General features: G+C 49.6%; 45 protein-coding genes, 1 tRNA gene and 1 pseudogene (1 of these 47 running past the window's edge). 18 read left to right on the forward strand and 29 right to left on the reverse strand.

All coding sequences use genetic code 11. The features are described from left to right. Window positions 1-40 precede the first annotated feature (40 nt). The 5 genes from OCV59_RS05260 to OCV59_RS05280 all read right to left on the reverse strand — a co-directional run bounded on the left by OCV59_RS05260 (window position 41) and on the right by OCV59_RS05280 (window position 7,215). Entirely contained in the window at window positions 41-1,210 is a 1,170-nt protein-coding gene (locus OCV59_RS05260; RefSeq protein WP_262584130.1) for a biotin synthase BioB, read from the reverse strand. 930 nt (window positions 1,211-2,140) lie between these two features. Further along, window positions 2,141-3,025 (reverse strand): peptide chain release factor N(5)-glutamine methyltransferase, encoded by an 885-nt coding sequence (gene prmC, locus OCV59_RS05265; RefSeq protein ID WP_147593450.1) that lies wholly within the window; start codon window positions 3,023-3,025, stop codon window positions 2,141-2,143. Between the two features lie 41 nt (window positions 3,026-3,066). Next, the gene (locus tag OCV59_RS05270) at window positions 3,067-4,320 is read right to left on the reverse strand and encodes a DUF1385 domain-containing protein (protein ID WP_147593451.1); all 1,254 of its coding nucleotides are present in this window, start codon (window positions 4,318-4,320) and stop codon (window positions 3,067-3,069) included. A 7-nt stretch (window positions 4,321-4,327) separates the two neighbouring features. Further along, window positions 4,328-6,079, reverse strand: coding sequence for a transcription termination factor Rho (gene rho, locus OCV59_RS05275; RefSeq protein WP_147593452.1), 1,752 nt, complete (start codon window positions 6,077-6,079; stop codon window positions 4,328-4,330). A 287-nt stretch (window positions 6,080-6,366) separates the two neighbouring features. Beyond that, window positions 6,367-7,215 (reverse strand): 3-hydroxybutyryl-CoA dehydrogenase, encoded by an 849-nt coding sequence (locus tag OCV59_RS05280; protein ID WP_147593453.1) that lies wholly within the window; start codon window positions 7,213-7,215, stop codon window positions 6,367-6,369. Between the two features lie 289 nt (window positions 7,216-7,504). On the opposite strand from OCV59_RS05280, the gene OCV59_RS05285 reads away from it, so the two are divergent. Next, entirely contained in the window at window positions 7,505-7,963 is a 459-nt protein-coding gene (locus tag OCV59_RS05285; RefSeq protein WP_147593454.1) for a hypothetical protein, read from the forward strand. Window positions 7,964-7,969: 6 nt separating this feature from the next. Here OCV59_RS05285 and OCV59_RS05290 read toward each other — a convergent pair whose 3' ends face one another. Genes OCV59_RS05290 through OCV59_RS05300 form a run of 3 tightly spaced genes read right to left on the reverse strand, consistent with a single transcriptional unit; the run spans window position 7,970 to window position 9,641 of the window. Next, window positions 7,970-8,686 carry a DUF4367 domain-containing protein gene (locus OCV59_RS05290; RefSeq protein ID WP_262584131.1) on the reverse strand — a complete coding sequence of 239 codons (717 nt, stop codon included), beginning with the start codon at window positions 8,684-8,686 and terminating at the stop codon, window positions 7,970-7,972. Window positions 8,687-8,698: 12 nt separating this feature from the next. Continuing rightward, a complete protein-coding gene (locus OCV59_RS05295) occupies window positions 8,699-9,241 on the reverse strand; it encodes an RNA polymerase sigma factor (RefSeq protein ID WP_147593456.1) in 543 nt (180 codons plus the stop codon). Window positions 9,242-9,251: 10 nt separating this feature from the next. Continuing rightward, window positions 9,252-9,641 carry a helix-turn-helix domain-containing protein gene (locus OCV59_RS05300; protein ID WP_147593457.1) on the reverse strand — a complete coding sequence of 130 codons (390 nt, stop codon included), beginning with the start codon at window positions 9,639-9,641 and terminating at the stop codon, window positions 9,252-9,254. 211 nt (window positions 9,642-9,852) lie between these two features. Here OCV59_RS05300 and OCV59_RS05305 point away from each other — a divergent pair, with 211 nt between their 5' ends. Next, entirely contained in the window at window positions 9,853-10,293 is a 441-nt protein-coding gene (locus OCV59_RS05305) for a helix-turn-helix domain-containing protein (protein WP_147593458.1), read from the forward strand. Beyond that, the gene (locus tag OCV59_RS05310; RefSeq protein ID WP_147593459.1) at window positions 10,290-10,688 is read left to right on the forward strand and encodes a helix-turn-helix transcriptional regulator; all 399 of its coding nucleotides are present in this window, start codon (window positions 10,290-10,292) and stop codon (window positions 10,686-10,688) included. Before OCV59_RS05305 ends, OCV59_RS05310 begins: the two co-directional genes overlap by 4 nt. 4 nt (window positions 10,689-10,692) lie before the next feature. Here OCV59_RS05310 and OCV59_RS05315 read toward each other — a convergent pair whose 3' ends face one another. From OCV59_RS05315 to hslO, 4 genes are all read right to left on the reverse strand, one after another. Then, window positions 10,693-11,640, reverse strand: coding sequence for an AEC family transporter (locus OCV59_RS05315; RefSeq protein ID WP_147593460.1), 948 nt, complete (start codon window positions 11,638-11,640; stop codon window positions 10,693-10,695). A 39-nt stretch (window positions 11,641-11,679) separates the two neighbouring features. Continuing rightward, on the reverse strand, window positions 11,680-13,197 hold the full coding sequence (locus OCV59_RS05320; protein ID WP_147593461.1) for a DUF1846 domain-containing protein: 1,518 nt from the start codon (window positions 13,195-13,197) through the stop codon (window positions 11,680-11,682). Window positions 13,198-13,347: 150 nt separating this feature from the next. Continuing rightward, window positions 13,348-13,773: a DUF1934 domain-containing protein gene (locus OCV59_RS05325; RefSeq protein ID WP_147593462.1), complete on the reverse strand. Its 426-nt coding sequence runs from the start codon at window positions 13,771-13,773 to the stop codon at window positions 13,348-13,350. A gap of 88 nt (window positions 13,774-13,861) precedes the next feature. After that, complete coding sequence (gene hslO, locus OCV59_RS05330; RefSeq protein WP_147593463.1) at window positions 13,862-14,776, reverse strand: Hsp33 family molecular chaperone HslO; 915 nt, start codon at window positions 14,774-14,776, stop codon at window positions 13,862-13,864. A 258-nt stretch (window positions 14,777-15,034) separates the two neighbouring features. Here hslO and OCV59_RS05335 point away from each other — a divergent pair, with 258 nt between their 5' ends. Next, complete coding sequence (locus tag OCV59_RS05335; protein WP_147593464.1) at window positions 15,035-16,675, forward strand: S1C family serine protease; 1,641 nt, start codon at window positions 15,035-15,037, stop codon at window positions 16,673-16,675. Between the two features lie 206 nt (window positions 16,676-16,881). Here the strand turns inward: OCV59_RS05335 and OCV59_RS05340 are convergent, their stop codons facing one another. Continuing rightward, entirely contained in the window at window positions 16,882-17,808 is a 927-nt protein-coding gene (locus OCV59_RS05340) for an RpnC/YadD family protein (protein WP_147593465.1), read from the reverse strand. A 348-nt stretch (window positions 17,809-18,156) separates the two neighbouring features. On the opposite strand from OCV59_RS05340, the gene OCV59_RS05345 reads away from it, so the two are divergent. Then, window positions 18,157-18,564, forward strand: a complete 408-nt coding sequence (locus OCV59_RS05345) for a GIY-YIG nuclease family protein (protein ID WP_317239888.1) — start codon at window positions 18,157-18,159, stop codon at window positions 18,562-18,564. A 154-nt stretch (window positions 18,565-18,718) separates the two neighbouring features. On the opposite strand, the gene OCV59_RS05350 is transcribed toward OCV59_RS05345, so the two are convergent. The 8 genes from OCV59_RS05350 to OCV59_RS05385 are packed head-to-tail and all read right to left on the reverse strand — an operon-like array spanning window position 18,719 to window position 26,517. Beyond that, a complete protein-coding gene (locus OCV59_RS05350; RefSeq protein ID WP_262584132.1) occupies window positions 18,719-19,453 on the reverse strand; it encodes a CPBP family intramembrane glutamic endopeptidase in 735 nt (244 codons plus the stop codon). Continuing rightward, entirely contained in the window at window positions 19,446-20,180 is a 735-nt protein-coding gene (locus OCV59_RS05355) for a CPBP family intramembrane glutamic endopeptidase (RefSeq protein WP_147593467.1), read from the reverse strand. Before OCV59_RS05355 ends, OCV59_RS05350 begins: the two co-directional genes overlap by 8 nt. After that, complete coding sequence (locus tag OCV59_RS05360; protein WP_147593468.1) at window positions 20,155-21,492, reverse strand: YcaO-like family protein; 1,338 nt, start codon at window positions 21,490-21,492, stop codon at window positions 20,155-20,157. The genes OCV59_RS05355 and OCV59_RS05360 overlap by 26 nt, the downstream gene beginning before the upstream one ends. 9 nt (window positions 21,493-21,501) lie before the next feature. Next, window positions 21,502-22,605: a hypothetical protein gene (locus tag OCV59_RS05365; RefSeq protein WP_147593469.1), complete on the reverse strand. Its 1,104-nt coding sequence runs from the start codon at window positions 22,603-22,605 to the stop codon at window positions 21,502-21,504. 15 nt (window positions 22,606-22,620) lie between these two features. Further along, window positions 22,621-23,619, reverse strand: a complete 999-nt coding sequence (locus tag OCV59_RS05370; protein WP_147593470.1) for a SagB/ThcOx family dehydrogenase — start codon at window positions 23,617-23,619, stop codon at window positions 22,621-22,623. A gap of 28 nt (window positions 23,620-23,647) precedes the next feature. After that, window positions 23,648-24,382 (reverse strand): ABC transporter permease, encoded by a 735-nt coding sequence (locus tag OCV59_RS05375; RefSeq protein ID WP_147593471.1) that lies wholly within the window; start codon window positions 24,380-24,382, stop codon window positions 23,648-23,650. A gap of 4 nt (window positions 24,383-24,386) precedes the next feature. Beyond that, window positions 24,387-25,289: an ABC transporter ATP-binding protein gene (locus tag OCV59_RS05380; protein ID WP_262584133.1), complete on the reverse strand. Its 903-nt coding sequence runs from the start codon at window positions 25,287-25,289 to the stop codon at window positions 24,387-24,389. Window positions 25,290-25,314: 25 nt separating this feature from the next. Further along, window positions 25,315-26,517 carry a radical SAM protein gene (locus OCV59_RS05385; RefSeq protein ID WP_262584134.1) on the reverse strand — a complete coding sequence of 401 codons (1,203 nt, stop codon included), beginning with the start codon at window positions 26,515-26,517 and terminating at the stop codon, window positions 25,315-25,317. Window positions 26,518-27,348: 831 nt separating this feature from the next. Between OCV59_RS05385 and aroF the strand changes: the two genes are divergently transcribed. The 8 genes and pseudogenes from aroF to OCV59_RS05420 all read left to right on the forward strand — a co-directional run bounded on the left by aroF (window position 27,349) and on the right by OCV59_RS05420 (window position 35,677). Beyond that, window positions 27,349-28,359 carry a 3-deoxy-7-phosphoheptulonate synthase gene (gene aroF, locus OCV59_RS05390; RefSeq protein ID WP_147593474.1) on the forward strand — a complete coding sequence of 337 codons (1,011 nt, stop codon included), beginning with the start codon at window positions 27,349-27,351 and terminating at the stop codon, window positions 28,357-28,359. 14 nt (window positions 28,360-28,373) lie between these two features. After that, window positions 28,374-28,874: pseudogene (locus OCV59_RS11985) on the forward strand (prephenate dehydrogenase/arogenate dehydrogenase family protein); the annotation flags it as partial. 27 nt (window positions 28,875-28,901) lie between these two features. Next, window positions 28,902-29,240 carry a prephenate dehydrogenase dimerization domain-containing protein gene (locus OCV59_RS11990; RefSeq protein ID WP_317239939.1) on the forward strand — a complete coding sequence of 113 codons (339 nt, stop codon included), beginning with the start codon at window positions 28,902-28,904 and terminating at the stop codon, window positions 29,238-29,240. A gap of 24 nt (window positions 29,241-29,264) precedes the next feature. Continuing rightward, the gene (aroB, locus tag OCV59_RS05400) at window positions 29,265-30,383 is read left to right on the forward strand and encodes a 3-dehydroquinate synthase (RefSeq protein WP_147593476.1); all 1,119 of its coding nucleotides are present in this window, start codon (window positions 29,265-29,267) and stop codon (window positions 30,381-30,383) included. 32 nt (window positions 30,384-30,415) lie between these two features. Continuing rightward, a complete protein-coding gene (aroA, locus tag OCV59_RS05405; RefSeq protein WP_147593477.1) occupies window positions 30,416-31,753 on the forward strand; it encodes a 3-phosphoshikimate 1-carboxyvinyltransferase in 1,338 nt (445 codons plus the stop codon). A gap of 59 nt (window positions 31,754-31,812) precedes the next feature. Beyond that, on the forward strand, window positions 31,813-32,982 hold the full coding sequence (aroC, locus tag OCV59_RS05410) for a chorismate synthase (RefSeq protein ID WP_147593478.1): 1,170 nt from the start codon (window positions 31,813-31,815) through the stop codon (window positions 32,980-32,982). Then, window positions 32,982-34,133, forward strand: a complete 1,152-nt coding sequence (locus OCV59_RS05415; RefSeq protein ID WP_147593479.1) for a bifunctional chorismate mutase/prephenate dehydratase — start codon at window positions 32,982-32,984, stop codon at window positions 34,131-34,133. The genes aroC and OCV59_RS05415 overlap by 1 nt, the downstream gene beginning before the upstream one ends. 86 nt (window positions 34,134-34,219) lie before the next feature. Next, complete coding sequence (locus tag OCV59_RS05420; protein WP_147593480.1) at window positions 34,220-35,677, forward strand: shikimate kinase; 1,458 nt, start codon at window positions 34,220-34,222, stop codon at window positions 35,675-35,677. Window positions 35,678-36,706: 1,029 nt separating this feature from the next. Here the strand turns inward: OCV59_RS05420 and OCV59_RS05425 are convergent. The 5 genes from OCV59_RS05425 to OCV59_RS05445 all read right to left on the reverse strand — a co-directional run bounded on the left by OCV59_RS05425 (window position 36,707) and on the right by OCV59_RS05445 (window position 48,591). After that, window positions 36,707-38,410 carry an APC family permease gene (locus tag OCV59_RS05425; protein ID WP_147593481.1) on the reverse strand — a complete coding sequence of 568 codons (1,704 nt, stop codon included), beginning with the start codon at window positions 38,408-38,410 and terminating at the stop codon, window positions 36,707-36,709. Between the two features lie 114 nt (window positions 38,411-38,524). Then, the gene (locus tag OCV59_RS05430; protein WP_147593482.1) at window positions 38,525-39,922 is read right to left on the reverse strand and encodes a sensor histidine kinase; all 1,398 of its coding nucleotides are present in this window, start codon (window positions 39,920-39,922) and stop codon (window positions 38,525-38,527) included. Next, a complete protein-coding gene (locus OCV59_RS05435) occupies window positions 39,906-40,628 on the reverse strand; it encodes a response regulator transcription factor (protein ID WP_147593483.1) in 723 nt (240 codons plus the stop codon). Before OCV59_RS05435 ends, OCV59_RS05430 begins: the two co-directional genes overlap by 17 nt. 412 nt (window positions 40,629-41,040) lie before the next feature. Beyond that, window positions 41,041-48,117 carry a Spy0128 family protein gene (locus tag OCV59_RS05440; protein ID WP_262584135.1) on the reverse strand — a complete coding sequence of 2,359 codons (7,077 nt, stop codon included), beginning with the start codon at window positions 48,115-48,117 and terminating at the stop codon, window positions 41,041-41,043. A 399-nt stretch (window positions 48,118-48,516) separates the two neighbouring features. Then, window positions 48,517-48,591 (reverse strand) — tRNA-Arg (locus OCV59_RS05445). Window positions 48,592-48,891: 300 nt separating this feature from the next. Between OCV59_RS05445 and nrdD the strand changes: the two genes are divergently transcribed. The 5 genes from nrdD to alr all read left to right on the forward strand — a co-directional run bounded on the left by nrdD (window position 48,892) and on the right by alr (window position 54,418). Then, the gene (nrdD, locus tag OCV59_RS05450) at window positions 48,892-49,188 is read left to right on the forward strand and encodes an anaerobic ribonucleoside-triphosphate reductase (RefSeq protein ID WP_147593485.1); all 297 of its coding nucleotides are present in this window, start codon (window positions 48,892-48,894) and stop codon (window positions 49,186-49,188) included. 52 nt (window positions 49,189-49,240) lie between these two features. Next, the gene (locus OCV59_RS05455; RefSeq protein ID WP_262584136.1) at window positions 49,241-50,119 is read left to right on the forward strand and encodes a DMT family transporter; all 879 of its coding nucleotides are present in this window, start codon (window positions 49,241-49,243) and stop codon (window positions 50,117-50,119) included. A 276-nt stretch (window positions 50,120-50,395) separates the two neighbouring features. Beyond that, window positions 50,396-51,832, forward strand: coding sequence for an adenylosuccinate lyase (purB, locus tag OCV59_RS05460; protein ID WP_147593486.1), 1,437 nt, complete (start codon window positions 50,396-50,398; stop codon window positions 51,830-51,832). A 36-nt stretch (window positions 51,833-51,868) separates the two neighbouring features. Beyond that, the gene (locus OCV59_RS05465; RefSeq protein WP_147593487.1) at window positions 51,869-53,161 is read left to right on the forward strand and encodes an adenylosuccinate synthase; all 1,293 of its coding nucleotides are present in this window, start codon (window positions 51,869-51,871) and stop codon (window positions 53,159-53,161) included. A gap of 117 nt (window positions 53,162-53,278) precedes the next feature. After that, on the forward strand, window positions 53,279-54,418 hold the full coding sequence (gene alr / locus OCV59_RS05470; RefSeq protein WP_147593488.1) for an alanine racemase: 1,140 nt from the start codon (window positions 53,279-53,281) through the stop codon (window positions 54,416-54,418). Window positions 54,419-55,414: 996 nt separating this feature from the next. Here alr and OCV59_RS05475 read toward each other — a convergent pair. The 3 genes from OCV59_RS05475 to OCV59_RS05485 all read right to left on the reverse strand — a co-directional run. Further along, window positions 55,415-56,032, reverse strand: a complete 618-nt coding sequence (locus OCV59_RS05475; RefSeq protein ID WP_147593489.1) for an ABC transporter ATP-binding protein — start codon at window positions 56,030-56,032, stop codon at window positions 55,415-55,417. Continuing rightward, window positions 56,022-56,978, reverse strand: a complete 957-nt coding sequence (locus tag OCV59_RS05480; protein WP_147593577.1) for an ATP-binding cassette domain-containing protein — start codon at window positions 56,976-56,978, stop codon at window positions 56,022-56,024. Before OCV59_RS05480 ends, OCV59_RS05475 begins: the two co-directional genes overlap by 11 nt. Window positions 56,979-57,090: 112 nt before the next feature. After that, window positions 57,091-57,671, reverse strand: partial view of an ABC transporter permease gene (locus OCV59_RS05485; protein ID WP_394803002.1) — the 3' portion only. The gene runs 298 nt beyond the window's last position; only the last 581 of its 879 coding nucleotides appear in the window; the start codon falls outside the window, past its right edge — the gene reads right to left on this strand; the stop codon is at window positions 57,091-57,093.

The raw sequence follows: 57,671 nt of genomic DNA on the forward strand, positions 1-57,671 counted from the left end.
GGCGGGGGGTGCGTCATGCGGCGCGGCAGGCCTGCCGCGCTCATCGCGGCCGCCTGCCACAGCGCATTATCATCTCTTCGAGTTCTTTCCTGTCTTCCGCAATGTGCGTCGGCTTGAACTGCGCCGGATAGATCTCGTATGCTTCCTTGTATTTGTCGGGCGTCGCCTTCTTCATCACTACGTTGGCACCGAACGCGAACGGATTTTCCACCACGAGTGGCTCGCCCGGATCATACTGCTCCTTGCCTGCAAGTATCGAAAGTGATGTCGTAAGCGGCAGGTTCGAATCCGGCAGCAGCAGCCTTGCGACCGCAACCGCGCGCCTTGCCAGCTCCGGATCTCCGTCAGGGCTGCCTGCCAGCGGGGTCCTCGGATTCGATATGAAAGGTCCGATGCCCGCCATCCTGCATGGTATCGATTTCAGCAGCAGGATGTCCTTCGCAACTGTCTCAAGCGTCTGACCCGGAAGACCGATCATGAAGCCGCTTCCCGTCTCGTATCCCAGCGCACGCAGTGTTTTCAGGCATTTTACTCTTGAATCCAGCGTTCCGCAAGGATGCAGCCTGTCGTAAAGCTCCGGATCTGCGGTCTCGTGCTTCAGCAGGTAGCGGTCGGCTCCAGCTTCACGCCAGAGTCTGTATACCGCCTCGCTTTTTTCTCCGCAGCTTAGCGTGATAGCCGGTGCGTACGGATCGCTGATCGGGGCGAGTTGCTCTGCGGCCTGCTTTGCAGCCGGTGCCGATCCCTCTACAGACTGCCGAGATCCCACAAACGATGATATCGCTGGCGGGGCCACCTCTGAAACCGATGGTGATTCTGCGAACGTCCACGGATCCCGTATCCTCAGCTTTTTTATATCCTTTATTATCTCAACTATGTCTTCCGGCGGAGTGCCGTCGTCTTCGCCCGACTGCAGCACGATCGTGCGGTATCCCGCATCGACCGCCTCCGCCGCCGCCTCGATTATCTCATCGCGGCTCATGCGAAAACGCTCCAGCTCCCTGTTTTCCCGGTTCAGTCCGCAGTAAATGCACTGCCTCTTACAGATATTCGAGAATTCTATTATCGCTCTCAGATGGACAATGTCCCCGACATGCTCAGCTCTGATCCTGTCCGCCAGCTCGTAAACCGGCGTGAAGTCATCGAGCGCAAGCAGCGACGCGATCCCCTCTGTTGTTTTCAAATGTTCGTATATCTCATTTATGTTCATAGTATCTGATCCCTCAATTGTATAAAATCCGGCGGTCACAGCACGAGTTTTATACAATACAGTTTTTTCCAAATTTCTCAATGTATTTTTATTCATTTTTCCGGTCATTTCAAGCATTTTCGTATATAATTATGCACGAAATGTGCCTGCCCGATCCCTGAAATAATGCCTGCTTTGGCCATGTTACGAAAGTGCCGGTTTTCACGCCTGTTTTATACAATCAACTGTTACAAAACAGTGCTCCACCGGTGGTAAAACATACATTTGCCCTGATCCACTCAGCCGGTTTTGCAAGTCTAGCGATGCATATCCATTCAAAGCCGGTGCAGACCGGTTTCCGGCGATCAAAGGGCATGGCCTCTCATGCAAATCGCACGTTCATGACGATCCGATGCGATCACGGGTGGGCTGGTGCTGTCAGACTGCACTGCCGCAACATATTCATTGTGCTTTCTTTGAAACTCCGTCAATTTCTCTGCGAGAAATCTCCTTCGTTATAATAAACTGGACACGCGCCGGCGCGTGTCTTCTCCTTACAAAAAAACCTCCGCAGCCCGTAAGGGTACAGAGGTTGGAATTGCGATCTTTGAAGTTCCGACGATCCATACATGTATGCCTACGCACACCTGCAGCTTTACATGATCATAAGTCCTGCGGATCAAAACGTCCGCATCTCCCGCATCCGCGGCTGCATGCCCGAATACCTGCATCTCCGCAAGCATATCGCTGCGGCGCCGCTGCTCCCCGTGCATTCACGGCTCACACATGCGCGCCTCGAGCTCCGCGCACCTACACTTATGCGCCATGCTGCATCTGCGGTCCTTCAATTATGTCTGTCTTTTGTGTCATCGCCTTTTCCCTCGGTCATACCCTTGGCATCAGTACGAAATTATTTATGTGTCTGCGCCTGCTAAGCAGACGCATTTTGTCCTATTTCAATTTACATTTTACCACACGATCGCGGCCCGGTAAATCCTTAATTACCACTGCCGGCGAATATTTTCCTGAATCTTTCAACATTTTGCGCAGATCCTCGCCCTGGTCGTGGCCGATCTCCACCAGCAGGAAACCCTCCGGCTTCAGAAAATCCGCCGCCTTCTCCACGATGGTCCTGTAAAAATCAAGCCCGTCGCGACCTCCGTCCAGCGCGTTAAGCGGCTCGTGATCCTTCACTTCCTCCTGCAGGATCGAGATCATGTTCGTCCTTATGTACGGCGGATTCGAAACGATCATATCGAACTTTCGCCCTTTCACCGGCTCGAACATGTCGCCCGTGAGGAATCTCACCTTCACGCGCAGATCCTCCGCATTCGCCTCGGCCGTCTCGACCGCCTCCGCGCTGATGTCCGTCGCCGTGACCTTCACATTGCTGCAGATCTTTGCCAGGGAAATACCAACCGCGCCGCTGCCGCAGCACAGATCGAGCACGTCCCACTCCTTGCGCCCCTTGAGCTTTTCAAAAAACGAAAGCTTCTCGCGCGGAGTGCTCTGGATCGTCTTCGCCGCCTCCGTGACCAGCGTCTCCGTGTCCTGGCGCGGGATCAGCACATGCGGGTTCACCTTGAACGTGTACCCCATGAACTCCTGCACCCCCGTGATATGCTGCAGCGGGATGCGCTCCGCCCTTCTCCTTATCAGTTCCATGTATTTTTCCTCGATCTCAGGGTCCACCTCTTCCTCCGCCTTGAGAAAAAGACTGACCTTGTCGAGCCCGGTCAGGTAGCAGTAAAGCTCCTGCGCGTCTATCTTGGGATCCATGCAAAATGCCTTGGAAAGCTGATATTCTCCTTCTTTCACAAGTATCCTAGTCTTCATTTGCCATCCTTCCTGTGCTGCTCCTCATCACAATCCCCGTCCTATATGCATCTGCGTCTGCGGAGCGCACGCTTGCTCCACATCTCGATGTCCTGTACGTCCATGCCGGCCGTGCTCCACATCGCCATCGATCGGCGTCTGCGCCTGCCTGCCGTTCGACCCGCGTACTTTCCGGGCCTTGAAGCTGCGCCGTTTTTCATGTAAAGATCTGCAGCTGTGCTTCCTCCGGCGCTTATGGACCTGCCGTACGTTCCGGAAGCCCCGAGGCTTCCGCTTCCGGCTGCGCCGGCAGCTGTTTCTCCGGCCGCTGCTCCGCAGCTGCCTCCAGCTGTTGCGACCGATGCGGTCGCCGGTTTCTTGCCTTCCGCCACGAGCACCGCATTTATCGCCGCTATCGCGACCTCGAGCTGGCTGTCGTCAGGCTCCTTCGTCGTCACCTTCTGCAGATACAGCCCCGGGATGCTCAGGATCTTCACCACTATATTATCGCTTTTGCCAGCCCATCTCAGCAGCTCGTATGAAAGCCCCGCGATCACAGGCAGCAGCAGCAGTCTCGAAACCACTCTCAGCAGCAGATTCGGCCATCCCAGCAGAAAATGCAGCGCGAACGCTATGATGAACACGAACATCAGGAAGCTGGTCCCGCACCTCGGGTGCAGAGTCGGGAACTGCCTGCAGTTCGCCGGGGTCAGATCCAGTCCGTTTTCAAAGCAGTGTATCGTCTTGTGCTCCGCCCCGTGATACTGGAACACGCGCTTTATATCGCCCATAAACGATATGCCCCATACGTAAAGTATGAACATCGCGATACGCAGCACGCCCTCCGTGAAGTTGAGCCAGAATATGCTCTGGGTCACATGCTTCATCAGATTCACGATCCCGGTCGGGAGTATTATGAAAATGCCCACCGTGAAAACTATCGCCAGCGCGACTGACGCATAGAGCATGAAATTCCATGCTCCCCTGCTGCCGAACTTCTCGTTCAGCCACTTCTCGAAACGCGTTTCCTCGTACATCTCTTCATCAGCTTCACCCAGGATCTCGGCTGACTTCATCAGCTGTCTGGTCCCTACCACCAGCGAAGATACGAACGAGACCACTCCGCGCACGAGCGGCAGCTTCGCCCATTTTCCCGGCTTCTTTATATCTTCAGTACTTACATTGATGCTGCCGTCAGGAAGTCTCAGTGCCAGCGCAGTCTTTGTCTCGCCGCGCATCATTATCCCTTCCATGACAGCCTGGCCGCCCATCTTCGTCGGGCAGGCTCCTTTGAGAAAAATCTTGCTTAAATCCATATCAACATTAACCCTCTAGCTTTATTTTCCTGATCACTTCGATGAAAGTCTTGTTGTCTCTCGTATGTGCCAGATTGTCCAGTATCATCTCTGTCACTTCCTGGTTGTCCCGGTTGCCCATCGCTCGTCTCATGTACCAGATAGCCTCCAGCTCGTCCTGATCCATGAGCAGGTCTTCTCTTCTCGTTCCAGACTTGTTCAGGTTGATCGCAGGGAAGATCCTCTTTTCCGAAAGCTTCCTGTCGAGGTGCAGCTCCATGTTTCCTGTGCCTTTGAACTCCTCAAAGATCAGGTCATCCATACGGCTTCCCGTCTCGACGAGAGCTGTCGCCAGTATCGTGATGCTGCCTCCCTCCTCGAGCTTTCTCGCCGCTCCGAAGAATTTCTTAGGCTTGTGCAGAGCGCCCGGATCGAATCCGCCGGACAGCGTTTTGCCCGATGCCGGCACTACCAGGTTGTACGCTCTGGCAAGTCTCGTTATGCTGTCCATCAGTATTATCACGTCCTTGCCGTGCTCCGCAAGCCGCTGCGCCCTGGCGAGCACCATCTCTGCGACCTTTACATGATGCTGCGGCAGCTCATCGAACGTGGAATATATCACTTCTCCGTTGCCCTTGAGGCTGCGCTTCATGTCCGTCACTTCCTCAGGACGCTCGTCTACGAGCAGGACGATCATCTCGACGTCCGGGTAGTTTTTTTCTATGCTGTTCGCGATCTTCTTGATAAGCACGGTCTTTCCGGCCTTCGGCGGTGCGACGATCAGGCCTCGCTGGCCTTTGCCTATAGGCGCCACAAGGTCTATCAGTCTCAGCGAAAGGTCCCTGCCGTCCTCCAGCTTGAACCGCTCGTTCGGGAATATCGGCGTGAGCGACTCGAAATCCGGTCTCTTCATCGCAACGCCCGGCTCGTCACCGTTCACCGTCACCACGTAAAGCAGCGCGCCAAATTTATCGCCGTCGTTCGGGTGTCTGCATATTCCTTTTACTTTGTCCCCTGTTTTGAGGTTGAAGCGCCTGATCTGTGCCGGCGCAACGTATATATCTTTTTCACTGGTAAGAAAATTATTGAATCTCAAAAATCCGAATCCGCCGTCCGCAAGCTCGAGTATGCCCTCGACCTCGAATCTGTCGCTTCTGTCCGGCGCGGGCTTGCCTCTGTGCCTGCCCGTTCGCTGCGGTCTTTCATCCTGTCTGTCATCTGTTCTGCTGTCTGCCCTTTCGTCTGTATGCGAGCCTCTTGCTGCATGCCTGTTTCCGGCTGTCGATGCGTCATCTGTTTCGTTCTGTGCAGCTTCCGCTTCATGCAAAGCGCGGATCTCCGGCTCTCCATGAGCCTTCTCACTCTCGTCGACAGACTCTGTTTTCGTGTATCTAGCCCCTGACTTCGATCTCGATGCGGCCTGTTTTCGCCCTCCGGCAGACCTGCCGCCTGATCTTCTTCCTGCGTGCTCTGCGTTATCTGCATTATTTGCATTGTCTGCTGAAGTTTCTGCAGCGTCCGCTGATGTCGCTTCTGCCGGCTCCGCATGAACCGGTTTCTCAGCTGCTTCTGCTGTATCTGCCCCAGCCATGACGTGATCCGGTTCTGCTGAAACTTCTTCTCCCCCGGCTTGTTCAGCCTTTTTCGGCGGCTCATCATCCTTCATGAGCGCCTGCACGAGCTCCGCTTTTTTCATCTTCTGATAGTTTTTCAGGCCAAAAGTTTTGGCGATCTCTCTAAGTTCAGCTACTTTTTTCCCCTTAAGCGCTGACTCATCCATCGTTTTCCACATAAATGGTGAACCCTTTCTCTTTGTCAAAATTAGTAAAGTTTTTCTTTTGGAAAATTAGAATATAAATTAATCTGACTGGTATCAAGATTTCAATTCAAAATTACTACTATAAATATACACTTATTTTTTTGCATAAACAATATGCAGTTGGATTATTTTGCAAAAAAACAGACCCGCGGATGTCCGTAACGGATCCGTGAGTCTGTCAAAGTTTCTATTTCCGATATGCCTAAGTATCTGCTCCGTGCAGTCATGCTACACCCAACAGCAGGATCTTATTTGTTGTAGTTGTAGAAACCTTCGCCGGTCTTTCTTCCCAGCTTGTTCGCTCTTACCATCTTTCTGAGGAGCGGGTGAGGTCTGTATTTCGTATCGCCGAACTCAGCATAGAGAGTTTCCATGATAGCCAGGCAAACATCCAGTCCGATCAGGTCACCAAGTGCGAGAGGTCCCATCGGATGATTTGCTCCGAGCTGCATTGCTGTGTCGATACCCTCAACGTCAGCAACTCCGTCAGCCAGGATGCCGATTCCCTCGTTTACCATAGGGATGAGGATCCTGTTTACAACGAATCCAGGTGCTTCAGCTACATCTACAGGAGTCTTTCCGAGTTTTCTTGTAAGCTCGAGGATAGTCTCTCTTGTTTCGTCTGAAGTAGTAAGTCCCTTAACGATCTCAACCAGCTTCATTGCAGGAACCGGATTGAAGAAGTGCATTCCGATGATCTTGTCAGGTCTGCCTGTTGCTGCAGCGATCTCTGTGATGGAAAGCGCCGAAGTATTCGTTGCAATGATAGTTTCAGGCTTACAAAGTTCATCCAGTTCTTTGAAGAGAGCTTTCTTTGCTTCCATGTCTTCTGTAGCGGCTTCGATAACAAGGTCAGCGTCCTTGATTATAGTGATATCCGTCGAGCCGTGCACTCTGCCCATTATCTCTGCTTTATCTGCTTCTGTGATCTTCTCTTTCTTGATGAGTCTGTCCAGATTTTTTTCTACGGTTGCGATACCTCTGTCTACGGATGTCTGTCTTCTCGCTCTAAGAACTACGTTGTAACCGTTCTGAGCCAGAACCTGGATGATACCGGCGCCCATTGTGCCCGTTCCCAGTACACCAACTGTTTTCATAATTAACTCCTCCTTATAAATGATCTATATTTTTCTATTGTAAACGATTTATGTGATGTTTTAAATATTTTTTTGCAAATATTTTGAGCTATTTCTCAAATTTAAGCGGATCATTTTGGGCTGTTTTTTTATGGAAATTTCGCATTATATTTTTTCGACAATCCCCCCGTAGTCAGCAGTATTTTTCCGGCAATATACACCCCCTGGATTTTATTGTCAGTAAACACCTTCTCTCCTAAAATTACGCAATACGTTATTTTTAAACTTTTTATGCAAAGGAGAGATAAACATGAAAAAAAGATTATTAACATTCATTATGGCTGCCGCAATGGTTCTTTCAATGCCTACGGCCTTATTCGCAGCAGAGCAGAACACCCCTGAGCCGGGAGCCGCAGCAGTAACAGCTGACGGAGGAGCTATAGCCCCACAGTCGACGACATCCGCCACTGTAGGAGCTTCAAGATTGAGCAGCACAAGCGGAAGCGTATCAGCAAATGCAAGTTTTAATGTAAAAGCAACCAAGGCAACCTGCACAATAATTCTTCAGGAAAAATATAACGGTTCATGGAGAACTGCAACAGGACTGCCTGCATACTCTTACGTAAAAACAGTTTATGATGTTTACTCAATAGGCGCCTCTAAAACATTCACGCTTAAAAGCGGCACCGTATATAGAGCAAAAGTAGTTTTCACTGATACTAATTCTAGCGGAACTCATGTAACTACCAAATATACTGGCTCATTCTAAATTTAATCAATGCATGCGATCTACAATTCGAACTATCTGTTCATCAGTTAGATTCGACCAAATATATACAATAGTGCCATCGTTCATATAAGCGGTGGCATTTTTAATTTCACTTGTTTCTGTAACATAAATTGTTCCTTTATTACTGTTAAGTATTCTACTATCTGCCATATAAATATTTTCTAAATTTTCATTATTAATATATTGCTGCATACGCACTTCATCTTTTTCATTATTTATAAAAATATATTCGGCGCTTATCATTTTTTCAATTTCAGTTATTGTAAGTTTTTTAAACTCATATCCTTCAGGTATATATTCCGGTATCACTAACTCTGGAATGGTCGCTTTCATAGCACTTACTTCATTCCAGTCTGTTATCTCCCACGTATCCTCGCTGCTGCTTCCCCAGCCGCCATCTTCTATTATCACTCCGTCTTCGGTGACGATCTCTTCCTTTGGATTCTTGTCTGCATCGACGTCGGTCGTGAATGTGCTGAATACGAAGAAGGCTCCGCATGCCAGAACAATCACAAATAACGCCGCGATACCGCTTATGCGGCGCATACGACGTTTTCTCCTGCGTTCTTCTGCAGCAGCCATCGCCACCAGTTCATCCGGAGTCAGATTTCCCGTGGCAAAATCCTTGAGTTCCCTGTCGGTCACATCAGAAATGATTTCCCTGATAGACCTCCCGGACTGCGGCCGCCTGTCATCATTCATCCCGCTCATCAGTTATTCCTCCCCAAGGAGCTTGAAATAATTGTCTCTAAGTTTTTTCAGGCTTCTTCTGTAAATGCTCTTTTCCGTATTGATGTTGATATTCAGGATCTCTGCTATTTCCGAATGGCGATAGTCTCCCCAGAACCTCATCCTCAGGATCCTGCGCTCGATATCGCTCAGGCTGTTTATCATATCCTTTACCATATCTCTGCGTTCCGCTTCCTGAAGTATCTTCTCTACAGTCGTTTCATCGACTATCAACTCGAAGATATCCACCTCGCCCATCTCCGTCCTCACAAGATTGGATATCTCATTGCGCTTCATCTTCTGACGGTAATACTTCCTAGCTCTGTTGCCTGTTATCGTGTGCAGCCACGCTTCAAGCTTGTCCACATCCTTCAGCTTACCGATATTCCTGTATGCATCTATGAATATATCGCTCGCCAGATCCTCGATGTCATCCAGATCGACTCCCATTATCTTCAGCAGCCGTATCACTGACGGATATTCCTCGCACAGTCTTTTCAGCAAATCATCATTATCTACATACAACACGTTCACTTCTTCATTCCTTATTCACGATACCTTCTACATAAAGCCTGGCTATCTGCTCCATGCAGTTGAGCTGCTGTACCGAGCATACACTGAGCGAACCCATGATGTTCTCACTGAGCCTCTTCTTTTTCTCATCAGCAGATATATAGGTCTCATCGCCTTCAAGTATATAGTCAGCACTGACGCCGAGCACCTGTTTGAGTCTGTACAGATTCTTCAGCGATACACCCTTGTCGCCGTACTCGATATCCGCGATGAACTTACCCGTTACCGAAAGCAGCTTGCCAAGCTCACTTCTGGACATGTTCAGAGCCTCTCGCCTGGCTCTGATCCTCGCGCCCATTTCCTTTTTATTCAACTCTCTGAATTCCATTATCCTTTTCCCTCTTAAGGTTGACATTTTTCCTGCTTATAGTTTAATGCTGTTCAATCTCATGTCTTTGCAACCTTTAGAGGGTATATTATAAACTAACAGGGGGTAAACGGAAAAATTATGACTTATTTTCGACTTAAGAAAGATTTCTAGTTCAATATTGCAACTTTTTGACGCAATACTGACTCATATATAACGTGAGCTCATAAAACAGAATTTTGAAAAGGAGGCAATTATTATGCAAACTAAAGAAACCCAGCGACACAAAGAACTTTACAAAGCTCAGAGATACATAGCCGGAAATCTTCGTCTCCTGAGACACCTTAACGGTCTGAGTCAGGAGCAGACTGCCGCGCAGCTCAATATCTCGCGTTCATGCTATGCCAGTCTTGAGAGAGGCACAAGGATCCCTGATTTCCTGACGATCCAGGCCATTGCGGATGTTTTTGACGTGAGTCTCGACTATCTGCTCACATTCGATATCACAGAGCATGTGCTCTCGCTGCTGAGGCGCAACCACAGCAAGATGGACGCATACACCTTTGCAGAAGGCTACCTCAGGCTTTCATACGGAGCAAGGAAACACATACAAAACAAGGTCACCGGTCTCGCTGAACGAGAAGATGCGTTTTACATGTTCCCGTGGGACTATGAAAAAGCTGCGGGGGCGGATCTATGATCGATACCAGGATCCTCGCCAAAAATCTGAAGCTGCTGCGAACTATGCGGGGTATCAGTCAGGACGAGCTGTCTGCCGCCATCTACACTGCGCGCACGACTTACGCATCCTACGAGAACGGCACCAAAGTGCCGAGCCTGCCGTGTATAGACGCTATCGCTTCATTCTACGATATAGGGCTGGAAAGCCTTGTGAATCACGATCTTTCAACAGGTCTGCTCAGCCGGATATACTTCGAAGACGAAAACAAGCAGCTGGCAGAACTGGTCAATGAATACGAAAGCCTCTCCATAGCATCGAAAAATATCGTTGCGGAAAGGCTTGATGTCCTTCTCGAAAGAGAATCTGTATTTTACGGTGAAACCTCCACATACTCAGACGCATCCGCCCAGTGAAGCTTTACACGAATACCATATTTATAAGGTTGATCGCTGCAGGTACCGTCACGATAGACGCGACCGTGCTCAGGAACAGCACCTTGCTCGCCGGTCCCGGATCCAGCCCCTCCTGCTCCGCAAGCATCGAAACAGTCGCCGCGGTCGGAAAGCATGCGCCCAGCACCAGTATCGACTTTATCAGTGACGACAATGGCAGGAAGTACACCAGCACCCCTGTAAGCGCCGGTAGCCATACGAGCTTCATCAGGCTCGATTCGATCACTGTCAGACTTTTGATGATGTCGCTGAACTTGTAGTTCACAAGGTTCGACCCGATGAATATCATCGCCATCGGAGTCGATATGTTCCCCAGATACAGCAGATAATCATCCAGCGGCCCCGGTATGTTCCCGCCGAGCAGGCTGATCGCGAACCCTATGAAAAGCGCCAGGATATTAGGATTGACAAGCAGCTTCAGAACAGCCTTGAACATCCTCCCCGGAGTTGCTTTCCTCTTATCCCGGCAGTTTTGCCTGAGAAGTCCGATCCCATATGTGAAAAAGAAGAAGTTCATCGCCGCGTTGTGCGCCAGCATCAGCAGCAGGCCCATGTCGCCGAAAAATATCAGCGCGACCGGAAAGCCCATGAACCCGTTGTTAGGCGACGCCATCGCAAACTCGAGCACATTAGCCTCGCTCTCCGGGAACTTGCGCGCCTTTGCATAGAGCCGGCTCACAAACCCGTAGAGGAAAAACAGTGCGAGACTCAGCACAAACGTGATGAGAAACGACAGCAGCACCTTTCCTGTAGCTTCCATGCTCCCTATGTTGTGCACAATCAGGCACGGGTATGCAAAATATACTATCAGCTTGTTGATGCTGTGATTCATCTTGTCGTCGATGAAGTTTATCTTTCGCAGAAACCACCCTGTGAACAGGATGGCAAAAAGTACAATATATCTTCCGTACATCTTTATTGCTCCTGGTGTTGTCAAAAATTCCAGCTGTGCCTAGCCGTAGTAAAGATTGTTCGTGATGTATTCCGGATCGCTGGTAACGTCTATCCCCAGCGCCTTGAGCGTGTTTTCGTCCTTGTCGCTGAGTATAGCCGTGCAGTGTGCTCTGCATCCTCTGAGGTCGCTCAGCTTGGCAAGCGCCGCTTCAGCGGACGGGTTCGTTGCCGCCGAGATCGTCAGCGCAGTTAGGATCTCTTCGCAGTTGAGGCTGCTCTTGTCCGCCATCAGGACGTTCGTCTTGAGCTCCTGTATGCTCTTGAGGATATTAGGCGAGATCAGATGTATCTCGTCTGCCATGCCGCTCAGGTATTTCACGGAGTTGAGGATAGCTGCCGCAGCTGCGACCATCCTGCGTGAGCTCCTGCCTGTGATGATCGTGCCGTCATCCATTTCCATGGCCATGACTACCACGTTCACGTACCTTTCGTCGCACTCTTTCTTGCTTTCGGCATATTCTCTGGCCGGTACCACGACCTTCCTGTCTTCCGGCGTGAGTGAGACTTCATCCATCAGCAGCTTGACTCTTTCCAGAGTCTCGTTGTCGATCCTTCCTTTCTTGTAGTCGCAAAGCGCGATCAGGTATCTTCTTATGATCTCCTGACATGCAGCTTCTCTTACTACGGCGTCATCAGTGATCCCGAACCCGGCTCTGTTGACGCCCATATCTGTAGGCGATTTGTATTCTGACTCTTCACCCGTTATCTTCTCTATGATCCTTTTCACGACAGGAAAAACCTCCAGGTCGCGGTTGTAGTTCACTGCCTGCTCGCCGTACGCTTCTAGGTGGAAGGAGTCGATCATGTTGACGTCCTTGAGGTCTGCCGTCGAAGCTTCGTATGCGATGTTCACCGGATGCTTGAGCGGCAGGTTCCAGATAGGGAAAGTCTCGAACTTCGCGTATCTGACTTTTTTGCCCATCCTGTATTCATGGTAAAGCTGCGACAGGCATGTTGCCAGCTTGCCGCTGCCGCCTCCCGGGCCTGTGACTACAGCCAGCGGCTTTGTCACTTCTATGTAAGGGTTCGCACCGTACCCCTCGTCGCTCACGATCGTGTCGACGTCTGTAGGATAGCCCTTGGTGAATCTGTGTTTGTAAGTGCGTATCCCGCGCCTTTCCAGCTTGTTTATGAACTTGTCTACAGCAGGCGATGAATCCTCGTATCTCGTCACGACCACGCTGTTGATCTCGAGGTCATACTTCCTGAATACGTCGATAAGTCTCAGCACCTCCAGATCGTAAGTGATACCGAAGTCCTGTCGGGTCTTGCTCGTCGTGATGTCTCCCGAATAGATACATATTATGATCTCGACCTGATCCTTCATCCTCTGGAGCAGCTTGATCTTTGCATTTTCATCAAATCCCGGAAGCACCCTCATCGCGTGCTTGTCCTGGACCAGCTTGCCTCCGAACTCCAGATACAGCCTCTCGCCGTTCCCGTCCTCGATCCTCTGCAATATGTACTTGGACTGTTCTTCAATATACTTTTCTGCGCTGAAACCTATTTGTCTCATCTTCTCCTCCTGTTTTGATTTTGTGTTACAGATATGCTATAGCACACGTTACCGTTGTCACTACCATTATTACTATTATAGCTGCTGAAATTATCGTTACTGTTTTTTTGCTCATCATGATCTATTACCTCCTGATCTCCCGACCGGCTTTTACATCAGTGTGATACTCAGTCTGTTCCGTCCCGCCATCAGCCCCTTGAGGCTGATATTGTAGTCTATGTCGAGCTGTCCGTCTCCATGCTCGGACAGTGTGTTCTCAAGTCTGTTCGTCAGGACTTCCATCTCTATCGCGCCGAACGGGGTCTCGTAGTACCCGGTGTAGCGCTTGCCTGTTTCAAATCTTATCTCGCTCCCCGCACCTGCGCCTTTGCCGAATCTCTTCAGCTGGACTTCATCGCCCTTGAGCTTCAGGCGCGTTTTGCATCCCGGTATCCCGGAAAGCTCGCTTTCTTCGTAAATAAGGTACAAAGTCTCGCCTCTCTTGTAAAGCTTCGCTTCTGTGATGAATTCCATCGAGTCTTCGCCGGTGTCGTCGGCGGCCTGATGGCCTTTTATCTTTATCATTATATCTTTCATTTATATCATCTCCGATCTCTTTCTGCCCGCTTATGATATCTCTGCAATGTGTCGTCAGCGTGACACAGCTGCATTATTTCGTTCAGGATCACATGCTCTGCAGGATCTCTGTCAGTTCTTCTCTGTCGAAATCGTATTTTTTCAGGCAGAAATGGCACTGCAGCTCTGCGTGTCCGTCTTCTTCTATTATCTCCTGCATGTCATGACGGCCTATCGTCGCCAGTGCTCTCGCCATCCTCTCGTGGCTGCAGTCGCAGTTCCAGCGGATCTCTCTTTCCTCGAGGATCTGCGGCATGTATTCGTCAGGCATGTCCGCGAAGATCTCCTCCAGCAGTTTCTGTACCATCCCGGCTTCGGTCATGCCTGCAGAGCTTTCCGCCACTCTGCTGATGATCGTGGTCAGCGGCTCCATTTTCCCGATCATGGCTTCAAGCGCATCTATCGCACCTTCTTCGGCGTCCGGGAGCATCTGGATCACCATGCCTCCCGCCGCTCCTATGGAAAGGTCGCGCTCTACTTTCACGCCGAGGGCCACTGAGGAGTTCTGCTGTTCCGATATGAAAAAGTACGCTGTCAGGTCATCTGCGATCTCTCCGCTGGCGAGCGCTATGGTTCCTATATACGGCTCCTTGAGTCCCAGGTCTTTTATCACTGTCAGCTCGCCTGTCCCGAGCGACCCGCCCACGTCCAGCTTGCCGTTGGCCTTTAACGGAAGATCGACGTACGGATTTGCGATATATCCCTTCACGCTGCCGTCACCGTACGCTGTCGCCAGGATCTGTTTTGCAGGACCGTCTCCCTTGAAATTCACGGTGAGCTTCTCGTCATCATTCTTGAGCATGATGCCCATGAGTCCGGCGGCGGTAAGCACTCTGCCCAGCCCGGCCGAAGCCAGCGGCGTCGTGTCGTGTATGTCGGCAGCCTGCTGCACCATATCTGTAGTTATCGTTATATATACTCTGTAAGACTTGCTTTTGTCTATCGCGATCAAAGCTTTGCTCATAGTTCCCATCTCCTTTTTGTATTTTAATCCGGCATATCTTAAAACAAATCGGCATGAAAAATGGTCAGCCGATTTTTATTATGCAAAATATCTGCCTGCTGTATCTGCAAACTTCTATACGTTTTCAATTCTATCATATTATGTAGAAAATGTTTAACTTTTTCTATATATAATCACATATTTTCGACACTAAAAATACATATTGTGTTTGTATATTTAAGTCAAGCACAAACACTCCCACAAACGAGGTGATATATTATGGATGAAAACAGAACAGACAACACAAATTATGAGCCTAATTTTATAATGACGGATCCGGATGAGAGCGGCGCGGCAGCGGCCGGCGGGGCTGCCGGTACTGATGCGGCATTGAACAGTGCGGCCGCCGGTGCTGCTGGTACCGGTACAGGTTCGTCCCCGAACGGCGCTGATCCCAGTGCATATTCGAATGGCAGCGGCTCCTCCGGTTTCAACGCAGCGACATACACCGGATCATATACGGACCCGCGCGACAATTTCAGGAAATCAAACAGTCAGTATGAAGTAAACCAGTATGACGGCCAGTATGGAACGTACGGCAGCAGAGCTTACGGCAGCGGGGCCTATGGATCATACAGCAACGATACTCAGACGTACGGCACACCAAACGATTTTGAGAATTCCGGCGGCTTTACAGATCCATATGATACGTCTGCCGGAGATTCCGCATCCTGGGACAACCAGAACGGTCTCGGCAAAGTGCATAAGAAGCGTAAGAAAGCTCCCAGGAAACCTTCACCCCAGGTCACTTTCACCAGACGCTCACTCACATGGCTCATCGTGCTCTGCATGATAGTCTCCGGAGGTTTAGGATTCGGAGGCGCTGCGGCAGCTAATGCACTTTTCGGCAATGATACGCCTTCCTCCGCAAAGGCAGGCAGTGTAAAAACGACAGGCTATACGCTCGAAGACGCCACAGGCAGCAATAAGACGGTACAGGAAATAACTAAAGAAGCAAGGCCCAGTGTCGTTGAGATCAAAACGGAAAGCGTATCATCCGACTCATGGATGCAGCAGTATGTCACTCAGGGCGCCGGAAGCGGTGTGATAATCACCAGCGACGGCTATATCGTCACTAACAACCATGTCATAGAGGGTGCCAGCAAGATCACTGTAACGACTTCCGATCAGCAGGAATATGATGCCGAGCTTGTCGGAACAGATCCAATCACAGACATCGCTGTCCTCAAAATAAAGGCTGAGGGACTGACTCCGGCAACATACGGAAACAGCGACCAGCTTGCTGTCGGTGACATGGCTGTAGCTATAGGCAATCCTCTCGGAGAGCTCGGCGGCACGGTAACTGCAGGCATAATAAGCGCACTCGACAGAGAGCTTGCGATCGACGGCAAAACCATGACCCTCCTTCAGACAGACAGCTCGATAAATCCCGGCAACTCCGGCGGCGGCCTTTTCAACGGGGACGGTCAGCTGATCGGCATCGTCGTTGCGAAATCTTCGGGTTCAGATGTCGAAGGTCTCGGATTCGCGATCCCTATCAACAAAGCTGCGGACGTCGCACAGCAGATCCTTGAAAACGGCTACGTGAGCGGACAGCCGTCCACAGGAATGTCCTATACCGAATCTTCCGGTCAGAGCAGCACCATGGACAGACTTTTTAACAACGGTCAGAGCACGACATATGTGTACATCGCAGCCGTTGACGGTACCAATGCCCAGAAAGCCGGCTTCCAGAAGGGCGACATGGTCTATGCGGTAGACGGTACAGAGATCACATCATTCAATACGCTTTCATCGATAGTGACTTCTCACAGCGTTGGAGACAAACTGAAATTCACCATCGTGAGAAACGGGCAGAAAATGGATCTGACACTCACTCTTGAAGAGAAGACTTCGTAGTCGATGTAATCGATGAAATGCAGAAACGTAGAAATACAGATGAAACGATAAAACGCACTGGCACTATGATCGATTTATAGTTGATGAAAATCCCGTGGTTCAGCATGAAAACGTATGCTGGTTCTCGGGATTTTTTATGTGTTTGTTTATTTTGGAGAAGGGGGCATATCATATCAGAAGAGCATACCAGCATTTGACGGACCAGGTTATATCTTTTCTACAGTTGGATCCAACTTACCGAGATCTAAAATCTCATCGTGAGTCAGAGCTTTGATTTCATCTTCGGTCAGGCCTGTTGCTTCACTGATAACCTTTACATCCAGACCTTTTCTTCGCAGATTGACTGCGATCTTGCGCTTTTCGTCAAGCTTGCCCTGTTCGAAGCCTGAAATTTCACCCTGTTCAAATCCCTGCTCGTATCCGTCGGCTTCCCTGATCGCTTCACATTCTTCTCTTGTCAGTTTTTCGAATAAAAAACTCATAACGTCACCACCATGTTCCTTCAGAAATTCTGCCAGTATGCCGCTGGCCTGACATTCCCTGATGCTTTCTTCGATGGCGGTCCCCAGCTCTCCGCATTCTCTGTATTTTACACGGATCATGTGTATCAGCCTGCTGTATCCCTGCATCGTATTGCAGCGTTTCAGCAGCTCAGCGCCCTTTTCGTAATTCACATTGATGAATCTGACGACCACCTCTACTGATATTTTATCACACTCAGCCATGAATGCATCAGATAATTTCATCTCCTGCTCTACGGGCGCGTCTTCGAGACCGTTGTAGAACACATAAAGTTCGGGGGTCGGTATCTTCACCGGCTTTTTGCTGTAGATCTCGCGCGAAAACACGAGCTTTTCGTATTCTCTGGCGATATACGCCAGCATCCTCAGGGGTATGTTCGGACACAGCGTACTCTGCTGCTCTGTGAGGATTATCCACTTGTGGTCGATGATGAATGAGAGATCATTTTCCCGATCTCCGAAGAACGCATCATCCAAGGTCACGATCTCCACAGGCGTATCCATATCGTAATCGCTTCCGGAAAGCGCATTGTACAGCTCTATCAGATTTTCCTTATCGCTGAAAAGCGTACAGAACGTGTTGTCTTTGTATGTATGCTTAGGTTTCTTCATTTTCCCTCCCATAGTTATACCGATTTTCTATCGATCCGAAATGAACAGCGGCGGTATTCCTCCTGATCATATTGTATAATTCTGGAAGTTGAAAATCAACCTTTTTTTAACATTTATATATTATTTTTCCATTCGATATTTTCGTTCTGTTTGCATCTGACCCGTTCAAAAAAACGGGCGCAAAATAACCGTAACCCTTCTATTGTCCCGGCTTGTCAGCCCTGGCTTCCGTACCGACTGTGACAATCCGCCAGCTTTCTGATATAATCTGTGTGGATCGATCGGATGACCGCTCCTGAAATTTTGCGATCCGGCAGCGACGTTAAATAAAAATCACGAGGTAACATAGTGACTAAGATAAGAAAAAAATCAGCAGTAAAATCAGATGTCAGAACCCCATCCGGCACGGATCAGCAGATAGATGAGTCCCGATCCGGTAAGCATATAAATCATGAAAAATCCTCAGGGCAGTCCGGCAGTCATGGCTGCCCCTGCGTCTACATCCTTGAATGCAAAGACGGCACACTCTATACCGGATGGACGAATGATTTTGAAAAGCGCTTTGCCGCGCACAGCAGCGGCAGAGGCGCCAAGTATACGCGAGGCCGCGGACCGCTACAGCCCGTATACATTGAATATCTGCCTGACAAGATCACAGCTGCACGCCGTGAAGCTGCAATAAAGAAACTCCCCCGAGAGCGAAAAATCGCACTCCTTAAAGAAACGACAAACAGTCTGAACAGCAGTCCGCGGTAACGCCACGGTAACGTAGCATCAAGCCATGCTGAGAAAACGCCGGCAAGCTGAGCGAACACGCTACAAAGACACAGAAAAGGCAGCTCGATAACCGCTCAAGGGTAGCGAGATGAGCTGCACCGGCTTTACAGAACGTCAGAAAAGGCAGCTCCCGCTAATAGTAACGGAACCTGCCGAAATAGAAAACAAGAAAGCACTCATGTGCCAGCAGACACGGAAGAAAGCTTCCGGTATACGCAGTGGAAACACAGGCGACAAATGAAATTCCCAGAGATGCCAGCACCATACTGAGACACTGTCTTCCGCTGCTGGTAAACAACGCCTGCTCCAGTGCAAACAGGATGCCCGATACCGCTGCGGCACCTGCAAACCCCAGTATCGGAAAATTCATGTAAAGTATCATAAAGATCGTCCCGCGAAAAAACGTTTCCTCAAATAATGCACCCAGTAGAGGAACAAGCGGTGCGACTTTTTTATTGCGCTTACGTATAGACTGTATCCAGCTGATCTCACCGATATCCCCCGCCCAGTCGTTTTTTTCGGAAAACAGGGTGAGCGACCCTGACATCATCGTCACGATACTCATCTCCGCCAGGATCGTAAGCGGGATATATCCCAGATATTCCGGCGCTATATAAAAATAACGGAATATATTGTATCTGAACACTGCACTGAATCCTGCTATGAAGCACAGCGGCACGATATAGTACCATATTCCGATAAGCGATGCTTTTATTTCTTCGTAATCCCAGCTGATGACCCCCATTGCTTTTCTTGAAAGACGGGTCACTATGGCGCTTCCGTCCACCCAGAACAGGATCCTTCCCATCACAACAGCTGCAGCCGCCATTGCCGACAGTGTTATGGCAAGTATCATATTATCAGTCATTTCCAGGCTCCTTTCTACTTCCGGACGGGACTCTGACCCTTTTCTGCTGCGCAGTTTTTCGAACAGACCAGCAGTAAAGAATGATGTTCTGTGAAACATGACATAAAATACAAAGCCATATCCCTGCTTCGCCGGTCAGAAAAAACATGGAATATATAAGCCCGCTGCTGCATTTCTGAATCACAGCGAAGCGTCCGAAATACACATGATTCATACCGTAAAGCAGTGCACTGACTATACCTGCCGCCCACGGCGCCCAGCCGAGACCTTCACACACACCACCGATAATGACCTGGCGAAAGACTAATTCTTCTGCCGCTGCCGCCAGGATTATCGATACAACGCTGCTTATATGGAACGTTTCTGAATATACAGCCGCCGGTCTGACCTTGGGGAGTCTTCTGCTTCTCACCCAGACCGGCAATGCCGATTCCAGATATTCGAGCACCAGATCAATGAACCCCATGACTGCCGCCGCTGCAAAGAGCAGGTTTTTCCATCCGGCATCCATAATGCTCTCTGCACTGAAATCTGCAGGTCCGGTTATCCCCATGATCCACGCAAGCAGCAGCAGTATGCCGTAGATCAGAACAGTTGCCGCATTCTCTGACAGAAGTTTGCTTTCACGTACCCTGATAAAAGGCTTTGCAAAGTATATGTATGCCGAAGGGAATGCTGCCACACACAGGAAAAGCCACAGTTTAAGGCATGGGATGTGGAAAATCATTGGTTATTCCTCCAAACTCCAGCGCCCGCGGATGTCTTGAATACGGGAATCCCGGATAAGACAGCTGTACCAGCTCCGGAATGAATACACGCATTACCTTGAGACCCATGGATATGATCTCCGGAGGTGTGATGTCAAGATACACCGCATACTTTGACACGTTCTTCAGCATTCTTATCATGTGCTCTATGTTCTCTCTGTCACCGCCTGTGCTTTCTTTCTGCAGGCTCGACAAACTGTCTGTTCCTTCATAGATGCTTTCGATCAGCCTGCTCTTCTTTTCCTGATCCTTTGCCTTTGTCCAGTATGCTACATTGCTGTCGAGATTGAGAAAGCTTTCTTCATCACTGCCGAGAAAATCAACAGGATTCATCATCGGGCCGTTTGCTGCCAGGTAGTGGATGGTCGCCGCTTCAGAAAGCGCCCTGTATGCTGCGCGCACAGGATCGAGATTCGCACTGCATCCCATCAGTATATACGGAGCCTTTCCTTTTCTGTTAGTCAGCTGTGCCGCGATAACGCTTCCGGGCAGCCCCTCCATAGAAAAATCATAAAGCTGCATATCGTAAACAGTTCCTCCGAGGATCTTGTCCGCCAGTTTCATAAAATCAAGATCGTCATTTACGAGTTTTCTGCTTTTGGCGTCAGTGTACCAGTTCAGCATGAATGCATCAGCTTCCACCGCCTCCATTATCGCGCTCTCCAGTGCCTTGTATATGTTTATATGTGCAGCAGAGCCTTTGGAAAAGCTCGGAACGAATATCTTCTCACCCAGATCCTCTCTCACATGATATCCTATGAACAGACACTGCATCGGTATGAAATGTGTCTTGCCTGCTTCCAGCAGAGACGGGCATTCCACCCACCCGATCACATCATCACGTGTGATATCGCGTATATTGGTTTTTTTTGAGAGTTCCTTATAATCTTCGCCGCTGAAAATACGAATGTATTCCCACGGCACCATATCGTGATCCTCTGCCATCTCATTGTAGCTGTGGTAGATGACTTTGTCCTGCCACATTCGTGACGCCGCCAGCAGTGCATAACGCTCTACGCTTTCTCCATAAAGCTTTACCATGGCTTCTTCCCGGTAAATGCCGTATCCTGAAAGATGATAATTTATCCTGGCCTTGTCAGACACAAGTATCTGTTCATAATGCGGCATCTGATTCGCACAGATCGCAAGCTTCGGGGTTGCCACCTGATTATTGCAGAGAAGAAGCTGAGATTCCACTATACCTCCATGCTGTCCCCCTATCCTGCGGTAATTATTTCTGATATGTACATGACTTGGGTAGTAATCGATCACGAAGTCCTCCTATTCCCCGTCTTTTGACAGTTCCACACGCTCTACGAGCTTTTCTACTATTTCTTCGGATGAAGTATACATTTCTTCATATTCCGCCTTTGCAATATGACCGCATGCGCTGCAGAAAGGCACTCTCAGAAGATCCTGGACCTGCACTTCCAGCAATGGCAGATAGATATTGAATATACGTCCGGCCAGTTTTGCCTTATGTATATTATTGATAAGAAATGCTTCAAAAAGACCGAGTGAAGAAATCATCTGCAGTATCGGCGTCACGGACGTCAGATCACTTTTTCTCATATTTCCTGATGTGCGTTCCACATAGCTGCGATATGCACTCATTGATTCCAGCCTTGCCATCACTCTTGTTTCATAGCATTCGAAACACCCTGTCTCATATCCCTTTATCGTCATTACACTGAGGAACGGTCCGTCTATAAGACAAACGACAAACGGGATATTCATGCGAAGCAGTATCCTGTTAAGATTCCTGAGCAGCTTTATGTGCGGTCTCTGCATGCAAATGAGCACACTGCTGTACGGTGCAAATATCGCAGTCAGTGATTCCATGGCTTTTTCTGTTTCCATCGCATCAAGCCTGCCTGTAAGATCTGCCGCCGCTACTTCTGCAGTATCTTCTTCTGAAAGGACTTCCATCGGAAGTGATATCTGACCACTCATTATTTCAAGCTGCTCTGTAACTATATTACTGTCGCAGACCAGAAGTGTGCTGGAATATCCTCCGGCATTTCCGCCAAAGCCCATGGATGCTGTCCCGCCTATCAGATGTGTGATAAGCTCTTTTACCCTGTCCTCTGCACCATTGCTTATATATGCCTGCTCGGTGAGTTCCTCCAGCAGCTCTCCCACTTTCTCTGCATTTTCCTGATCTGTCCCGAATATATCGAGGATCTTCCCGGCAGTGATGCTCTCACCCTCTGCCAGCGTGCGCATAACGTCTAAAACAAGCTCCTGTATCGCATCGTCGAAGACCGACAGATCGAGCAGCGCTTCCTCATAATTCCATACACCTTTGCGAAATACGACTTCTGTATCTCCGTTAAAGAAGATTTCCGTACTTTCTCCCAGTTTATAAACTCTGTCTGTTTTCATCTTTTTTCCTTTCTACTATTTCATCGTTCCTATCAGCGTCAGATGTATCACATGCTTCGTCAGTCCATCTATCCCCAGGAAACTTTCGGTGAGTCCTTTCTCATAACCGCCTATATCAGTCGCCGCCAGATCCATACACGTTGCAGCAAGCTGTATATTTTCAGCGATCTCTCCCGCCTCGATGTACCCGAACTGCATCGCCATATCTCCGTACTTTCTGGAATTGTCATAAAGCGAGTACACATAATATACAGCAATACCAAGGTTATCATTATCTATATTTACCCCGAAAGCCGATATGCGGTTGTATTCCTCAATATCCGCATCGGACAGTCTCCTTATAAGACGTACCGACTGAGTCAGCGGCAGATATGTATATATTCCCTTGTCCAGACCTTTTACATTTAATGCCACGAAATAAAGCGATACCGGATAAAGTCCTCCGCCTGACGGACTGCATCGCACGACGCCCGTATAATCTTCTCCCAGGGTCACCGTTGCCGGCATGTTGTGGAATGTATTGAAATCAAATTTTCCGCTGGGCCCGTCTCCGTAGTAAAGCAGAGTGGCAAGCTGTTCAGAGGTAAGCGGTTTGCTGCCCATTTCTCTTATGCTTCTTCTTGAGCGTATCACGCTTCCGAGCGACTCCTTGAGCGGAAGATATTTCGGCAGCTTTATCGTTTCCTCATGCTCTATGATATTCTCTTCTTTAAGCTGGCGGTTGCTGAGCGCCCCTTTTACACCAAGTGATGATGAGTAATGAAATACACCTATCGGCATCCCCATCTCAAGAGAACTTCTTTTGGCATTGAGCAGATATTCCTCTCCTATAAGGCGTGTAGACTCTTCTGCCCATACAGCACTTCGATAGCAGCCCTCCGGCGCCTTTACACCCAGCGACTCCGAATAGATTGTCACCGGCATATTCGATGCTGTATCCGTTATCATCCAGACGATCCCTTTCTCCGCCTGCTCAAACGTGGAAGGCTTCATTTTTGTTTTTTTCTGTTTCATATAGCTCCTCTCTTTTCTGATCCCGTTCCTAATCCCATTTGAATATAACTGCTGTTATAAGAATGAATACTCCGGCAACAGCCAGAAGTACAAAACTGTCTCCTTTAAGGTCTGCCAGACCTGCACCTTCCCATATATCACGCATCATCGAGACACTGTATGACAGCGGCATGGCCTTTATCACCTTATCCATGGCATCCGGCATGAATTCGACCGGCATGCTTGCACCTGACAGAAACATCATCGGGAATCCTATCACCATGCCGAGAGTCTGTGCGACCTTTGCAGTCCTGCTCACAGATGCTATGAACAATCCTATCGCAAATACTGCGATGCCTGATAAAACAAAACCATATATCAGAAGCGGTATGCTCCCTGTAAAACTGCTGTCATATCCGAAACGTCCGATCAGCAGCACGATCAGCATGCCGATCACCGATATGATAAAATACATGATAACGTCAGCCGCCAGAAAAGCCATCGGACTCAGCGGCGTCATCCTGTATCTCCTCAGCTCTCCGCGTTCTCTACTCCCTGCCACTGCCACCGGCAGACTGATAAGCCCTGTACCTGCGAATACGAGCCCTACGAAAGACGGCAGCATCACATCAACAGTCCCGCTGCCCCCGAACATCTGCGACGGTTCATTCCCGTATACCATCCCGAAAATAAGGAGCAGCATGGGACAGAATATGATCGAAAAAAACAATGCGATATATTCTCTTGTCATAAGGATACATTTAGTTTGTAAAATCGCCAGCATAATCCTACCCCTTCACTTTCACTTTATAATAAAAATAGTCTTCAAAGCTGCTTTCGCGGCTCTGTATATTTGACAGTCCGAGTTCTTTTCTGTGATACAGATCATCCAGACTGAATTTCCGATCTGTATAGATGCGGTATCGCTTTTCACCGATCTCTTCCATACCTGAACAGCCGCGCATCCTGTTCACAGACTGCTCCAGCCTTTTCCTGCCTGCTTCCGCTTCAAATTCAACAACGCCGCTGAACGGCAGCTTGGCTGTCAGTTCTTTTGCAGTGCCTGTATCCACGACGCTGCCTTTGTTCACCAGCATCACCCGATCGCATATCTTTTCCGCCTCCTGCATATAATGCGTAGAGACCAGGATCGTTTTACCCTGCTTTTTCAATTTGTCCACATAATTCCAGACCTCCTGACGCGATACCGGATCAAGCCCCGTAGACAGTTCGTCAAAGAAAAGGATATCCGGATCATGTATGACCGCCAGCAGTATGAACAGTCTCTGTCTCTGACCGCCTGAAAGTCTGGAACAGTATGCTCCCGCTTTTTCCTCAAGGTTGAAAGTCCGCAGAAGTTCTGCTGTGTCCGCTTTTTTATGGAAAAGCGCTGCCTGCAGATGTATGGCCTCACGCACCTTTATATTGACCGGCAGATCGCTTTCCTGCAGCTGTGCTCCGACATGATAGACCAGCTTTTTATGATCTTTTACCGAATCCATTCCATGTATCGTTATCGTTCCCGAGTCCTGTCTGCGCAGCCCGAGCATCATCTCCATGAGTGTCGTCTTGCCTGCTCCATTCGGGCCTATGATACCGTATACCTCGCCTTTTCTGACCGAAAACGATATATCATCTACCGCTTTGTTTTCTTTGTAGTATTTTTTGACATTATTTACTGCTATCTCCAAATTCATCACACTCCTTTTTCCGTGATCAGATAGAGTTCCATGATTTTTCCCCGCGCATCTGTCCGCGTCTGAAGTTCAGCTCCCAAATCGGGAGTCTCCTCATACAAGTTCTCTCTTTGTCATGTGCTCCGCTTTTTCTCAAAAAACTGCCGGCCCAGCATCCGTAAAGTATTCTCTGCTCATCCTCCGAAAACTCATCCTCGAGTTCCTTCATCAGCTGCAGCAGGCATACCGGCTGTTCGTCAGTAACTTCCAGATCAAGCGGCAGCTTCATCGTCAGACAGCCTCCCATACAGCTTTTTCTAAACCTGCATGTATTACACTGACCCTGCAGCGAATCGGCCCGGTCACTTGCCAGAAACATGTCCATATTGCCCCGGACCGTCCTGATACGTTCCTGTATTTCTGCAGCGGGATCCGCTTTGTCTCCTGCTGCCTGCCCTTCCCGTCTGCAGCACAGCCCCATGTCTTCAGGGAGGAAAGAGCACGGTACTACTGTGCCGTGACAGTCGTAAATGATATGCTGTCTTGATCCGCCGGCGCATTTTCTCGTAAGCATGAGCTCCATTATCCCTCGCAGAAAGCTTATGTCTCTGTCTTCCTTTTCCATAGATCCGCTGTTTGCGATCGTCATAAGTGCGATCGTCCTCAGTATCTCCCTGAAAAAATCTCTGTCCATTCTCTGCCCGGCAGCTCCCCTTATTCCTACGACAGGAGTGTATCGGATAAACTCAGCTCCCGAATCCCATGCAAAGCCTGCAAGGTTTTCCATTTCACCTCTGTTTTCCTCAGTGACCGTGCATCCTATGCCGAGCCGCACACCTGCTTTCCTGAGTTTATTTATATTGTCCAGGATCTTCGGGAGAGAATCTGTTCCCGTAAGCCTTTCATGGAGTTTTTCATCCAGTGTATGAAGACTTATGCGTACAAGCGTGCGGCAGCGCCTGTATGTGTTTATTATTTCTTCATCAAGATACAGTCCGTTCGTGGTAACGACTGTCCAGTAACCCTTTTCGTGTGCTGTTTCCAGTATTGTGCAATATTCGGGATGTATCGCAGGCTCTCCGCCCGTCAGCGTCGTGATACGATATCCGCTTTTCCTTCCCGCATCCAGTGCATTTTCTGCATCAGCCAGCGTTATATACGCATGTTCTCTGCCGTATTCCCACGCCCCGCAGAAACTGCACTTCATATTGCATGCTGTTGTAAGATGTAAGTCTAGATTCATGTGATCTCCCTTTTTCTTTACCTGTACCGCCGTCAGCCATGCGTATGAGATCATTGATGATAATGGTCATTCAGGTTTTGTTTTAACGGTTTTTTTAGTAGCAGCATGTACAGCAAGTGCAGTTTGCACAGCTGGTAGTGCCTCCCGGCGCCAGCTCTACGAATGCATCATGAGCGCATGTAGCGCCTATCTTAGCCTTATATGTGAGCATGTTTTCACCTCCTTTCTTCTCTCGATCTCAAGCGCATGGCTGATGGCGATCTTCCGGTTTTCCTGTAAAACCTGTAAAAAAAATAGCATATGATTGTCCCTCCCTTCTATCCGATTCTGGTAAAGTTCTGTTTAAATCATGGTTAAATGGCCGGGAGCATATATATGCCCACTGTACCCCGCAGCTCCGTATCCGCTGCCCGAGCCACGTGCCGATTCCATGAAAATTTTTGTCAACTCAAAAAAACACCTTTACAGTTCGATTTCAAAGTGGTAAAATCATAGCAAACACGATGTATGATTACTCATACATGATGCATAAATATTTAAAGAGGACAGGATCATGTTAATCAGAAGATTTGCAGCTGAATATTTTTACTTTTACTTTACTTTCTTTAGGGGTAAGGTGAATTTCGCTGCAACGAGATAGCTGATCTGAACTGACACAGGACTTGGTTTAAAGGCATCCGCAAGTGAAATTCACTTGCGGATTTTTTTATAACGGAAGAAATATCTCCCCGCTGTTTCCGCCGTATAAAAAACCCGAGCCGAAACAGGGTCACGCATAAACGATTTCACACAACCATCGCACAGCTAAGAAAAAGAAAGAAGGAAAACAAAATGATCGTTGTATTAAAAGACAATCCCGATAAAAAACAGCTCGACAATCTGGTGTCATGGCTCAAAAGCATGGGTCTCGACATCCACTTCAGCGAAGGCCAGTCGGCCACCATCATGGGACTCATCGGCGACACCAGCGCCGTTGACATCGACCTGATAAACGCGCTCGACATCGTCGACACAGTAAAGCGTGTCCAGGAACCGTACAAGAACGTGAACAGAAAGTTCCATCCGGAAGACTCCGTTATCGAGATCACAAAAGACGTGAAGATCGGCGGCGGCAACTTCCAGGTGATCGCAGGCCCGTGCTCAGTCGAATCAGAAGACCAGATCTGCCTGGTCGCTGAAGAAGTAAAGAAGGCAGGCGCAGGACTCCTCAGAGGCGGCGCATTCAAGCCTAGAACATCGCCTTACGCATTCCAGGGCATGCGTGCAGAGGGTATCAATCTCCTTCTCGAAGCCAAGGAAAAGACAGGCCTTCCGATCGTCACAGAAGTAATGGACATCTCACAGCTGCCGCTTTTCGAAAACGTTGACGTCATCCAGGTCGGCGCAAGAAACATGCAGAACTTCGAGCTCCTGAAAAAAGTCGGCAAGCTCGACAAACCGATCCTCCTCAAGAGAGGTCTTGCTAACACACTGCAGGAACTCCTGATGAGCGCAGAATACATCATGGCCGGCGGAAACGAAAAAGTCATCCTTTGTGAAAGAGGAATACGGACATTCGAAACCGCTACGAGAAACACCCTCGACCTTTCGGCAATCCCGCTCCTCAAGACGATGACTCATCTGCCGATCGTAGTTGACCCGAGCCACGCGACAGGGATCGCATCCATGGTAAAACCTATGGCAATGGCAGCAACTGCAGCCGGCGCAGACGGACTCATGATCGAAGTCCACAACAACCCGCCTGCAGCTTTATGCGACGGCGCACAGTCACTCACACCTGAAGCATTCGCAGACGTGATGAAATCCGTTGAACTCATCAGACCGCTCGCTTACAAGGGTTAAGTCAAAAGCCAACGGCAAGCTTATATAATAGGAGAAAAACGATGGAAATAGGAATAATAGGACTGGGCCTCATCGGAGGCTCCCTCGCCAAAGCAATAAGTCAGAACACCGACAACACGGTTTACGGATATGACATTTCCGATCAGGTCGTAAAAAAGGCCGTCCTCGTGAACGCCATCGAGCAGCCGCTGACCGACAGCCTGTTGCCGCAGTGCGACATAGTGATCGTGGCACTTTACCCTAAAGCAGCCATCGAATACGTGCAGGCACATGCCGATCTGATCAAACCCGGCGCGATAGTAGTCGACTGCTGCGGAGTCAAAAAGATCGTGTGCGACGCGCTGATCCCCCTCGCCGAGGAAAAAGGATTCCTGTTCGTCGGCGGACACCCGATGGCAGGCCTCGAACATTCAGGCTTCACATATGCGAAAAAATCGCTGTTCAACAACGCGTCGATGATCTTCACGACGACAAAAGGCCCGATCGAGAGCATCAGCAGACTCAAAGACCTGTTCACATCGATCGGCTTCACGAACATAGAGATCACAACGCCGGAGGAGCACGACAGACGAATCGCGTTCACATCGCAGCTGGCGCACGTCGTCTCCAACGCATACATCAAAAGCCCGACGGCAATGCAGCACGCAGGCTTTTCCGCAGGAAGCTACAAGGACCTGACCAGAGTCGCCAAGCTCAACGAAGACATGTGGACCGAGCTTTTCCTCGAAAACCCCGAAAACCTCGCCGAGGAGATCGACACGCTGATCGAAAACCTGAAGCTTTACAGCGATGCGATCAAGGCAAACGACAGCGACACACTCCACGCGCTGCTCAAAGACGGCCGCGAAAAAAAGGCCATAATAGATGGAGAAATATTCTGATCTGCGGATCACAAGGAGAAAATCATGATAAAAATAGCTGTTTCGGCATCGAGAAAATACAATGTCATAATGGATCGGGGCGCGCTCGGCAGAGCCGGCGAGCTGTTTGCTGACGCCGGTATCTCCGGCGGACGCAAAAAGCTCTGTATCGTTACCGACAGAAACGTCGCTCCCCTCTACGGCACAGAGGACGGCGAGCTCTGGAGATCTCTCACAGATGCGGGCTTCGAGCTTTACAGATTCGTATTCGAAGGCGGCGAAAAGACCAAGACGCTCGACACGCTGGCAGATATCCTGAACTTCCTGGCAGACAACCGCTTCACGAGAAGCGACATGCTCGTCGCACTGGGCGGCGGCATCGTCGGCGATGTGACCGGTTTCGCAGCCGCGTCGTACCTCAGAGGCGTCGAATTCATCCAGATACCGACGACACTGCTGGCCACGGTCGATTCTTCGGTAGGCGGCAAAACGGGAGTCAACCTCAACGCCGGAAAAAACCTCGCCGGCGCTTTCTGGCAGCCGTCTCTGGTGATGTTCGACCCGAACGTTCTCAGAACGCTGTCGTACGACACTACTCTCGACGGGATCGCCGAGGCTGTGAAGTCCGGATTCATCGGCGACCGCAGCATCGCAGACGACATATCTGCGCATGTGCCTGCGGACAAAAGCTTCTCAGAAGATGACATAGACTTCCTGACACAGCTCGCCGCCAAGGCAGTGGAAGTCAAGCGCGCAGTCGTCGAAGAGGACGAGCGTGAAAGCGGCCGCAGACAGCTTCTCAACTTCGGGCACACGATCGCTCACGCTATCGAAAAATGCAGCGATTACAGCATCAGCCACGGACACGCGGTCGCGATCGGAATGACGATCGTATCAGCAGCAGCCGATACTCTTGGGTGGACAGAGGAAAAATGCACGGACAGGCTGCTCCGGATACTCGATCAGTTCCGATTCCCGCTGCAGTGCCCGTACAGCCCCGAAGAACTGACAGCTGTAGCTTTGCAGGACAAAAAGATCCGTGGTGACCGCATCACGCTCGTCATCCCTGAAAATCAGGGAAGCTGCACGCTGAAAACGATACCGACAGGCGAACTGCAGCAGTTCATCACATGCGGGCTCGACGCGCTGAAAACGATGCAGTGAGACGTAAGATGCAGTGAAAGGAATCCTGACTAATGGACATAAAAATCATCCCCAGAAAACTGAAAGGAAGGCTCGATGCGCTGCCCTCAAAATCGCACGCACACAGAGTGCTGATCGCACAGAAGCTCGCACGCATGCAAAGCGCTGCAGATGCTGAGGCGCTGAACGCTGACGGCTCGCCCGGCAGCGAGATCCCGACATTTTCAAAGGACATCGAAGCGACTAAAAACTGTCTCGCTCAGCTCGACAGCGGATCCCCGAGACTCAACTGCATAGAGAGCGGTTCGACGATGAGATTCATGCTCCCCGTAGCGATGGCGCTCAGAGACGAAGCGGTCTTTATCGGGACGGGCAAGCTGCCGTCAAGGCCGATCTCGCCGCTCAGGGAAGAAATGGAGCGAAACGGCTGCACGTTCTCGCCCGGGACTCCGGCAGCAGACGCCGCAGATATCCCGGACGGCTTCAGCGAGATATGCACGATCAGAGGCCGACTGCAGCCCGGCACATACAGGCTCGCCGGCAATGTCAGCTCGCAGTTCATAACCGGCCTGCTCTTCGCACTGCCGCTGCTCGACGGCGACAGCACGCTGGAGCTCACGACGGCGCTCGAATCCGCCGGATATGTAGATCTGACACTGGACGTGCTCAGAGATTTCGGTATAATGATAGACGAAAAACGATCCCCCGAAGGGTTCAATACATATGTGATAAACGGCAGCCAGCGATACACGGAACCGGCAGACGTCACCGTACAGGGCGACTGGTCGAATGCCGCATTCTGGCTGGCATGCGGAGCGCTCGGCGGAGATGTGACGCTGGATGGCGTGGACATGACGTCCTCACAGCGTGACAAGGAGTTCGCGGATATACTCATGCAAATGGGCGCGCATCTCGAAGTCAGCAGCTGCGGCACGTCAATGGACAGCACATCAGCGACCGGCGGGCTCAGCTCTATCAGATGCACCGGTAACGGACTCAGCGCTGCGGATATAGATGTAGCGCAGATCCCGGATCTCGTTCCGGTCCTCGCTACCGTGATGGCGCTGGCTGACGGCGCATCAGAGATAACACACGCGGAAAGGCTCCGCATCAAGGAATCTGACCGCATCTTCACAGTTCACGACTTCCTGTCAAAGCTCGGAGCCGACATCACCGACGAAGGCAGCGGCCTTTCCGTCAGAGGAAAGCGCACACTTTCCGGCGGCGAGGTCTGCGGTCACAACGATCACCGCATCGTGATGGCGGCAGCAGTCGCATCGTGCGGATGCACCGGCCCGGTCATCATCAGAGGAGCCGAAGCCGTAAACAAATCGTATCCTGACTTTTTCAGAGATTTTGCCGCACTGGGCGGCGAAGTCTGCGAACTGTAAACACATGAACGAGCTGAAAGAAAACGCTGAAAAACATAGTATAATAAGGAATCAACCATATGAAATCAACTACAGGTAAAAATATAAAAGTGACCATCTGGGGCGGCTCCCATGAACCGGCGATCGGAGTGGACATCGAAGGCCTGCCCGCAGGCACCGAGATCGATATGACAGAACTTGCCGCATTCCTGAAAAGACGAGCACCGGGCAACAGCCCCTTTGCAACAAAGCGCAAAGAGCCCGACATCCCGGTTCCTGTAAAGGGTCTCCACCCTGCCGACAACACGGCAATGCAGAACGAGCCGGTGATCCAGGACGCATCAGACAAACCGGGCACGACCGGCATCGGCAGCCACGAGATCATGATCGCGACCGGTGACACCGTCTCTCTCGAGATCAGGAACACCGATACGCGATCGTCCGACTACAGATCGCTGCGCACCGTCCCGAGACCCGGACACGCGGACTACACCGCCAGACTCCGGTACGGCGATACCCTCAACATGGCAGGCGGCGGGCCGTTTTCCGCGAGGATGACAGCACCCCTGTGCATCGCAGGCGGCATCGCACTGCAGATCCTCGCAGGACATGGCATAACCATCGGAGCCCACATCGCATCGATCGGCAGCGCGCACGACACACCATTCGACCCGGTAGCCACAGACCCCGCACTGCTGAGATCGCTCGACGAACAGAGCATGCCGGTGATTTCCGAAAGCGCGAAAGCACAGATGGAAAAAGAGATCCGTCTCGCCATGGAGGACAGCGACTCGATCGGCGGCACCGTAGAGGTCTGTGCACTGAATGTGCCTGCGGGCATCGGCGGCGCCATGTACGACGGTCTGGAAAGCGCACTCGCGCCGGTATTCTTCGGGATCCCGGCAGTCAAAGGAGTCGAATTCGGCGCAGGCTTTGCAGCTTCGGAGCTCAGAGGCTCCGTGAACAACGACGCGTTTTACTACGACGGCGACACCGTAAAAACTAAAACGAACAACCACGGCGGTATCCTCGGAGGCATAACCTCCGGAATGCCTCTCATCGCAAGGCTGGCTTTCAAACCGACGCCATCGATCGCGAAGGAGCAGGATTCCGTCGATCTGGATAAAAAAGAAAACACAAAACTCAATGTAAAGGGCAGACATGACCCGTGCGTGGTCGTAAGAGCAGTTCCCATCGTGGAAGCCGCTCTCGCTCTGGGAATTTTAGACTGTATGATGGAGGAAAAGTAATGACAACGAAAAATTTAGAACAGATGAGACATGATATCGACAACATTGATGCGCAGATAACTGATCTGTTCAAACAGAGAATGGAGACATCACTGGAAATCGCAAAATACAAGAAAGAAAACGCTGTCCCTGTTCTCAGCGATTCGAGAGAAAAGGAAATAATGCACAAGATCTCGGAGCAGATCGGTGAACCGTTCGACGGATATGCAAGACTTCTCTTCAACACTATTTTCGATGCCAGCAGATCATGCCAGAACAACTATCTCGCAAGGAAGTCAGACCTGGCCGACAGGATCGAAGCCGCGCTTCAGCAGACTCCGAAGCTTTTCCCTAAAAAAGCGGTAGTCGCATGCCAGGGCGTTGCAGGCTCATATTCACAGGCAGCATGCGAAAGACTGTTCGAAGTGCCGAGCATCATGTTCTTCAACAGCTTCGAAGGCGTTTTCAATGCCGTTGAAAAAGGTCTCTGCCAGTACGGGATCCTGCCTATCGAAAACAGTTCATACGGCTCGGTCGGCGCAGTTTACGACCTCATGCAGAACTACAATTTCCACATCGTGCGCGGCATTCGTCAGAGGATCAGCCACAACCTGATGGCAAAAGCCGGCACCAAGCTTTCAGATGTAAAGGAGATCTTCTCCCACGAGCAGGCTATCGGCCAGTGCGGAGAGTTCCTGAAAACACTCAAGGATGTAAAAGTGACAGTTTGCGAAAATACAGCCCTGGCTGCAAAGATGGTCGCTGAGAGCGGCAGAAACGACGTCGCAGCGATCTCATCAAAGGAATGCCTCGATCTCTACGGACTCGAGCTGCTCAAAAAGCACATCCAGGTGAGCGACAACAACTACACACGCTTCATCTGCATCTCGAAGAACATGGAGATCTACCCGGGATCGAACAAGATCAGTCTGATCCTTTCACTGCCGCACGTTCCACGTTCACTTTATCACACTATTGCAAAGTTCGCGGCGCTGGGTATCAACCTGACGAAGCTGGAGTCAAGGCCTATACCGGGTAGCGACTTCGAGTTCATGTTCTACTTCGATCTGGAGGCTTCGGTCTACTCGCCTGAGCTGATCAACCTGCTGAGCGAACTGGAAAACCAGCCGGAAACATTCGTATTCCTCGGCTGCTACACTGAAATGATCTAACAGCTTCAGCTGCTGTGAGAAAATGCCAGGATCCTGCACACGTTTTGGCATTTTCTCTTTTTTTAAAGGAGGCTTAAAACAAGACAATGAAATACGGACTTATAGGAAAAACGCTGGTGCACAGCTACTCCAAGGAGATCCACGAGGCTCTGGAAAAATACACGTACGAGCTGTTCAGCCTTTCCGAGGAGGAAATGCCTGCATTTGTAAATGCCCGCGATTTCGGCGGCCTGAACGTCACGATCCCATACAAAAAAGACGTCATCCCGCTCTGCGACGAGATCTCGCCGCTGGCTGAAGCTATCGGCGCAGTCAACACGCTTTACTGGAAGCCTGCGGATGCTGCCACTGCAGGCACTTCGACAACTGCTGCGCCGCCTGAGGATCGCGGTCTGTCAGGCAATACCGCCATAAATACTGCAAAGGGCCGCACGCTGGTCGGCCACAATACCGATTATGAAGGTTTCCTCTATGCTGCAAAGCGCGCAGGCATATCTTTCGCAGGCAGGACCGTACTTATCCTGGGTACCGGCGGAACATCGCTGACGGCGAGAAAAGCAGCTGCAGACAACGGAGCTGTGCAGATTTACATAGCATCGCGTAAGCCGTCACCGCAAGATCAGACGGCGCAGTGCCGTACCGCACAGGAAAAGTGCGCCGGCACTGACGTGCATATGCCTGGCGCTCCCGGCACAGAAACACCTGAGACCGCGGCCCCAGTGCGCATCACGCAGCTCACGTACAGCGAACTGCCGCAGATTGCCGCTGCAGTCGATGTGATCGTCAACACCACGCCTGTCGGCACCTACCCGAACAATATGAAAAGCGTGATCGAACTGGCTGACTTCCCTGAATGCGAAGCAGTCATCGATGTGATCTACAACCCGTTCAAAACCAAGCTGCTTCTTGAGGCAGAAAAAGCAGGCCTCAGATTTTCCAACGGTCTCCCGATGCTCGTAGCACAGGCGACTGCCGCTGCAGGATATTTTCTCGGCACACCGGGCGCTTTCCAGGATGAAAACGAGCGCATCATCAAAACGCTCAGAAACAGGATGCAGAATATAGCTGTTATCGGGATGCCCGGCAGCGGTAAATCCACGATCGGCCGCCTGATCGCCGAAATCACCGGAAAGCGATTCGTCGATATGGACGCTGAAATAGAGACCCGCGCCGGTATGACGATCCCTGAGATATTTGCGAAATACGGCGAGAAGTATTTCCGCGATCTTGAAAGCGAGACCGCTGCAGATCTCGGTAAGGAACATGGCCTCGTCATTGCGACGGGCGGCGGCGCAGTACTGAGAGCCGAAAACGTTGACGCACTCAGACAGAACGCCACTGTCGTCCACACGGAAAGACCTGTTTCGAGCCTGCCGACTGACGGCCGGCCGCTTTCAAAGGACATCGATACGCTCGTTCGGATGGAAAAAGACCGCCTGCCGATTTACAAGGCTGCCGCCGACATCACATTCGACAACAGCGTGATCTGCCCGGAAAGCGAGCTCAGAGAAAAACTCAAAACTGCGATCGCAGAACTGATATAGCGATCGCCGAGACTATTCAATACAAACAGAATTGAATATACATATTTTTACAAAATTATTTGTAAAATATTGTAAACTACTGATATTGATGTTATAATACGATACAGAGAAGCCTGAGACACGGTGGACGGAAGCTCCCTGGAAAGGGAGGTGATACTATGATTACATATGAAGCCTTGAGTGCATTCTGCACTGCCGGACTTTTGATAGTCGCAGTTATCGCCTTGTTGAAAGACAAGCACTAGTTTTTACGGGAAGTAAAAACTCCGTCCCAAACCTCTATAATGTGACGGAGTAATTACTTCCAAACATTCTGTGAGCAACCGTTCATCGGCTTCTCTTTTTATATTTAAAATATACCGCTGCACCAGCCTTTTGTCAATAGACATGAAACTTCATTTTAACGCTATGTCATGGAAGCTCAGCGGCTGTATTCCAGCATCATGTACAAGGCGTCTTACAGAGCCGGCATTTGTGTAATATTTAAAATATCGGAGAAATATTGCACATCCGGGCTTAGATTTGTGCGGAAATGATAGCCCTCAAAAAAATATTACACATGATTTTGTGTGGGATCGCATGAAAAACGCCAAAATTGCATAAAAAAGCGGCTTTTTTGTAAAAATCATCCATGTTCTTGCGTAATACAAAACGAAATTCACGGAAAACTGCACAGATGAGGAATGAGATGTGTAATGATTTTCAAAGGAGAGAAATCCTACACATCCGCCGGGCCCAATGATCATAAGCACAAGCAACAGGCACATCTCCCGAGAGCGTCCCTTTACAGTGATTCCCACCATCTGTGCAGAAATGCTTATATCATCAATCCCTCTGCTATACGCATGAAAAAGCCGCCTGGATGCCGTTAGTCGCTCTGAGTCGGTCTAAATCGATCTGAATCGGTTGAGTCGGTCTGAGCCTGTACGACACAGGCGGTTCTTCTCTGAAAGTCTGTATTATTGAGAAATATCGCTTCCACAGGGAATATTGTTTCCGCGGGGGACTTTCAGATAAATGTAATTGTTACTATATATCAGATAATTTCTTTTCAGGTTCTACTTTCTTTGAAAGAATGTAGAATACTATACAGCCTATAACGCTTATCACTGTGATTATGTACAGTCCGTTCTGTAATATGTTCAGCAGTACGTCTATATTGGCATTAGGGAACATACCGTCAAAATAATCCTCTGCCACAGGACCGTCTCCTGAATCCCAGTCTTCGTACCACGGCGCAAATAATATCTCGATCATATTGAATATCGACATTATCATGAGCAGGAACGCGATTTTTCTTGTATCTCCCACTGCAAGGCCCGTCTTAGGATTCGCCGGGAACTTCACGCTGTCTTTCTTCGTGAGCCCGCCGTATCGTCTTCTCCAGATGAAGTAGAGAAGCGGTCCCGTCATCAGACCTACCATACCTCCGATGAAATAGTCAGCTCCGTTTATCATCAGTGCAAATAAAGCAACGAAGATCGGCACTATGCAGATAAGTTTGAAGAAGCCGTCACCGCCGGGCACTCTGAACTTATACTCCTCCTTCGGTATACGCTTTCTAAGAATAATAGCCGAAATGTATATCATGATGTATGATGCAGCCAGCATAGTCGTATCAAGTATGATGATAAGACCGAACGGGCACATGCACAGTACCAGGCTGAATATTCCTATCGAAAGAACTGATACATACGGAACACCATTTTTCTTGTCACACTTTACCATGACCGGCGGAGCCAGATTGTCATCTGCCAGTGAGAAGAAGCCTCTCGAACCCGATGCGATATATGTATTGAATATCGAGCACTGTGCGATTATCGCGATCAGTATAAAGAACGTACCGAATCCTGCGCCCCAGAACGTTGCAACTACATCACCATAACCTACTCCTGATCCGTCGGGACCCCATTCGGTCCATCTGCCCATCGAACCGAGACCTGCGACCGTAGGCAGGATATATGTAGCCATGATCAGCGGTATCGTGATCAGCGTTCCCTTAGGGATTACCTGTGGATCTTCTATCTCCCCTGCGATAGTTGACATAGATTCGTAACCCGAATACATCCACATTATAACGGATATGCCTCCTGCGATCAGCATGAACCAGTCTTTTACTCCTGTTGCTTCATATGCAGTCATCTGGAATGAGATAGTATCAGCTGTTTCTGCGTTGCCTCCCCAGTTCAGGAATCCGCATACGGCAACCATCGCAAATGCTACCATTACCAGTATCGAAAGGATCGTGCTTATGATACCTACGTCCCTTATACCCTTGATATTGATCAGCACGAAAATAATTATCATTGCAGCTTTTATAACAAACTCTGCAGGCTTTGACAGATCCCATTGTGAAGCAGCATATCCGCCTGCCAGTATAACGTATGACACGTTATCGATATATATGGAGATCGTTCTCCACCATCCTGCCTGGAATCCCCAGAATTCACCGAGTGCCTCCTGCACCCACTTGTAGTATCCGCCTTCCTGCGGTCTTACTGAACCGAGCTCCGATGCCACACTTCCCAAAGGCAGCGCCCATACGAACGGCATCACACAGAGCATCACGATAGTCAGCCCCGGTCCGCACTCCGGAATGGCCTCCTCTATTCCGTAGCATCCTGCAGCAACCAGGCAGAAGATCATGAAGACTACCGTAGGAACCCCTATCTTTTTCTTTTTCAATCCATGCTCGCCGACTCCTGCATTCATAGTCGACTTATTATCAGCCATACTTCATCCTCCTTAAAAACAAAGAATAATAACAATAATTACATTTGTCTGTATATTTTATCAGTTGTTTATTAATCGTTTCTGAAGGATTTTATTAATAATTCTGAAGCGTATCTAAACCCGATATACTTTCCGACGGAGCGTATGTGTGCCCTGCGACAAATGATCATCCCCGAACATCACGACTATGCTGAAAGTCTCGCTGCCCTGCTTTATATCGCAAAGCCCGCCGGCTCTTTCCATGAGTTTCATTATGCTGCGAAGTCCTATGCCGCTGCTCTCGACACCGCCCCCGACCTCGACCCTGCTGCCTGAGGCCGGTACTTTGCTGCACCCTGAGCTATCGTATACACTCGCCACAGTGTTCTCAAACACAAACCCTGCATATCCATCCTGCGACACGGAGCTTATCCTTACCGGCTCACCGGCATCTGCGTACTTTACGATATTAGAGACGATGTTATTGAGTATGCGGTCGATATCCTCACTGTACACCGACACTTCCTGCTCATACCACTCTATCGACGTCTCCGTGCGAAAACCCTGCTGCTCCAGATATTCCACCACGCCGGACAGCGCGTCTGAAAAAACATTTCTGAAGGTATCCTCCACGTCCGGGAGCTCTGCGGCGTCCTTTTCCAGCGAATATTCAAAGATCCTGTCCGTGAGATACTTTATCCTGTGCAGCTTATCATCTATACGATCCACGTAATGCATCATCTGTTCCTCATTTTCATATTTCCCGTGCCTTATCGCTTCCGTATATATCATCACGGCAGTCAGCGGCGTCCTGATATCGTGCGACATATCCGTGACCATCCTGCTGTTCAGCGCTTTGAGTTCTTCCTCTTTCTCAAACTGATGCAGGATCGACTTCCTGAATGCGTCTATGCTCTCGCCCAGCGCCGCCAGCTCGTTGCGACCTTTTACAGTAACCTCGTACTCCAGATTGCCTCCCTCCAGTATCTCGATATCTTCCTTGAGCTTCCTGACATACTTTATCATCCGGCTCACACCCGCCATCACTATGAAAAAAAAGATCGCAAAACACACGTCCAGCTCGGCTATCAGCGCACGATGATAAAACTGATATGTGTAATTCCCGGCAAAATAGACATCGAATGTCCCATCTGCGAACACAATCTTTCGTGCATGAATTTCATCCGATAGATCACTCTCTACCGATTCTCCCTTGAATGGACCGCCGGATTCATATATCCAGGAATTGTCCTGGTATATCTCGAACCAGATCCGCTTCTGTTCGCGTGTCCACTCACCAAGCGCCTTTCTGTCTGTCGAGCTGATACCGTTCTCGGTCACGAACTCCTGCAGTTTTTCAGCATACATATCATTCTGCCGTTCGACATAACTTGATGCCTCCAGGTATTTGCCGATCGCCTTCGTGGAGATCCTGTCTGCGGTTATGAAAAGAGCTGCAGATATTGCAAATGCCAGCGCTATCAGGATCGCCAGCTGTCCGGCCAGCGTTTTGCGGTTACTTATCAGACGCATTGAACCTGTATCCTTTCCCCCATACTGTGTGGATATACTCGGGATTCTTTGGATCGTTTTCTATTTTCATCCTGAGCTTTCTTATATGCACCATCACGGTATTGTTCGATATGTAAAAATACGGCTCGTTCCATACCGACTCGTAGAGGTTCTTAGTGGAAAATATCCTGCCCGGATTTTTTATCATCAGCAGGAGCATCCTGTACTCTATTTCAGAAAGCTCTATTTTACGGCTGTCACGGAAGACCTCATTGTAATTCGTACTGACTTTCAGCGATTTTCTGACGATATACCCCGCTTCTTCGATGATCGGCTGCTCCGGTATATCTTTGCCTTTGTAGACGGTGTATCTCCTCAGAAGGGCCTTCGTTCTGGCCAGCAGCTCCGAATATGTGAACGGCTTTACCAGATAGTCGTCTCCGCCGGCCATAAAACCTATGAGCTTGTCCGACTCCTGCGACTTTGCAGTGAGGAAAAGGACCGGGACGTTGGATATCCTGCGGATCTCTTCGCAAGTCTTTAGTCCGCTGATGCCCGGCATCATGATGTCGAGTATCACGAGATCGATGTCGCCGGAGAAAAGGCGCAGACCTTCTTCTCCGCTCCCTGCCTCGGTTATTCTGTAGTTTTCACCGCTGAAAAGTATCCTGATGCCCTCGCGGATATCTTCATCGTCTTCTATTATTAATATCGAGTATTCTTTCATGCTTCACCTGCCTTTGTTCACGCTGCCTGCGAACTGCGAACTGCAAACTGCGGACTGCTGCATCTGCATACATCCGCTCCCGCATCTGTCGCCGCATGCCGTTTGCAGATCTGCGGCCGCGGCTGTCATTCTGATATCACAAGTATAATCTGCCACATATTTCTTAGTCAATCATTAACTCTGCCGTTAAGAATTCTTAAATCGCCCGGTGCTGCTGTGAATGCCCGGGATCACCTTTTGATCCAGGCCTGCCAGGCGATCCATACCACCCAGAATACCGGATCACCCGGGTTTTGCATAATAAGACCGACACGTGCCCTTTGCAAAATGCTGCAGATACGACAAGAGGACGATCGCTTTCGCGTCGCCCCCCTGTCTTAAATCAGATTGGATATGTCATTTTAGAACTTGATTACTGCTTTATCTTTCTTCTTACGAGCACTGCTCCGCCTGCTGTCGCAGCCATCATCATCAGACCCAGAGCCACAGCCATGTTGCTGTTGTCACCTGTATCTGTGCCTGTTCCTGCAGGCTTGTAATGGTTGGTGAACACGATGCTGCCATCGCTCACTTCTGCGGTAAGCGTGCCGCTGCCGTCATCCGTGACTGTTACCTTGATCTTGTAAACGTGCTCGTCGTATTTAACGTCGGCCTGTTTGTCGTTCACTTCTGAAACAGTGTATTCATATACGCCTGCTTTTTTGAACTTCACAGTGTCAAACATGACTGATCCGTTCTTGTCGTTCTTAGCCTCTGCGATCACCTTGCCGTCCCCATCCTTAAGCTGGAATGTGAACTGTCCTGCCTCCAGAGCCTTGCCTTCAAGCTTCTTGACAGCTCCGACTGTCACTGATGTCGGAGCAGCCTTGTATTTGTTGCTGAAAGTGATGGCGTTCTTTTCTGCAGGAGCTGCCTCATTATCAGTTATCATTGCGATCACCTGATGCTTTTGATGCTTTGCTTTGAGGGTGCCGTCGCCATTGTCGCTGATCGTCGTGTAAACAGTGTACAGCTGATCATCGTAAGTCACACCGCCTGCACTGCCCTTGACCTCACGTACTGTGTAAGTGTGAGTTCCCGGCTCAGTGTATGTGATGCGGCTGAATGTTACCTTGCCCTTTGCATCGTTGCTGCCTGTTGCGATCACTTCACCGCTTTCAAGCAGCTCGAAGCTGAATTCACCGTCTCTGAGGTCTCTGCCTGTGAGCGTTTTATCGATGCTGATCTGGTCAGTTATGCTCGATGGCAGTTCTCCGACTGTGTAAGTGTTGGTGAATGTGAATGCCGGTCCCTGTGCCGGATCCTTTGTCGCGCTCAGATGGCCTTTACCGTCATCTGTGAGTGTGATCGTGAATGTCTTGCCTGTAACGGCATCCGGATCATTCGTCACGCCTGCAGCGCTGCCTGCTTCTGTCACCTTGTATTCAAATACCTTTGTTCTCGATCCGTCAGCAGCTGGTGCCACGTTCTCAAAATCGCTGAGTTTGAAAGTCGTCTTGCCGAAGTTCACATTTCCGGCTGCATCATTTACTGCCGTTGTATTCTCAGGCATCGGTGTTCCGTCTGCAGCTGTAATCGCGAATGTGAACTTGCCTGCGATGTCGTTCGGTGTCAGCCCTTCTGCATGAGACAGTGTCTTGCTGCCCGTCACGTTCACATCGACATCATCTGTACCATACTGGTTGACGAATCCGAACTTGGATTTGCCGTCAGGATAGTTCGTAACTGCTGTCAGCGCACCGTTTCCGTTATCCGTCACAGTAACCGTGAAATCAAACGTTCCTGAGGTCATGCTCACGCCTCCCGGAAGTGCCGAGCCGTCTTCGTAAACTCTGTAGCTCAGAGTATAGACTGTTCTGCCTTCGTCATCAACAGACTTCACTGCGTAACCTTCTTTGACTGCATCGCTGAGTATCACAGCATTTTCACCTGCCGCCTCGTCTAAAGTCTTGTAGCTCAGCGAGCTGAACGCGATATTGCCGCTGCCGTTGTTCTTAACAGCCTGCAGCACTCTGCCTTCACTGCCGTCCGCAGGTTTTGTGACAAGCATGAATGTGAATTCATCAGCCTTCAATGAGCGCCCTGTCAGCGTCTTGTCTGCCTTGACATCTGCCTTTGTGCCGCCATCGGCATCTGTAGAACCGTCATAACGGTTTTCGAATCCTATAGCGATACCCTCCTGACCGGCTGCAGGCTCTTCCTTGCTTACAGTCTTGTTGAATATCTTCTCGCCTGTAGTCGTATTTGTCAGTACGACATTTGCTTTGAGCATACCGTCTCCATTGTCTATCGTCGTTATCTCCAGCTTATACCGGTTTTTATCGTATACATAGCCCTTATCGCTGCCCTTTGTCTCTGCAAGGGTGTAAGTGTATGTCTTACCGATATCTTCCTGAATCAGAGTCATTCCCAGTGAATCGATCAGTGTGCTCACTTCTGAATCAGCTGCCGGCAGACTGCCGAATGTCGCACCAGCATCAGCTGATATCTTCAGTTTGTCTGCAGAAGCTTTGTCTGCGGCCTCGATGCTGAACTGGAACTGATCCTTCTCCATGTCGTGTCCGTAAAGCACCTTGGTGACACTTACTCCGCACACATCATCAAGAGGCAGGTCTTCTGTCTCGTATTTATTTGTAAATGTCCTGCTGCCCGCTACAGTTGTTACAACTGCTTCAAGCTGGCCGTTTTCATTGTCTGTCACTGTGACCGTGATGGTTCTCACTGCAGTATCGTATTTCACTCCTGCTGCACCACTGTCTCCAGGATCCTGTTCTTTAACTTCATATTCATAAACGCCGGCTTTTGTAAATGTTATATTGCCAAAGCTGATCGGCGCTTTGCCGTCTTGAACATCAGCGCTTGTTACAGCAACTTCTGTTACAAGCTCTCCATCTTTCATCGGCATTGGGGCCGCTTCTACGCTTTCCGGCTTCTCCGTATTAGTGATAGTAAATGTGAAGCTGTCGCTGTCTTTCCAGTCGCGCCCCTTCAGGACTTTCTGGAATCCTTCTGTGATATCAACAGGGTCTGCGTCCGCAGCCTTGTAGCTGTTGTTGAATCTCACTGTAGGTGTGCCTGCTTCTGCATCAGAGCTGTTGTAAACAGCTTCTTTGTTGATGCCGTCTGCATCTTTCCATCTTATTGTCGTCACTGTGTGCATCGTGCCGTCGCCATTATCCACGACTTCGATAGCAACTGTATATTCTGTGCCGTCATATGTCACGCCGCTGAGTTCTCCGGCAGTTTCTGCCACTGTATAAATGTATGTCTCGCCTGCATCAGCCTCTGTGAACACGAGTCCCTGCAGCTTCTGCATGACGTCCACTATACCGGAGCCCTTTCGAGTATTCGTGAACGACTTATCGCTGTCACTGATAGCAGGTGCGCCTTCTGCCGGTGTGATCGTGAAAGTGAACTCTCCGGCTTTCATTGTCCTGCCGTTGAGGACTTTTTCGACATTCAGTCCGCCGCTGGTACTGTACGCATGAGATGCTTCGTATTTATTCTTGAAAACTGCTCTGTCCTTTTCTTCGGAAACAGTTCCGTTATCGTATGAAACCGCTGCCGTGAGCTGCCCGTTACCGTCATCTTTCACTACGACAGTGACCTTTGCAGTATGGCGGTCATATGTCATTCCGCCGGCTTTCGAATCAGGTACAGTTTCCTTGATGTCAAAGGTGTATGTCCCTTCTTTTGTAAAGGTCACATCTCCGAAGTTGAAGCTTGCAGGCTCCTTGTTCGTTCCGCCAGATACGGATGCTCTATCGCCGTTCTTTGCGATGGCAACAGTTTTATCCTTGATCGCTTTCGCTGTGGCATCGTCTCCTGCTGTCAGCGTGAACTCAAAGGTTTCATTCTTAAGCATATCTCTGCCGGTCAGTGTCTTGTCGCCTCTGAGAGCAGTATCAGTTTCATCTGTCAGTTTCACAGGATCTGCACTGTATGAGTTGCGGAATACCGGAACTTCATTTGGAGCCAAATCATTACCATTAGCATCCTTATATATTCTATCCACGACTACCGTATCTTTGCCATTAACGCTCTCAACGTATACATTCAAATGGATTTTATACTTAGTCGTATCGTAAGTAAGACCATTTACCGTATAATGATTACCTTCATTTGCATCTTCTGGAAGCACTTCTTCCATCCAGTATTCATAAGTTTTCGGATGTTCTTTTGTTGCTCCGGCAGCATCTGCAAGCGTAAATTCTTTGCTGGTGAACCTCACTCCGATACCTATATTCTGCGCATCTATTGATGTTTCTCCATTCGATAACGGAGCACCATCGATCGCCGTAATGCGGAATGTGTAGTCACCGTCTTTCAATTTTTTGCTTCCTGTATGATCCGTAAATTCTTTCCGAGCTTCTGCATCCACCGCCTGTTTGTTGGTTTCATATATGTTGCGGAAAACAGCAGTATTATTATCTACAGTGCCTGCCGGCTCCAGTTGGGTTCCTGCGTCATTACGGATTTTTTTCATAACAGCGTCTGCTTTCAGCGCTCCATTATTATCAGTTACTGTAACAGTCACCGTATATGCTGCGGCAGAATATGAAACACCCTGTTTACCAAGAGTTCCTGGATCGTCTTCTGCGATCCTGTATTGATAAGTTCCTAGTTTCGTGTATGTAATATTACCAAATGTCTGATCAATGGAATCCTGGCTGGTAACCTTTCGTACAGAAGTCCTGGTACCTCCCAGCATTGTCGCATCATCCGGCATTGGCGACTCATTGTCATCTGCGGTCAGATAGAACGTGAACACTGAGTTTTTAAGATATTCAATACTCCATGCCGAAATATATTCATTCTCATTATCTTCATTCGGAGTTACAAAATCCTTGTGTACCTTGAATGTTGCCGATCCGTCAAGGGTTGCAGGATCTGCCTTGTATGTGTTTGTGAAAGCAACCGATGCAGCGTCGCTGCCCGGGATCGTTCCCTTTGCAGATACATCGCCGCTTTCTGCTTTTTCGGTCTTTGCGTTGTCGCCGGCATTGTCCTGAGTAACTGATGCTGTAAAGTGTTCAGCCTTCGTCTCAGTCACAGTATACTCTGTTCCAGGTGCAAGACCGTAGATCTTCAGAGTCTGGCCATCTTTGAGAGTGAATGTATCTCCCGGCTTTATCTTAAAAGAGTCTCCGTCTGCTTTTGCTCCGTTGTATTTCTGAGCAGTATACTCAGCCTTGAGCTTGCTGCCCTCTTTTGCTGTCAGTTCCAGCTTGTATTCGAACTCCTTGTTTTCCAGACTTTCAGGAACTGCATGACCCGTCTCAGCCTTCACTGTCTTGCTGATATCCAGCTGTCCCGGAAGATCGAATGTCATACGGCCGTTGTTGCCGAGATATGCGGTAATGCTGTTGCCTCTGAAATCGTTCTCCCATACAGGCTTTATCGAAGTCTTAGCTGTATCTGTCTTGTTCGCGCCAGTCTCTTTGTCTTCTGTAAAGTATGTCAGGCTGGTCGTTCTCGGCGTTCCTGCCGGGATGTAATACTGACCTGTCGCTTCATCTTTTTCAGCAAATCCGCCCAGCAACTCGTTGCTGTTGCCCGGGATCGTCACTGTATTTATCTTCTTTTCTGCTTTACCGTCTTTCAGCTCATAGTAGTCACGCTGATAGTAGTATATCGTACTACCGCTGGTGTCTATCGCGCCTGTAGCCGGTTTAGTGCATGCCTCGTCCGTGTACAGGAACGTATTGTTCTGGAAATAATAGAAGTCATTTGTGGTCGCCGGTTTGAAGTATGAGTATGCGCCTATGCCTTCTGATGCTTCATCCTTTGAGTCCTTGTCATATTTGTTAGTGTAAAAATGCACATGACCTTCGTCATCCTTGTTGGTATTGATGTATGCCTGAAGGAGTGCATCAGGGTTTTCTATTTTTTCTGCAACACCGTCTTTGAGACTCACATTATAGAAAAGACGCATAGGGTATGCCTCATCTATAGTCATGTTGCCGTCTTTGTCGATCTCGTAATATCTGAGCGGAATCAGGCTGGCAGGGATCTTCATTGTGACAAGATCACCCACATTCAGCTGATCGTCACCTGTAGCCTTTTCGACTGTTATCACGATATCTTTGAGATTTCCTTTCGGATATACATGGTTCGTATCAGGTATGACATAGTCAAATGTATATTTTACTGTCGTTTTATTGCCTGCTGTTGTCTCTGTACTGCTGTAGCCCCGAGACCCGGATGTAAGCATCTGATCTGCATACAGCAGCGTGTTCAGATCTTTGACCTGCATATAGTCGCCAAGCTGATCAGTGATCGTGATATATCCAGCCTGACTCGGGTCTTCTCCCTGATCCACATGAGTCGGAGACTGCGCCGATGTTACTATCTCTTCCTGAATTTCTGTGAATATGTCATTCAGCTTTGAAGCATCTGTTGCTGCCTTATAAAACTGCGTATTATTGCCTTTGCTGTCCTTTGCACGTGTGCCAAGGCTATCGTATGCGGTCGCATCAGGATAGTTGCTGGACATACCATGCATGTAAGCGTTGAACTTCTCTTTGTTAGTCCACCACCAACCTGTACCACCTGTGATGCTGGCGTCTGCATCATTGAATACGCCTATCGTATATATAGATGTAGATGCATCTGCTTTGATATTCTTTGCAGCTTTTATTGCATCATCCGCCACATCATCATCAAACCCGGAATTATGATTTGGTTCACCATCTGTGAAGAATATCACTATCCTCTTGACGTTCTTACGGTCGCTGCTTGCGGTTTCATCAGCCTTGCTCCTATCCACCAGCGTCTTTGCATGATCCATGGCATAGTCTGCCGCGGTAGCACCTGCAGGCTTCAATGCATTTACTTTATTTTTCAGCTCTGACTTGTCGCTACTGGTGTATGCCTTATAATTACTTACGATTTGAGTGTAGTTGTAGGTAAATCCACCGCTGCGGTATGTTTCGTCGCCTATCCTGTCGATTTTGTTTCCTGAAAACTTCACCAGAGAGATACGGTTCTGCTTATTAGTCGGCTTATTCTCGTTCTCCTCCGCCGATTTATCGATGAAGTTGTTCACCGCGGATTTCAGCTTATCGATTTTCTTGACGCCGTCCTTATCCCTATCATCCATACTGCCTGACACATCCAGTACCAGTACTATATCGAGGGGTACTGTTGTCTGTCCCATTATCTTCGCTGTGGATGACAGTGCCGATAATCCCACGAGAAAATCCGAATCATTATCCTTATTTATGATTTTCAAATTTCCGTTTGGCTTCGTCAGTACAATATTCTCCGTTGACACGGACTTGTCCGTCCAGATACGGCCGACGTTCTTCGTGCTGTCATCCAGCGCGTTCGAGTCGTGCCAGTTGTTCACAGTCAGATCATCCGCGACTGTGTTCTCAGCTGCACCTGCACTCTGTGGACATAGACATAGTCCGAAAACCATGACTGCGGCTACCACAAATGCAAGTATCGATGCTGATAGCTTTCTTTTCCTACTTAATACTCTCATTCTCAGCTCTCCTTCGTTTGAACTTCCCCTGTTTACGAAATACTTTGTAATATTGAGCGATACCAAAGTAAATCTCATGTTACAGTTAGATTTTTTAATAAATATATGTAGAATCGGTTCTATTGCAATTTCTAAGTATACCACATTGCTCCTGTTATTTCAATGTATTTTCACAATTCTGTTTTCGGTAACAATCGGAACTTGCAAACATTTTTCGGCTTCGTTTAAAAGAGGGAGCATGTAATCTTATAAATAAAAATTTTCATTAATATATATACATACCCACCCTTTACTGACTGATCAGGAGAGAGCCCTGCAGACGCACAGCCCGCAGTCTTTACATAAAAACTTCCCATAACAAAAAAAGAAAACGGCCGGATGTTCGTATCCGGCCGCGTCTGGCACCCCTAGCAGGAATCGAACCTGCAACTAACCCTTAGGAGGGGTTTGTTATATCCATTTAACTATAGAGGCATATATGTGTTTTTTGCTCCACTATGATATCACATGTGCGGGTGCTTTTTCAAGGGTTATATAAAAAGTACGCGAAATTAATTATCGCGCATTTCCGCAGGTTTCGCGGTGCAGCGATGCGTCCGGGATATCCGCTTTCGCAGTGAGACGATGACATGGCGTGGCATCATAACGGTGTGGTCGCGGCGTTTGCAGATGTTTTTAGTCCAGATTGTTTTTTTGATGTTTTTCTGCCGCCTGCCTATATACAAAATATAGTGTTCAGGTGTATAATCTTACCCAGATAAAGGAGGTATTACCATGGCAGTAAAAATAACAGGAAATGCAGATCCGCGCGAGGCTCAGGCTTACGTCGATTATCTGCAGGAAAAATACAACAGGAAGCTCGAGATGCTCGACGTGCATATCGATGGTGATTATGCAGATCTTAACTACACGTTCTCGCATGTTCCTTTCGAGAGGATCAGGAGGATCACGGGCTATCTCGTTGGTACGATGGACAACTGGAACGATGCGAAGAAGGCCGAAGAGGCAGATCGTGTAAAACATTCACTTGGCGGCGCTCAGGGCGCTGACGGCATGGAACAGCTTTCATAGAGTGCGTCCCGGAAGCCCGGCAGCCCAGTGACTTACAACTTAGGAGAAAATAATGACAACTCTGAACGGAATGTCGGAAAGAACGAAAGGCGCCGTGCTGATGTGCACCTCTGCTTTTCTCTTTTCGGCGATGCAGATACCCATCAGCCTGTCCGGGACGACGATCCCGATAATGGAGCAGGTGTTTTTCAGAAATATCGTGACTCTGATACTGAGTTTCATACTCATAATTAGATCCGGAGGCTCGCTCTTTGGCACAAAAAAGAACCAGCCTCTTCTTTTTGTGCGCTCGGCATTCGGTTTCCTGGGTCTGATCACCCAGTTCTACGCAGTGGCGCACGCCAACCAGGGCGACGTGTCCACGATGATGAAGCTGTCGCCTTTCATGATAACGCTGTGGGCGGCGATCTTCCTCAAAGAAAAGATCCGCAAAGTACAGATACCTGCGCTGCTGATCGCCTTCCTGGGTGCGGCGTTCGTTGCGAATCCCGCATTCAATTCGAACCTGCTGCCGCTTTTCATGGCGTTCCTGTGCGCATTCTTTTCAAGTGTATCGTACACACTGCTGGCATACTTCAAGAATAAAGTCGACGGAATGACTATAATCATGCATTTTTCAACGTTCTGCGTGCTTGCATGTATACCGTTCATGATATTCGATTTCGTGATGCCGACGTTCAAAGAGCTGCTCCTGCTGCTCCTGATCGGCGTGTTCGGCGGCTTCGGGCAGATCGCGCTGACCTACGCATACAGGCTGGCGACCGCGGCCGAGATCAGCATTTACAACTATTCCGGCATCGTGTTCTCGATCATCCTGGGATATGTTTTCCTCGGCGAGGTGCTGGACGTCACGTCCGTCATCGGCTGCGCGCTGGTTATCATCGCGGCGCTCATCACTTATATTTTTTCGGGGAAAAAAGCTGCACGCTAACGGCCGTCAAGGCGATCAGGAGAACGTCACGAGTGAATATGAGACCCGCATCTGCAGCCTTTACATCACAGATCCGACACAAAACCGTGCGTAACTCGCGCGCATAATGCGGCAGAGCAGGCTATCATCCGCTCTGCCGCTTGTTTTATCCCCCTTTTTTGTGATATAATAATCGTTGTATGTGCTGAACGCAGTCAGCATTTCTCATCGAAGCGGGCCGATGGGAAACCCGGAAAATGATATTTCCCGCACAGTGATTACAAAAGGAGTGAGATTATGGATAATACGAAGAACTATACGAGTTCATTATCTGAAAGATACCCAAGCAATGAAATGAAATATCTTTTTTCACCTGAAATGAAATTCAGGACGTGGAGAAAGCTCTGGATAGCGCTTGCTGAGACGGAGCAGGAACTCGGGCTTCCGATCACGGATCAGCAGATCGCTGAGCTCAGGGCCGCAGCTGACGATATCAACTACGACGTTGCCAAGGCACGCGAAAAGGAAGTGCGCCACGACGTGATGTCCCATGTTTATGCATACGGCCTGCAGTGCCCTGATGCGAAGGGGATAATACATCTGGGCGCGACATCATGCTACGTCGGCGACAACACGGACCTGATCATCATGACGGAAGGTCTGAAACTGATAAGAAAGAAACTGATAAATGTCATCGCAAACCTTGCGGACTTTGCAGAAAGATACAAAGCGCTGCCGACGCTGGGATTCACGCATTTCCAGCCGGCACAGCCTACGACGGTCGGAAAGAGAGCCACGCTGTGGCTGCAGGATCTCCTGATGGATCTCGAGGATCTCGATCACGTGCTCGGCACGATGAAGCTCCTCGGTTCGAAGGGAACGACCGGCACGCAGGCAAGCTTCCTCGAGCTGTTTGACGGCGACATCGGGAAGGTGAGAAAGCTCGACTCGCTGATCGCAGAGAAGATGGGCTTTGACGGCTGCTACGCAGTATCGGGTCAGACTTACTCGAGAAAGGTCGACACGAGAGTGCTCAACATCCTGTCAGGGATCGCGCAGAGCGCTCACAAATTCAGCAACGACATCAGACTGCTCCAGCATCTGAAGGAAATAGAAGAACCGTTCGAAAAGAACCAGATCGGCTCGTCGGCAATGGCGTACAAGAGAAACCCTATGCGCTCGGAGCGTATAGCTGCGCTTTCCAACTTCGTCATCGCAGGAGTCCTGAACCCGGCGATCACAGCATCGACCCAGTGGTTCGAAAGAACGCTGGACGACTCGGCGAACAAGAGACTCAGCGTTTCGGAGAGCTTCCTGGCGACAGACGGTATACTGGAGCTTTACATGAATATAACGTCAGGCCTCGTCGTTTACCCTAAGGTGATAAATGCGAGACTGATGAGCGAGCTTCCGTTCATGGCTACGGAAAATATCATGATGGATGCCGTGAAGGCCGGCGGAGACAGACAGGTGCTCCACGAAAAGATCAGACAGCATTCGATGGCTGCCGGCAGGAGAGTCAAGGAGGAAGGCGCCGACAACGATCTGCTCGACAGGATCGCTGCCGACCCGGATTTCAACATGACGAAGGAACAGCTGCTCGCGCTGATGAAGCCTGAAAACTTTACAGGATGCGCGGAAAGCCAGACGGAGAATTTCCTCGAGACTTTCGTAAGGCCTGTGCTTGAAGACAACAGAGAAGCACTCGGCATGCATGCCGACATAAATGTATAAATCATAGATCACATCATTAATATAAAGGAGATTTAAATGATCAAAGCAATCGTAGGCGCCAACTGGGGCGACGAAGGAAAAGGTAAAATCACCGACATGCTTTCGCAGAATGCTGATATCATCATCAGGTTCCAGGGCGGAAGCAACGCGGGGCACACGATAAAGAACAACTACGGCAAATTTGCGCTTCACATGCTGCCGTCTGGGGTATTCTACGGTCACACGACCAGCATCCTCGGAAACGGTGTTGCGCTCAACATCCCTTACATGTTCAACGAGATCAACTCCATCGTGGAAAAGGGCGTGCCTATGCCTAAGATCCTGGTTTCTGACAGAGCGCAGATCCTGATGCCGTATCACATCCTCTTTGATGAATACGAAGAAGAGCGTCTGGCAGGCAAGGCTTTTGGTTCGACTAAATCAGGCATAGCTCCGTTCTATTCTGATAAATATGCCAAGATCGGTTTCCAGGTGCAGGAGCTGTTCATGGATGAGGATCTTCTGCGTGAAAAGGTGGAAAGGGTGATCCTGCAGAAAAATGTGCTGCTGGAGCATCTCTATCACAAGCCTGCTCTCGATCCTGATGAGATCATGGCAACTCTGAAAGAATATAAGGAAATGGTAGCGCCTTATGTATGTGACGTTGCGCTTTTCCTCGATGAAGCTATAAAGAGCGGCAAGCAGATCCTGCTCGAGGGGCAGCTCGGCGCGCTCAAGGATCCTGACCACGGTATCTATCCTATGGTAACGTCTTCATCGACGCTGGCTGCGTACGGTGCGATCGGCGCCGGCGTTCCGCCTTATGAGATCACTGATATCATCACTGTCGTAAAGGCGTACTCAAGTGCTGTCGGCGGCGGTGCATTCGTCAGCGAGATCCTCGACGAGGTGGAAGCTGAGGAGCTGAGAAAGCGCGGCGGTGACGGCGGCGAATATGGTGCTACTACGGGAAGACCTCGAAGAGTCGGCTGGTTCGATGCTGTCGCTACTAAGTACGGCTGTATGACTCAGGGAACTACCGAAGTCGCATTCACGGTACTCGACCCGCTGGGATATCTCGACGAGATCCCTGTATGCGTGGGATACGAGATCGACGGAGAAGTGACAGACAGATTCCCTTGCACATCGAAGCTCGAGAAGGCAAAGCCGGTGCTGAAGAAGCTGCCGGGCTGGAAGTGCGATATCACGGGCATCCGCGAATACGACCAGCTGCCTGCAGAAGCTCAGAACTACGTTGACGAGATCGAAAAGATGATCGGCTTCCCGATCACTTACGTTTCTAACGGACCGGGCAGAGAGGATATCATAAAGAGAACACCTAAGCTGTAGATGTGGTGTTTATCATGTCGGCTGGCGCCGACAAATATATGAAGCACCGCAGGGGTGTAACCTGATGTCGACCTATGGTCGACAAACATATGAAAGGAGTGGAGGTTTTTCCAGAGGATGTATAAAGATGCGATCAGAGCCGCATGGGCGGAAATCAATATTACGAATCTTGACTACAATATTAAACAGATAAAAGACAAAGTCGGACCGGGAAAAAAAATAACAGGCATAATAAAGGCTGATGCTTATGGTCACGGCGCGATAAAAGTTGCTACGGTACTGAGGGCAAACGGTATCGAATCTTTTGGTGTCGCGACTCTGTCTGAAGCTGTGCGCCTGCGAAAGGCCGGCTTTATCCTCGAAGAAATCACCGTTCTGGGGCTGACTCCGGATCCTTACATAGATACGATCATCGAATACAGGCTTACGCCGGTAGTCTGCGACTACGAAAATGCTGAAGCTATATCAAGAGCAGCAGCCAAGGCAAACATCATAATCAACGGATATCTGGCAATAGACACCGGAATGGGGCGTATCGGATACGATACTGACAATTCATCATCGATCGATGATATCAGGATGATCATGAACCTGCCGAATTTCAGGATCGCTGGGCTCTTTTCACACTTTGCGGCGGCAGATTCGCTCGACAAGACGTATACTACAGTACAGGAACAGCGATTCATGGTCTTTTACAAAAAGCTGCTGAATGCCGGTATCCCGATACCGTGCAGGACACTTGCAAACAGTGCTGCGATCATGGAAGTGGCGTCTTCGCATTATGAAATGGTCCGCCCGGGCATTATCATGTACGGCTGCTATCCGTCTGCGGAGGTCGACAGGAGCCAGATCGATCTGCGCCCGGTGATGTCGATAAAAGCGAATATCGTTCAGCTGAAAAAAGTTCCCGCAGGAAACTCGATCAGCTACGGCCGAAAATTCACGACACGCCAGGACAGTCTCATCGCAACCATCCCGATCGGATATTCCGATGGTCTCCCAAGACCGTACTCGACAAAAGGAAAAGTCATCGTAAATGGTGTCTTTGCACCGATCGCAGGAACCATCTGCATGGATCAGTGCATGATCGACGTGACTCACGTGCCTTATCCGAGGCTCAGCGATGAAGTCACGATCATGGGTAAGGACGGCATCTACGAGATCAGTGCCGAAGACATTGCAAAAGCAACAAATACCATAAACTACGAAGTGCTGTGCGCATTCGGCCAGAGGCTTCCGAAGGTTTATGTGTATTAGATAATACTGGACAGTACATGATAAATGTGCTGACAAATCGGATAAATACAGAAGAAGAGAAGTTGTTTCACTGCATATTTTCATATTTAGACTTTTTGCCTTTTTCCCGGAGAGCCGAAGACGATCTACTCGGAAAAACGGACAGCGTAGCCGAAGGCACAGGAGTGAACGCAGTGAGCGCTGGAGCTCCGCCAATTTCTCTATTAGAATTGACTATGTGAAAACCCCTGCGTCAAACGTGGGGTTTTCTTTCTACAATAAGAGAGGATCTATAGCTGAACTGCTATGCTTCCTCTCTTTTTATTATCGTATAGATATCAGGTGATCATATGTTGCCGGAGCTGGGTATGCCTTTTGCGTGATCGTGTATCGTTATTAAGCGAAATTCTCAAAACCTTGCAAATACTGCATCCCAGCATTCATCAGTTACAACTTCTTTATTTTCTGCGGCGGCAGACCAGTCGCTTTCGTGATAGTCTCAAGATCCATTTTCATCTCAAGCATCCTCAAGCGTATCGTTCTCCTGCATGGATCATCGATTACCAAAAATATACCTTCAGGCTGTCTTCTTTGGTAAAATCCCTGAAAAATCATGCCTTTCAAGGAAGGCGATTACCAAGAATCAAAATCTGCTCATGATTATTTGGTAAAATCTTTCGTGAAATATGGCTTTTTATACGTTTAAAATACCAAAAATCAATGATCGCTTCCTGGTTCTTGGTATTCGACATCAGAAAAAGAGCCGGAAAGCTGCCATTTTTACCAACAACAGCTATCCGGCAAATGATTTTTGGTTTTAACCCTGTAAGGCATGACAAGACATAAATGTATGATGAAACGAGAGGTGCGAGTCAATGCCAGGAGTGCAGGATTAGACAGACAAGTAGTGCGCACACGCAGAGCGTATGCTATTTCACTTCGCTGCCGCGTTCCGGGATCAGTCTGAGAAGAGCTTTATCTCTCCCGGTTCCGGCACACTGCCATCCTGCAGTCCGTTTATCTCAAACCATTTATATCAGGCAAGCTCACGATACGGCTGCATACCTTTTCCGCAAGAGCCATGTTATGCGTCACCACCGCCATCCCGAGATCGCGTTCATGCGCCCTTTCCAGCAGCAGCTCCCAGATCTGCGCCTGCGTTATCACATCCAGCATCGTCGTGATCTCATCGCAGACAAGGAATCGCGTCTGCGGACCGAGCACCCTGGCGATACAGAAACGCTGCAGCTCACCGCCCGAAAGCTCAGACGGCCAGCGCTTCAGCCATTCACTTTCGATGCCCATTTCCTTGAGCAATTCCTCATCGGGCTCCCAGCACTCTTTCAGCGTCCGCTCCATCTTCCACCGTGGGTTCACCGCCTGCTCCGGATGCTGATATATCAGCTGCACCGGCGAATAACCGCGCGTCGGCAGCGGCTTTCCATCCAACAGCACCTGCCCTTCCGTCGGCTCGAGATAACCCGCCAGGATCTTGGAAAGCGTGCTCTTTCCGCACCCGGACGGACCGGTCAGAGCCACTCGCTCCCCGGCATCCAGCGTGAGATCCACATTTTTCAGGATCCACGGGCTTTTGCGATCGTATCTGAAACTTATATTCTCCGCTCTAAGTTGCATGGATGCACCTCACTTCCCCGCCTCTCAACCGGCGCATTTCTATCTCTCCGCAGCACTCCGCGGTCCTGCATGTACATCTCGGTGCAAAGAGGCAGCCTTCCGGAAGCTCACCGGCATATGGCTGAGACCCGGATATCGGCTTGAAGCCATTCTGCGGCAGTGCCTCTATAAAGGCCCTGCTGTACGGATGCCTGAGCGCGTCACCGCCGCCCTTGAAATCCGCTGCCGGGCAGATTTCTACGGTAGTCCCCGCATAAAATACTGCGATCCTGTCTGCGACGTTCAGCGCCAGATCGATATCATGTGTTATCAGCAGCACCCCGCAGCCCTGATCTGCCAGCTCGCGGAAATTCCTGAGCGTTTCCATCGCCATCTCAAGATCGAGTCCCGGAGTCGGTTCGTCTGCGATTATCAGCTTTGCGTTTTCCATCACTGCAGTCGATATCAGCACACGCCTCGCCATGCCTCCCGAAAGCTGGAACGGATACATATCCTCTGCTTCCTTCGCCAGACCGTATCTGCTGAATGCACGTTTGACCTTTTCCATAGTACCGCGCACACCTTTGACCTGCCTGCCTACTTTCATCAGCGGATCGAGAAAATCCACAGACTGCGGGATGAACACGATCTCTCTGCCGCGCAGATCCGCTTTCCTCTCAGTAGACAGCGGCTTTCCATCAAACTCCATCGTACCGCTCATACTGCTGTTTTCCGGCAGTATCCCCAGCACCGAATGTGCCAGCAGGCTTTTGCCGGAACCACTTGAGCCGACCACTGCCATGATCTCGCCGGGATACACCTCGACATCAAGTGAATGTATCACCTCAAGGTCCGCCTTATTCCAGCCGCGGTCATAACGGCTGAATGAAATGGTCAAATCCTTTATGTCGAGGATCGGCTGCTGATCCGCACAGCCGTCGCACTCAAATGTTTCACGCTCTGACATCCCGTTTTTTATATCGAATTCTGTTTTTTTGATTTCTTCTTTTTCTGTGATCATTTTTCCTGCCTTTTCATTTTCTCCGGACTTGCACATCTGTATATCCATATGCAAAACCTCACTGTTCGCTGCTGCCAGGGTTCATCAGCATCCTGAGCTTTTCCCCGATAACGTCAAAAAGCATCACCGCTATCAGCAGGATCAGCCCCGGGAACAGGCACAGCCACCATTTCCCCGTAACGATATGCTTCATTGCTTCTGACAATATGCCCCCGATCGCCGGAGTCGATGCAGAAAACCCGAAGCCCAGGAACGTGAGCGACGCCTCATGCATTATCGCATGCGGGAAAAGCAGTATGAGCCCGGTCAGATACACAGGCATCACGTGCGGTACTACGTGATCCTTTGCTACTTTGAATTTCGAATGTCCCATCTTCTGTGCAGCTTTGACATACTGTGTATTTTTCACCTGCAGCACTTCAGCTCTGACAAGCCTCGTCAATTCTGTCCAGTGCGTCACCGCTACTGCAAACGCTACTCCCAGTCCTCCGCGTCCCATCATATATGAGATCAGCATCAGTAGTACCAGATGCGGCAGTCCCATACAGCAGTCCACAAGCCAGTTTATCGTGCGGTCGACCACGCCGCCCGCTACCGCGGCAACTATACCGAGTATCAGCGCTATTATCGAACTGACCG

The organism is Brotomerdimonas butyrica (genome assembly GCF_025567305.1).
GTDB classification, from domain to species: domain Bacteria; phylum Bacillota; class Clostridia; order Peptostreptococcales; family Anaerovoracaceae; genus Lentihominibacter; species Lentihominibacter butyricus.

Coding starts and splice junctions, on each gene's coding strand:
- OCV59_RS05305 (WP_147593458.1), top strand. CDS start 9,853: ATGCAAACTAAAGAAACCCAGCGACACAAAGAACTTTACAAAGCTCAG.
- aroF (WP_147593474.1), top strand. CDS start 27,349: ATGATCGTTGTATTAAAAGACAATCCCGATAAAAAACAGCTCGACAAT.
- aroB (WP_147593476.1), top strand. CDS start 29,265: ATGATAAAAATAGCTGTTTCGGCATCGAGAAAATACAATGTCATAATG.
- OCV59_RS05370 (WP_147593470.1), bottom strand. CDS start 23,619: ATGAAACAGAAAAAAACAAAAATGAAGCCTTCCACGTTTGAGCAGGCG.
- OCV59_RS05280 (WP_147593453.1), bottom strand. CDS start 7,215: ATGAAAACAGTTGGTGTACTGGGAACGGGCACAATGGGCGCCGGTATC.
- OCV59_RS05465 (WP_147593487.1), top strand. CDS start 51,869: ATGATCAAAGCAATCGTAGGCGCCAACTGGGGCGACGAAGGAAAAGGT.
- OCV59_RS05365 (WP_147593469.1), bottom strand. CDS start 22,605: ATGAAAACAGACAGAGTTTATAAACTGGGAGAAAGTACGGAAATCTTC.
- OCV59_RS05425 (WP_147593481.1), bottom strand. CDS start 38,410: ATGGCTGATAATAAGTCGACTATGAATGCAGGAGTCGGCGAGCATGGA.
- OCV59_RS05475 (WP_147593489.1), bottom strand. CDS start 56,032: ATGCAACTTAGAGCGGAGAATATAAGTTTCAGATACGATCGCAAAAGC.
- OCV59_RS05350 (WP_262584132.1), bottom strand. CDS start 19,453: ATGACTGATAATATGATACTTGCCATAACACTGTCGGCAATGGCGGCT.
- rho (WP_147593452.1), bottom strand. CDS start 6,079: ATGGATGAGTCAGCGCTTAAGGGGAAAAAAGTAGCTGAACTTAGAGAG.
- OCV59_RS05385 (WP_262584134.1), bottom strand. CDS start 26,517: ATGAATCTAGACTTACATCTTACAACAGCATGCAATATGAAGTGCAGT.
- OCV59_RS05270 (WP_147593451.1), bottom strand. CDS start 4,320: ATGGATTTAAGCAAGATTTTTCTCAAAGGAGCCTGCCCGACGAAGATG.
- OCV59_RS05435 (WP_147593483.1), bottom strand. CDS start 40,628: ATGAAAGAATACTCGATATTAATAATAGAAGACGATGAAGATATCCGC.
- aroA (WP_147593477.1), top strand. CDS start 30,416: ATGGACATAAAAATCATCCCCAGAAAACTGAAAGGAAGGCTCGATGCG.
- OCV59_RS05355 (WP_147593467.1), bottom strand. CDS start 20,180: ATGATTTTCCACATCCCATGCCTTAAACTGTGGCTTTTCCTGTGTGTG.
- OCV59_RS05310 (WP_147593459.1), top strand. CDS start 10,290: ATGATCGATACCAGGATCCTCGCCAAAAATCTGAAGCTGCTGCGAACT.
- OCV59_RS05315 (WP_147593460.1), bottom strand. CDS start 11,640: ATGTACGGAAGATATATTGTACTTTTTGCCATCCTGTTCACAGGGTGG.
- OCV59_RS05260 (WP_262584130.1), bottom strand. CDS start 1,210: ATGAACATAAATGAGATATACGAACATTTGAAAACAACAGAGGGGATC.
- aroC (WP_147593478.1), top strand. CDS start 31,813: ATGAAATCAACTACAGGTAAAAATATAAAAGTGACCATCTGGGGCGGC.
- nrdD (WP_147593485.1), top strand. CDS start 48,892: ATGGCAGTAAAAATAACAGGAAATGCAGATCCGCGCGAGGCTCAGGCT.
- hslO (WP_147593463.1), bottom strand. CDS start 14,776: ATGAGCAAAGCTTTGATCGCGATAGACAAAAGCAAGTCTTACAGAGTA.
- OCV59_RS05415 (WP_147593479.1), top strand. CDS start 32,982: ATGACAACGAAAAATTTAGAACAGATGAGACATGATATCGACAACATT.
- OCV59_RS05300 (WP_147593457.1), bottom strand. CDS start 9,641: ATGTCAACCTTAAGAGGGAAAAGGATAATGGAATTCAGAGAGTTGAAT.
- OCV59_RS05320 (WP_147593461.1), bottom strand. CDS start 13,197: ATGAGACAAATAGGTTTCAGCGCAGAAAAGTATATTGAAGAACAGTCC.
- OCV59_RS05335 (WP_147593464.1), top strand. CDS start 15,035: ATGGATGAAAACAGAACAGACAACACAAATTATGAGCCTAATTTTATA.
- OCV59_RS05455 (WP_262584136.1), top strand. CDS start 49,241: ATGACAACTCTGAACGGAATGTCGGAAAGAACGAAAGGCGCCGTGCTG.
- OCV59_RS05285 (WP_147593454.1), top strand. CDS start 7,505: ATGAAAAAAAGATTATTAACATTCATTATGGCTGCCGCAATGGTTCTT.
- OCV59_RS05340 (WP_147593465.1), bottom strand. CDS start 17,808: ATGAAGAAACCTAAGCATACATACAAAGACAACACGTTCTGTACGCTT.
- OCV59_RS05420 (WP_147593480.1), top strand. CDS start 34,220: ATGAAATACGGACTTATAGGAAAAACGCTGGTGCACAGCTACTCCAAG.
- OCV59_RS05375 (WP_147593471.1), bottom strand. CDS start 24,382: ATGCTGGCGATTTTACAAACTAAATGTATCCTTATGACAAGAGAATAT.
- alr (WP_147593488.1), top strand. CDS start 53,279: ATGTATAAAGATGCGATCAGAGCCGCATGGGCGGAAATCAATATTACG.
- OCV59_RS05325 (WP_147593462.1), bottom strand. CDS start 13,773: ATGAAAGATATAATGATAAAGATAAAAGGCCATCAGGCCGCCGACGAC.
- purB (WP_147593486.1), top strand. CDS start 50,396: ATGGATAATACGAAGAACTATACGAGTTCATTATCTGAAAGATACCCA.
- OCV59_RS05430 (WP_147593482.1), bottom strand. CDS start 39,922: ATGCGTCTGATAAGTAACCGCAAAACGCTGGCCGGACAGCTGGCGATC.
- OCV59_RS05290 (WP_262584131.1), bottom strand. CDS start 8,686: ATGAATGATGACAGGCGGCCGCAGTCCGGGAGGTCTATCAGGGAAATC.
- OCV59_RS05480 (WP_147593577.1), bottom strand. CDS start 56,978: ATGTCAGAGCGTGAAACATTTGAGTGCGACGGCTGTGCGGATCAGCAG.
- prmC (WP_147593450.1), bottom strand. CDS start 3,025: ATGAAGACTAGGATACTTGTGAAAGAAGGAGAATATCAGCTTTCCAAG.
- OCV59_RS05440 (WP_262584135.1), bottom strand. CDS start 48,117: ATGAGAGTATTAAGTAGGAAAAGAAAGCTATCAGCATCGATACTTGCA.